Source organism: Stenotrophomonas hibiscicola ATCC 19867, assembly GCF_000382065.1.
Classification (GTDB): domain Bacteria; phylum Pseudomonadota; class Gammaproteobacteria; order Xanthomonadales; family Xanthomonadaceae; genus Stenotrophomonas; species Stenotrophomonas hibiscicola.
In genome coordinates this window covers 292961-348557 of record NZ_KB907498.1, presented here as the reverse complement: position 1 = coordinate 348557, position 55597 = coordinate 292961, and the positions used below count along the sequence as shown (strand labels likewise).

Here is a 55597-nt window from a genome sequence, read left to right as displayed (position 1 = left end):
ATGGCTTCGAAAGCGGCCCGGAGGCGACCAAGGTCACCGCGCTGGCCGAGGTGGCCCAACGCCTGGGCTGGACCCACGAGCGCCCCGACTACACCGATCTGGACGCGATGAGCGAGGTCAGCCGGGTGGGCGACGTGCCGACCCGCCTGCGCCGTCTGGTTGAACGCGCCGCCATCGCTGCCCGTCAGGGGCCGGTGGTACTGGCCGGCTCCAGCCTGGGCGCCTACATTTCCGCCATCGCCTCGCTGCAGGTGCCGGTAGCCGGCCTGTTCCTGATGGTGCCGCCGACCACCATGGGCCCGATGCCGGCGCTGGACGCCGCTGTGGTGCCGACCACGGTGGTGCAGGCCTGGCATGACGACGTGGTACCGGCTGCCGGCGTGATTGCCTGGGCGCAGGCGCGTTCGGCGCAGTTGCTGCTGGTTGACGATGGCCACCGCCTGGAGCGCCACGTGGAGGCCTCTGCGCAGGCCTTCGAGCGCCTGCTGCGGCAACTGTGAAGCCGGGGCGCACGGCGCGCCTGCCCGCATTGACTACAATGGCAGCCCCGCCGCCCCCGGCGCGGGCCTGCCGGCCGTGCCTACGGCCCTCCTTTCCGACCGGCCCGGCCCCTGTGCCGCGCCCGACCACCTGCGAACCGACCCCGTGAAATTCTTCGTCTCCTGCGCCAAGGGCCTGGAATACCTGCTTGCCGATGAACTGTCGGCCCTGGGCCTTGCCAAGGCCACCGCCACCATTGCCGGCGTCAACGCCGAGGGCGAACTGGCGCAGGCGCTGCGGATCGTGATGTGGTCGCGCTTGGCCAGCCGCGTGCTGTGGCCGATCGCCGAGTTCGACTGCCCGGACGAGCAGGCCCTGTATGACGGCGTGCGTGCGCTGCCGTGGCACGAGCACATCACGCCGGAGATGACCCTGGCGGTGGACGCACACGTGTCCGGTGACAAGATCACCCATGCGCGCTTTGCCGCGCAGCGGATCAAGGACGCCATCGTCGACCGGATGCGTGATGAAGGCCTGGAGCGCCCCTCGGTCAACACCGACCTGCCCGATGTGCGCGTCAACCTGTCGCTGCGCAAGGGCCGTGCTTCGCTGTCGATCGACCTCGGCGGTGGCCCGCTGCATCGCCGTGGCTGGCGCGGTGCCGCCCACGAGGCGCCGCTGAAGGAAAACCTGGCCGCCGCGCTGCTGCTGCGCGCGCAGTGGCCGCGCCTGCACACCGCCGGAGGCGGCCTGCTGGACCCGATGTGTGGCAGCGGCACGCTGCTGATCGAAGGTGCACTGATGGCCGCCGACGTCGCCCCTGGCCTGATGCGGCATGGCAGCCTGCCGCCGAGCCGTTGGCTGGGCTTCGACAAGGCGGCCTGGAAGTCCATCCAGAGCGAAGCACGCGAGCGCGAAGCGGCCGGCCTGGCCGCGCTGAAGCCGGTCATCCATGGCAGCGATATCGACCCGGCCGCGATCCAGGCCGCCCGCGAGAATGCAGAGGTTGCCGGCGTCGCCCACGCGATCCGCTTCACCCGCGCCGATGTCGCCGACCTGGCCGCGCCCGAACAGGAGATCGGAGCGGTGGTCTGTAACCCGCCGTACGACGAACGCCTGGCTGCCGATCCGGCGCTGTACCGCGCGTTGGGCAATGCCCTGCAGAAGGCCGTGCCGCAGTGGCGTGCCAGCCTGCTGTGCGGCAATGACGAGCTGGCCTTCGCCACTGGCCTGCGCGCCAGCAAGAAGTACCAGATGTTCAACGGTGCGCTGGAATGCGCGCTGATCGTCTGCGATCCGATCGCTGTGCCGGGCCGTGATCCGGCACAGCCCCGCGAGCTGAGCGAAGGCGCGCAGATGGTGGCCAACCGCCTGCGCAAGAACCTGAAGAAGTTCAAGAGCTGGCGTGCCCGCGAGGACATCACCTGCTTCCGCGCCTACGACGCCGACCTGCCGGAGTACGCGGCGGCCATCGACGTCTACGAGGAAGAGGGGGGCAGGCGGCGTACCTTCCTGCATGTGCAGGAATATGCGGCACCGGCGGCGATTCCCGAGAACGACGTGCGCCGCCGCCGCAATGAGCTGCTGGCCGCCGCGCGCGAAGTGTTCGGCGTGCCACCGGAACAGGTGTCGATGAAATCGCGCGAGCGCGGCAAGGGCGGCAGCAAGTACGGCCGCTTCGAGCAGCGCGACGAGTTCATCGTGGTGCGAGAGAACAACGCGCTGCTGCAGGTGAACCTGTTCGATTACCTGGATACCGGCCTGTTCCTCGACCATCGCCCGCTGCGCCGGATGATGGCCGAGCAGGTGCGTGGCAAGCGTTTCCTCAACCTGTTCTGCTACACCGGCGTGGCCAGCGTGCAGGCCGCCGTGGCCGGTGCCGCCAGCACCACCAGCGTCGACCTGTCGGCCACCTACCTTCAGTGGTGCTACGACAACCTTGCGCTGAACGGGCAGGGGGGCAACCAGCACCTGCTGGTCCAGGCCGACGCGATGGCCTGGCTGGAAGGCGACCGCGGCCAGTACGACGTGATCTTCTGTGATCCACCGACTTTCTCCAACTCCGCCCGCGCCGATGATTTCGACGTGCAGCGCGAACAGGTGAAGCTGCTGCGGGCGGCGGTGGCCCGGCTGGCACCGGGTGGCGTGCTGTACTTCTCCAACAACTTCCGCCGCTTCAAGCTGGAAGAGAACGCCATCGCCGAATTCGCCCAGTGCCGCGAGATCACCGCACGCACCATCGGTCCGGATTTCGAGCGCAACGCGCGCATCCACCGCGCATGGGAACTGAAGCGGCTGGGGTAAGCCCGGTAGTGCCGGCCGCTGGCCGGCAACGGTGTCAGATCCGCAAAGGGTTCATGAGGTGCCGGCCAGCGGCCGGCACTACCCCTGTCTGGCCGGTGGATCCACGCCATGCCTGGATGGTTGTTCAGTAGATCCACGCCATGCGTGGATGGCGGTTACAGCAACGCCACCACCAGCCCCAGCGCCGGCAGCGTGATCGCCAGCGGTGCGATCCACTTCGGCCGGTACGGATACAGCCCGAACGAGAGTGCCACGCCACACATGGTCATTGCGCCCAGCCACAGCACCGGGCCCATCGCCCAGCCGTGATCGGCCACGCACAACGCGAACGCCACCGTCAGCAGGGCCCAGCCCAGCACCCGCCACTGCGTGCGCCGTGCCGGGCTGGCCGCAGCCTTGCCGTGCAGGTCGTACTGGTGTCTTTCCATCGCCAGCGACAGCGCGGTGAACGCGGAAAACGACAGGGTCAACGCCAGCAGCATCATGCACTGGCCTCCGCTTCGGCGGTTTCGACCACAGCCACTGGCGCCGCAGCCGCCGCCGCACGCTTCTTCTTCTCGGCCGCGCTCAGCGGTGGCGTCCAGCGCTGCATGCGCCAGCCGCACATCGCCAGCATTGCGCCGAAGACGATCATCGAAAGATCGACGCCGGCCAGTACCCAGTCGCCGTTGCGCAGGGTGTTGCCCAGGTGCGCATGCGTGGTCAACGCATTGACCACCGGCACCAGTGCGAACGCGGCCGCGCCCAGGTAGAGCTGCCACGCCCACATCATTCGCTTCGGCCAGATGAAGGCGGCCAGCAGCGCGCCGGCCCAAGCGTAGAAGAATACGTTGGCCTCCGCACTCGCGCGCTCGGCGATGTCCAGCGGCAGCAGGCGGTTGCCCCAGAAGTACGCCGCGAAGGCGATCGGCAGGCCAGCCACGGTGCCGATGTTGAGCGCATCGACCAGGCGAAGGCCGAAGCCGGTGCGTCCACTCTTGGCATGCTTCGGTCGTTCCTTCACCGCCCACAGCACCACGCCGCTGGCGACCATCAGGCAGCCCACCAGACCGGACAGGAAGAACAGTGCACGCAGGCCCCAGTCCGCAAAACGCGCCAGGTGCAGGCCGTACAGCACACCACGGGTGGCGGTGGCACCGCCCGATGGCGGCGTTTCCTCAAGCAGAGCACCGCTGACCATGTCGTAACGCACGGCCGGGGTGTCGATGGACAGGCGCTTGCCATCGCGCTGGCGGATGTCGATCACCGCATTGGCCGCCCCCGGATTGGACACGGTGAAACCGGCCACCTCCACGCCGTGCCAATGCGCGCGTGCGCTGTCCAGCAACTGTGCGATCGGCAGCGGCGTGGCGCGGCCCTCGGCGGGCGAGGTCACTTCCGGAAGGCCGCCGAAAGCCTCGCTGATGAATTTGTCCTCGTCCTGGGGGTAGGCGACCTTCACTCCCCACGGCAGGTACATGATCATCAGGGTGACGATGCCGGTGTAGGTGATCATCGCGTGGTACGGCAGCGCCATCACCGCGCTGACGTTGTGGAAGTCGAGCCAGGAGCGCAGGCCCTTGTCCTTGCGGAAGGTGAAGAAGTCCTTGAAGATCTTCTTGTGGGTGATCACGCCGGTGATGATCGCCACCAGCATGAACATCGCGCAGAACCCGACCAGGTAGCGCGCCCAGTACACCGGGATGTAGTGCAGGTCGAAGTGCAGGCGGTAGAAGAAGTCGCCTCCACGGGTCTCGCGCGCCTTCAGTGCCTGGCCGCTGTTCGGGTCCAGCGTGGCGTCGCCGAAGCCACCGCGGCGGCCACGGCTGGGGTCGGCCAGTTCCGGTGGCAGCCGCCAGAACATCTGCATGGCCGGGTTGCGCGGCTGCGGCAGGGTGACGAACCAGTTCTCGGCGTGGCTCGCATTGGCCTGCAGGTAGTCCACCGCGCGCTGCGCGGCGACGTCGATGCTGACGTTGCTGGACGGCAGCTCCGGGCGCATCCAGCGGCTGATTTCTTCACGGTAGTAGCTGGCGGTGCCGGCCATGAAAATCAGCAGCAGCAACCAGCCGACCAGCAGGCCGGTCCAGGTGTGCAGCCAGGCCATCGACTGGCGGAATCCGTTCTTCATGCCCAGGCCCCCAGCATGCGCGCGATGGCAGCCATCAGCAGGGCGGGAGCGAGAATGCCGACCCACGCACGCAGCGCGCTGCGGGTGGCGAACGCCCACAACGCCGCGCAGGCGGCGACCAGGATCGCCAGCAGCATGCCGGTCAGCACGGTCTGGCCGCGCGCGCCGGGCAGCGCCACCGCGCAGAACACGCTGGTCACCGAGGCCAGCGCATAGCCGCCGAAGATCGCGGCCAACGAACGTGACAGCACGCCCCAGCGCGGGTTGGAGAAGAAGGTGCGGGGGCTGGCGGTTGCGGGCGAGCGGTCCACGGCGTTCCTGCAGGTTTCAGTGGAAGAGGGCCGGCGCACCGCAGTGCGCCGGAGGAGGCCATCCCTGGCCTGGCACCGGTCGCAGAACCGGTGCCATCCATCAGGGTCAGAGCTTCCAGCGCAGCGTCACGGTGACATTGCGTGGTTCGCCCCAGTACACGCCGTTGTAGAAACCGACGTTGTTGAAATACTTCTTGTCAAGCAGGTTGTTGATGTTCAGCTGGGCGCTGAAGTTCTCGTTGAAGCGGTAGCCGCCGGCGAGGTTGACCAGGTAGAACGCGTCCTGGGTGATCCTGGCCTTGCTGCGGTCGGGTTTGGTGCTGGTGTTCCAGATGCTGCTCTGCCAGGTCACGCCACCACCCAGCCAGAAGCGGCCGTCGATACCGCCAGGGCGCCAGCTGGTGTTGAGCCGGAAGGTATCCTGCGGGGCGGTGGTCCGCTGCAGCACGCCGTCCTTGTTGCGGATGACGGTGTGGGCGAAACCGGTCGAGACGTTCCACTGCTCGCCGATGCTGCCCTGGGTTTCGATCTCCCAGCCCTTGACCTTGTTGCCCTTGCCGGTGGAGCGGTAGGCCTGGCTGCCGTCGGGCAGCGAGTTCACCGGCACCGAATCATCGATCTCGGCGACGTTGTCCTGCTTGCCCTCGAACACGGCGGCCGAGGCATTGAGCAGGCCGCCGAAGAACTCGGCCTTGACGCCTGCTTCGTACATGTTGCCGACCACCGGCTCCAGGTAGTTGCCATTGCGGTCGCGGTAGTTCTGCGGCTTGAAGATGTCGGTGTAGCTGACATAGCCGCTGAAGATCGAATTGAAGTCGAAGACCAGGCCGGCATACGGGGTGAGCATGTCGTCCGGCCTGTAGCCGGTGCGGGTGGTGCGATTGCGGTTGCCATTGGCATCGTAGCCATAGGCCCAGCTGCGGGTTTCCCAGCTGCCGTAGCGCGCGCCTGCCACCGCCAGCAGCGGGTCGGCCAGGCGCAGCCGCGCGGCAACGTAGGCTGCGCGCTGGCGCAGTTCATTCTGCGAAGACAGCCTGCCCAGGCGGGTCACCGGCAGCACCGGCACATTGCCGGTCCAGTGGCGCCAGTCCGGCACCACGGCATAGGCATCGTCGTAGTCGAAGTCCATGCCTTCCGACTCGCCCTTGCGCACCGACTGGCCCAAGCCGAACACCAGTTCGTGCTCGCGACCGAACAGCTGGAACGGGCCGCCGACGTTGACGTCGAACACGTCCATCGTGCTGTGCTCGTTGAAGTGAGAGATGTAGGCGGTGACGCCGGTTCCATCGGCACGCGGATTGCCGGCGGCGCCGTACCAGACGCTGCCGTCGGTATCACGCACGGCGTGGCTGATATTGCCCTTCACCGACCAGCCGTTGCCGAGCTGCTGCTCCAGCCGCGCGAAGCTGGTCTTCTCCACGATCGGCCAGGCGCTCCACGAGGCCGACAGGTTGGTCGAGCGAGGCAGGTTGGCTGGCGTGCCATCGGCGCCCCAGTACGGCACCACGCCCCAGGTCACGCCGGTGGTACGCGGCGACTGGTATTCGTAGCCCACTTCGAACAGCGCGCTGTCGCTCAGGTCGGCCTGCACGATGCCGTAGAACACATCCTTGTCGAGCGAATAGACATCACGGAATGAATCGCTCTGCTGCTTGGCCGCGACCACGCGCGCACGGATGCGGCCGTCCCAGGCAACCGGACCACCGAGATCGGCTTCCAGGCGGCGGTTGCCCCAGCGTCCCACGGTGAGGTTGGCGCCCATCTGGAAGGTGTCGGTGGGGCGCTTGCGGATCATGCTGATGGTGCCGGAGGGATCGCCGGCGCCGGTGGTCAGGCCGGTGGCGCCACGGATCACCTCGATACGCTCGTAGATCACGCTGTCGGTGTTGGTCTTGACCGAGCCACCGAACGTGTTGAGCATGCCGTCGATCTGGAAATTGTCGATGGTGTAGCCGCGCGAAACATAGTTGATGCGCTCGCTGTCGGTGACCGACACGCTGACGCCGGTCACCTGGCCCATCACGTCCGACAGCGAGAACAGGCCCATGTCGTCCAGGCGCTGGCGGGTGATCACGGTCACCGACTGTGGCGTCTCGCGCAACGACAGGTCCAGCCTGGTCGCGCTGCGCGCGTTCTTCACCGTGTAGCTGTTCGGAATCTCGCCATCGGCGGTCACCTTCACGGTGTCCAGCGTGCGCGCGGAAGATTCAGCGGTGCCGTCGGCGTGTGCCAGCGGAGCGATCATCAGTGCGGTCACGGCCAGGGCCAGCAGAGAGGGACGAGGGAGGTTGAGCGGCATTGCCATCGGTGCGATTCCATGCAGGACGAAACAGGCGATGGAATGCGCAGACGCAGCAACCGCGCGCTCCGCGCACGTCGCCCAGCGAGTCCCATCGACGGTGCGCCACCCGCGCAGTGCGGGCGACCCGGTAGTCGGGGGATGTACACGGGCGAAGGGGCGGGTGGGTGCGTGCTTCCGTGCCCCGCTTGGCTAAGCGTACAACCGATTAGCAAATGATATGCATTCGCATTTCGTTAATCAAGCGTGACGGCACCCGCTCCCGTGCAGGGAGGCTTCAGAAGTGGAAAAGGACCGTCGCAGCGTGCAGCAGCAGGCCGATCAGCCCGCCGACCAGGGTGCCGTTGAAGCGGATGAACTGCAGGTCACGGCCCACGCTCAGTTCCAGCTGTTCGACCAGGTGCCGCTCGTCCCAGCCCTTCACGGTCTGCGCGATATGCGTGGTGACGCCCTCGCGCAGGCGCCCGGTCAGGCGCTGCGCACCTTCCATCAGATGCTGGTTCAGTGCCTCGCGCAGCGCCGGGTCGGCCTGCAGGCTGGCACCGAGCGAACCCAGGCTGCGCTGCAGGTGGCCGACCAGCGCCGAATCCTCGCGCTGCAGGTCCGCCCGCAGGCTGGCGTGGATGCGCGCCCACAGCCCCTGCACGTACTCCTGCAGGGCCGGGTGGTCGATCATTTCCTGCTTGAGCTGCTCGATGCGCTCGGCCAGCGCCGGATCCTCGCGCAGGCGCTGCACGTAGTTCTGCAACCAGGTCTCGTAGTCCTGGCGCAGCGGATGCTGCGGCTCGGCCAGCACCTGCTGCAGCTCTTCCAGCACCGCGCGGGCCAGGCGTTCGGCCAGGCTGTCGCCGATCTCGTCGATCGGCTTGACCCAGTTCACCGTGCTCGACAGCGTCGGCCATTCGCGCTGGATGTAACGCACGATCAGCTGCGAGGCGCGCTCCTTCACTTCCGGCTGCTCCAGCCAGCGTCCCAGGCGCTGCAGGCCCTCGTCCAGCACGCGCTGGTGGCGCCCATCGGCGGTCAGCAGGGCCAGCAGCTCACCGGCGGTGGCGGCGGCATTCCACTGCCGCAGCTGCTGCACCACAAAGGCGTGCAGCTGCCGGCGCACGGCGGTTTCGTCGAAGAAATCCAGCGCCTGCAGCGCCCAGCCGCGGGCCATGTCGGCCAGCATGCGCGAGCGTGCCGGGTCGGCCAGCCAGCTGCCGAGGCGGCTGGCCGGATCGAACACCTGCAGCTTGGCCAGCAGCACACCCGGCTCCAGGAACTGGTCGCGCACGAACAGCGCCAGGCTGTCGCCGATGCGCTCCTTGCTGCGCGGGATGATCGCGGTGTGCGGGATCGGCAGGCCCATCGGCCGCCGGAACAGCGCGACCACAGCGAACCAGTCGGCCAGCGCGCCCACGGCTGCGGCTTCGCAGAAGGCCGAAACCCAGGCCCAGATGCCGCGTTCGCCCTGCCAGTGGCTGACCGCGAAACCGACCAGCATCAACAGCAGCAGGCCCAGTGCGAGGGCTTTCAGGCGCCGCAGCTGGGCGCGGCGCGGATCGTGGGCAGGCGTCATTGCACGAGTCTAACCGCAGCCCGGTGATGCCTGCCTGTAGAGCCGAGCCCATGCTCGGCTGCCTTGCGCGCGGCAAACCGCAGCCGAGCATGGGCTCGGCTCTACATGAGAGGTCCGCGTTTTTTAAAGCGCTTCCAGCTGCTTGCGCAGCGCGGCCAGCTGCGCGCGCAGGGTGTCGTTCTCGCGGGTCAACGCGACCACGCGGCGGCGCAGGGCCGGGGCATCCTCGCCCAGCTGTTCCAGCGCCAACAGCACTTCGGCATCGCGGCTGGCGATCTCGTCCTCATTTGCCTCCTCGAAATCCATCTCGGCTGCTTCCGGCTTCGGCGCGCGCGGCTTGCGCTTGGACTCGCGCACGCGCTTGGCGGCCTGCTTCAGCTCGTCCTTGCCACCGGCGGCGGCAGCGCGCTGCTCCTCTTCGGGCAGGTCGGCCACGGCCGCAGCGGCGCTGATCGAGATCACGCCGGCCTTCACCGCCTCCACCACTTCGGGTGCAGCCTGGGCATGGATGCGCTCGATCATGCCGACCTGGCTGGTACTCAGCTTGGCTTCGCGGGCCAGCTCAGCACGGCTGAGCTTCGGGGCCGGCTCCCACGGCGGGCTGTCTTCGCCGCCTTCGTCGGTGATGTCCGCGGTGCCGTCGCTCTCGCGCTGCAGCTGGGCCTGCTCGACCTGCTTGCGGGCGGCCAGGATGTCGCGCTTGCGCAGCGCCAGCACGCCGCGCTGGAAGTCGGACACGCTGCGACGGCCCAGGTGCTGCTCGATCATCCACAGGTGCACGTCTTCCATGCTCTGGAAGCGGGTGTTCTGTACTGTGTTGAAGGGCAGGCCATGCTTCTGGCAGATGCCGAAGCGGTTGTGGCCGTCGACCAGTACGTTGCCCCACAGGACCAGCGCGTCACGACAGCCCTCGGCCAGGATGCTGCGCTCCAGCGCGTCATGTTCGTCCGCAGTCAGCGGGTCGATATAGGCCTTGAGTTCTTCTTTGACGACGATATCCATGGGCACGGCAGCGAGCAGGAGCGGAACCGCCCATTGTACCCGCTCGCCGCCGCCGGCCAGGGCTCAGGCGGTGGCCCGGATCATCTCGCCCAGCGTGCCGGTGATCTGGTCGATCTGCGCCTTGTCCACGATCAGCGGGGGCGACAGCGCGATGATGTCACCGGTACAGCGCACCAGCAGCCGGCCATCGTGGAAGCAGCGCCGGAACACCTCGTAGCCGCGGCTGCCGGGCATGTCCCGGCGTGGCGCCAACTCGACCGCCCCGACCAGCCCGAAGTTGCGGATGTCGATCACGTTGGGCAGGCCCTGCAGCGCATGCAGCCGTTCCTGCCAGTATTCGCCCAGTTCGATGGCCCGCTCGAACAGGCGCTCCTCGGCGTAGACCTCCAGAGTGGCCAGCGCGGCCGCACAGGCCAGCGGGTGACCAGAGTAGGTATAGCCGTGGAACAGCTCGATGGCCTGCGGTGGCGCCTGCATCAGCGTAGCGTGCACCGCATCGCTGGCCAGCACGCCGCCCAGCGGCACCGCGCCGTTGCTGACCGCCTTGGCGAAGGTCAGCAGGTCGGGGGTGACCCCGAAGCGCTGTGCGGCGAAGGGCATGCCGACCCTGCCGAAGCCGGTGATGACCTCATCGAACACCAGCAGGATGCCGTGGTGATCGCACAGCTCGCGCAGGCGCTGCAGGTAGCCCGGCGCCGGCAGGATGACCCCGGCGGACCCAGCGATGGGCTCGACGAAGACCGCCGCGATGGTCGAGGCGTCATGCAGCGTGATCAGTCTTTCCAGGTCGTCGGCCAGTTCAGCGCCCTGGCGCGGCAGGCCTCTGCTGAATGCATTGCGCTGCAGGTCCAGGGTGTGGCGCAGGTAGTCCACGCCGCCCAGCTGCAGGCCGAACGCCCTGCGGTTGTTGGGCAAGCCGCCTAGTGCCATGCCGCCGAAGCCGACGCCGTGGTAGGCCTTCTCGCGGCTGATGAAGCGCGTGCGCTGGCCCTCGCCGCGCTGGCGGTGGTAGGCCAGCACGATCTTCATCGCGGTATCCACCGCCTCCGAGCCGGAGCTTGTGAAGAACACATGGTTCAGGGGCGTTGGTGCCAATGCGGCCAACCGCTGCGCCAGCGCGAATGCCGGCGGCGAGCCCATCTGGAAGGCGGGCGAGTAATCCAGCGTGCGTGCCTGATCGACGATGGCCTCGACGATGCGCGGCCGCGCGTGGCCGGCGTTGCAGCACCACAGGCCGGCGGTACCGTCGAGGATCTGGCGGCCGTCGACATCCTCGTAGTGCATGCCCTCGGCACGCACCAGCACACGCGGCGCCGCCTTGTACTGGCGGTTGGAGGTGAACGGCATCCAGTACGCCTCCAGTGATTCCGGGCGCTGGGTACCAAGGTCGTGCAGGTCGCTTCCGGGACGCTTCATGCCAGCTCCGTCGGGTCCGATGGGGGAAATGTAGCGCAGCCACGTCACGGTGAAGTCGCGGTCGCGCCGGTATAACCGGGGAAACTGTTCCGTGGAGCCCGACATGGCCGACTTTCCCCACCGCAGCCACTGGCAGGCGTTGTCGCAGCAGCTTTCGATGCCCGGCCAGGCCTTCATCGATGGCCGCTACACCGACGCCGCCAGCGGCGCCCGCTTCGACTGCATCAGCCCCATCGATGGCCGTGTGCTCGCGGCGGTCGCCGACTGCGATGCACAGGACGTGGAGCGCGCAGTGCTGGCGGCGCGGCGTGCCTTCGATGCGGGCCACTGGTCGCAGGCCAGCCCGGCGCATCGCAAGCGCGTGTTGCTGGCGCTGGCCGCGCTGGTGGAGAAGCACGCCGATGAGCTGGCGCTGCTGGAAACCCTGGATATGGGCAAGCCGGTGCGCGACGCACGCCGTATCGACCTGCCCGGCGTGGTGCGCTGCCTGGCCTGGACCGCCGAAGCGGTGGACAAGCTGTACGGGGAAATCGCGCCGACCGGCCCACACGAGCTGGGGCTGGTCACGCGCGAGCCTGCCGGCGTGGCGGCGGTGGTCGTGCCATGGAATTTCCCGTTGCTGATGGCCTGCTGGAAGATCGCGCCGGCACTGGCGATGGGCAATTCGGTGGTCCTCAAGCCGTCCGAGCGTTCGCCACTGTCGGCGTTGCGGCTGGCGGCGCTGGCGGCCGAGGCGGGCCTGCCGGACGGAGTGCTGAACGTGCTGCCCGGCCATGGTGCGCGCGTGGGCGAGCCCTTGGCGCTGCACATGGATGTGGACGTGCTGGCCTTCACTGGTTCCACCGCCACCGGTGCGAAGCTGCTGGAGTATGCAGGACGGTCCAACCTCAAGCGGGTCTGGCTGGAATGCGGTGGCAAGAGCCCCCACCTGGTGTTCGCCGACGCGCCGGACCTGGACGCAGCGGCCAAGGCCGTGGCGCAGGGCATCTTCTTCAACCAGGGCGAAGTCTGCACCGCCGGCTCGCGGCTGCTGGTGCAGCGCTCGATCCGTGAGGACTTCGTGCACCAGGTGATTGCCTATGGCCAGCACATGCAGCCCCGCCATCCACTGGAGGCCGATGCACCGATGGGTGCGCTGGTCGACGCCGCGCACGTGGACAAGGTGCTGGCCGATATCGCCCGTGCCGAAGGCGAGGGCGCTCGTCTGCTGATGGGGGGCCATCGGGCCGAGGTGGAGTCCGGCGGCTGCTACGTGCAGCCCACGGTGTTCGACCAGGTGCGTCCGGACCACGCGTTGGCACGCGAGGAAGTGTTCGGGCCAGTGCTGGCCGTGCTTGGTTTCGACGACGAGGCCGAAGCGGTGCGCGTGGCCAATGACAGCCGCTATGGATTGGCGGCGGGCCTGTGGACGCGTGACCTGGGCCGCGCCCATCGTGTCGCACGCCAGCTGCGCGCCGGCAGCGTCTGGGTGAACGGCTGGGACGGTGGTGACATGACCGCCCCGTTCGGTGGCTACAAGCAGTCCGGCAACGGCCGGGACAAATCGCTGCATGCGTTCGACATGTACAGCGAGATCAAGGCCACCTGGATCCAGTTGTAACGACGCGCCCGCCGAGCGCTTTTCGTAGAGCCGAGCCTACGCTCGGCTGCTGTTTGCTCTTTGTAGAGTCGAGCCATGCTCGACTGCTCTTCGCGAAATGCAGCCGAGCATGGCTCGGCTCTACAAAATGCGAAAAGCCGTCGAGCAAGCTCGACGCCACAGTAATGCGACTACCGGCAACGCGCGCTCACCTGCAGCACCGCCGCACGCAGCATGTCGCGGTCGGCTTCTTCGACGGCGTTCTGGAAATAGTCCATGTCCTGCTTGCCCAGCTGGCACGGGTCGACGATGTAGCCCGGTGGCCACAAACCCAGCAGTTGCGCGACGCCATGCACGATCTGCTCGGGGGTCATCTGCCGACGGATCGGGAAGTAGTTGCGGCGCGCCGCGAATGCCGGGTGTATCTCGCGGCGACCAATAAGACGCGGAGCGACACCCGCAGCGCTGATGCCGTCACCACCGTCGATGCTGCCCGCAGGCAGACTCAGGATCAGTGGCGCCACCGCAGCCGCGTTTTCCGCGGCAGGCTGGGCGCTGTCTGCCTGCGCAACCGGGGCAGGGCGGGGCATCACCGATGCGGCCGGACGCGTCATCTGTGCGGAGGGCAAGGTGGGCTGCTTGGCTACCGGCGTCGGCAGTTCCGGTGGCAGCCAACGCAGCAAGATCCGTGGGCCGTCGTCGCTGCGCAGTTCGATCCGGCCGCTGTCCAGCAGCCACAGAGCAAGCCCGCCATGCACCAGCAGTACCACCAGCCACGCCGCCATCCGCGGCAGCTTCGGCGAATCGGACCACGACAGCGCGACTGCAGTCATCGGCAAAGCGTCCATGCAGGGACCGGTGGCGCAGCCTAGCGGGTGGCCCGAAAAATTCCGTTGGCATCGGTGTCGGCTGAAACCATCGCCCCGTGCGGCCATCGGCCCGTGGCAGAATCGGGCGATCCGCCGTTACCCGTGTTGCCGATGTCGACGATCACCGCTGCCGCGCCGTCCGTGAATTCCCCCCGTCGTGTCCTGCTGGCCAGCCTGATCGGCACCACCATCGAATTCTTCGATTTCTACATCTACGCCACGGCCGCCGTGCTGGTGTTCCCGCACCTGTTCTTCCCGGACAGCAGCGAGCAGGCGGCGCTGCTGCAGTCACTGGCAACGTTCGCGGTCGCGTTCATCGCGCGCCCGGTGGGCTCGGCAGTGTTCGGCCACTTCGGTGACCGTATCGGCCGCAAGGCCACGCTGGTGGCCGCGCTGCTGACCATGGGCTTGTCCACGGTGCTGATCGGCCTGTTGCCCACCCATGCACAGATTGGCCTGTGGGCCCCCGCGTTGCTGGCGCTGTGCCGCTTCGGCCAGGGCCTGGGGCTGGGTGGCGAGTGGGGCGGGGCGGTGCTGCTGGCCACTGAGAACGCACCGCCGGGCAAGCGCGCCTGGTATGGCATGTTCCCGCAGCTGGGTGCGCCGCTTGGCTTCCTGCTGTCGGCCGGCATTTTCCTGGTGCTCGGCCGCTGCCTGAGCCAGGACGACTTCCTGCAGTGGGGCTGGCGCATTCCGTTCGTGGCCAGCGCGTTGCTGGTCGGCCTCGGCCTGTGGGTGCGCCTGAACATCCACGAGACCCCCGATTTCAGGCAGGCGCTGGAGCGCAAGGCGCCGGTGCGGCTGCCGATGTGGACGGTGCTGCGTGACCACCCGGTGCCGATGCTGCTGGGTACCCTGGGCGCGTTCGCCACCTTCGTGCTGTTCTACCTGATGACCGTGTTCAGCCTCGGCCATGGCACCGCCGTGCTGGGCTACAGCCGCGAGCAGTTCCTGCTGATGCAGATGGCCGGCATGCTGTTCTTCGCGCTGGGCATCCCGCTGTCGGCACGCTATGGCGACCGCTGGGGCACGCGTCGCACCATGATCGTCGCCAGCGTGCTGATTGTCGGCTTCGGCGTGCTGTTCGCACCGCTGTTCCAGCCGCACAGCCCATGGCTGGTCACTGCGTTCCTGTGCCTGGGATTGTTCCTGATGGGGCTGACCTACGGCCCCTGTGGCACCTTCCTGGCCGAAATCTACCCGGTGGAAGTGCGCTACACCGGCGCCTCGCTGTCATTCAACCTGGCCGGCATTCTGGGTGCGGCGCCGGCGCCGTACCTGGCCACCTGGCTGGCGGAACGCTTCGGCCTGGTCGCGGTCGGCTACTACCTGTGCCTGACCGCGGTTGCCACCCTGTGCGCGCTGGTGGCACTGCACCGGCGCGCGCTGCGGCTCAACCAAAGAAGCGCTTGAGCGTGCGACCCAGCCAGCCACCGCCCTGGTGTTCGCGGGCGAACTGGTTCAGGTGCGCCTTGACCTGTTCGGCATAGGCCTGGTCATCACCACGGATATGGTTGAACAGCCAGCGCGAGAGCATGGTCCGTAGTTCGTCGCTGATGTCCTCGCCGGCCTGGAAGCGCATGCGGTATTCCGATACCCGCTTGATGAAGACCTCGTGCACGCGCTTGTGCGCGGCACAGAACGGATAGCCCGCCTCTTCCATCAGCTCTTCCTCGAACGCGAAGTGCGACAGGGTGTAGTCCACCACTTCGTCGATCACTTCACCCACCGCCGCACGCTGCATGCTGGCCTGTGCCACGTGCAGGTGGTTGAGCATCTCGATGATGCGGCGGTGTTGTTGGTCGATCACATCGATGCCGATGTTCAGATCGTCCTGCCAGACCAGTAGTGCCATCCCCCGGCTCCCCTTCATGCGTATGTCGGGGCCGACTGTAGAACTGCCGCGCGGGTGCGGCGTTGATCTGGATCAAGGCGGGCCGGTCAAGGCAGGGCAGGCTCGCGGGGGCGCAGCGGGCTGGCCACCGTGGTGCAGCTGACCCGGTTGCGGCCACCGGCCTTGGCCAGGTACAGCTGGCGGTCGGCCTCGGAGATCAGCCGGTGCAGCGCATCGCGCTGCGGGCGCAGGCAGCACAGGCCGATGCTCACGGTCATGCGCAGGGTAGCGCTGCCGATGTCCACTTCCAGCGCAGCGATGCGCTGGCGCAGTTCCTCGAAGTACAGCAGCGCCTCGTCCTGTTCCATGTCCGGCACCAGCAGGCAGAACTCCTCGCCACCGAAGCGTGCGATCAGGTCCTGGCTGCGTGCATGTGCGGCCACCGCGCCGGCCACCGAGCGCAGCGCATCATCGCCGGCCTCGTGGCCGTGGGTGTCGTTGATGTGCTTGAAGTGGTCGATGTCGATCATCGCCACCGCCACGCACTGGCCATGCAGCTGCAGCTGTGGCAGCTGGCGCTGGCTCTGTTCCAGGAAGAAGCGTCGGTTGGGCAGCCCGGTGAGGAAGTCGCGGGTGGCCAGATCCTGCAGAGTGCCGATCAGCTCCAGCTGGTCCACGTTCTGCGAGACGCGGCAGAAAAACTCCTCGCGCGAGAACGGCTTGCGCAGGAAGTCGTTCGCACCGTTCTTAAGGAAGCGTGGGATCAGCGAGGCATCGGTATTGCCGGAGATGCCGATCACCGCCACCTTGTCGCGCGAGCGCAGGGTACGCAGGCGGCGGGTGAACTCCACGCCCTGCATGCCGGGCATTTCCTGATCGACCACCGCCAGGCGGATTGCCGGATGCGCCTCGATGGCAGCCAGGCCCTCGTTGCCGTCGGCGGCTTCATGCACCTCATGGCCGTACATGCGCAGCAGGGCCGCAGCGTAGCCACGCGCAGACGGCGAATCGTCCACCACCAGCGCGGCGATGCGGCGGTTGCGTTCCAGCCGCTGCACCAGCCACACCAGGTAATCGATGCTGCCGGGGGTGTTCTTCAGCACGTAATCGATGATCTGCTGCTGCAGCACGCGCTTGCGCAGGTCCTCGTCGTACACGCCGCTGACCACCACCGTTGGCAGGTCGCGCTTCAGGAAGAACTCGACCACCGCATCACGGTCGCCGTCGGCCAGCACCAGCCCGGTCAGCACCAGGAACCAGCCGGCACCTTCGCTGAGCAGGCGATCGGCCTCGGCGAGGGTGGAAGCGATCACCACCGGCAGTTCCAGGCGCTGTTCGATGGCTTCGCGCAGCATGCCGGTGAACGCACGGGAATTTTCGACCAGCAGGATCCGCTGTGGCAGGGGATCGGCCAGGTCGCCATCGACGGCGGCCTGCGGCAGGACGGGCATGATGCGGTGGCTCACAAAGGAGGGCTCGGCACGGATAGCGGCGGTTTCGGGCGTAACTTTAGGACGAAAACGTCCGTGCTCGTCGTTTGGCCCATTGCTCAGATGGGAAGCGGTTAGTATCAGCTGGAGGTTCTCGATTTCAACTTCGACCTGGAGGTCACTGTGCGATTTTTATGTTTTGGTGCGGCTACTGGATTTCTGATGATTGCCGCTGCCCCGGCAATCGCGGGCGGTCCCTCGGATTTTCATGGAAAGCCATTGGCTACGGCTGGGTTGGGGCAGGCCAGTCCGGCTGCGGTCAATCTCAGCCAGGACCCCAGCTGGCAGCTGTATGGATTCCAGCGTGATGGCATTACCTATTTGCAGGTGAACGACCTCCTCGGAAACGTGCAGCTGATTATCGGCAACGCAGGGGGGACCTACTGGGTGCTGCCGGCAGGCAACAATGCGACCAAGGTTTCGCTGCCCCAGCAGAAGATCCAGATACCGGCAGGCGCCAGCCGCTCGCAGATCTACAGCGGCAGCGATTTTTCGCTGGTGCGTTATCGTAGTGGCGGCGAGGTCATCTGGTCGGTTGAAACACCGTAAAGACGTAGAAGTGCGCAGCGGTGTCGGGATATCCTGCGCCGCTGCGCTTGCCGCGATGAACGCGGCAGAGGGCGATTATTGTAGGGCCGGCCCTTTGGCGGACACCGGCCATCAGATCTGGGTCTGCGAGTTTCCCTGCCCGGAGGTGGTCACGTGATCCATAGCGTTGAACGATGCAATGCCGATGGCGGCGGAGTCACCCGTCTCCACCATCGCCATCCGTATCCGATTCCGATGGCACTGCACTGTTCCGCCATAGGCAATCGTGCGGCCAGCCAAGCGCTCGACCGTGGCGGTGACGGTTGACGGTGACAGGCTGCGGTATGAATCCAGCAGTGCGACCGTCATCAGGATGCCGCGGCGTCCTCCTCTCCTGCCGCAACGCACGCGGATGCTGATCTGACCGGATTCCCTGTTGATCAACAGCGAAACGGCATCGGTGAGGGCGCGATAGGCGGCCAGCTGCAGGCCGACACTGAGCTGACAGGGATCGCCGAGCAATCGAGGGCGCATCACGCGATGGCTCAGGTCCCAGGTTTCGCGTACGCCGCCGGCCTGGAGGGCGACGTAGAGCCCAAGATGTTCCAGTGCTGCGGGATAGACCATGCTGGTTTGTTCGCGGAACTGTCGCGAATGGACCGAAGCCATATGCAGGAGACTGTTCGCTATCGTGGGATGGCCATGCGCATTGAGCCAATTCACCACCTCGCTGAGCGAGGTGTCGATGCCGTCCCCCAGCTTCCTCAGGTGTCGCGCGCGCTCACGGAGATCAAGCTCGCTTGCCACCAGTGAATTGCGCGCGTGCTTGAGCGCATCTCTTTCACCCACTTCGCCCAATCGCGAACGGTGGTAGTAGTGGGTGATGCGCGACCCTAACACCAGCAGTGCAGCGCCGGTGACCGCCATGATCTGCTGGGTCGCGAACGCAGCTGGATCGAACGCACCCGTGTAGGGGCTTGGGGTGGTCAGGCCAATGATCAGGTTGAGCGACGGTACTCCGATCGCCGCACCTCGCCAGCCATACAGACAGGTGAGCACGACGACCGGCAGCGCCATCAGCAGCTGCATCGATGTCTTGGCGTTGGCTTCGTCCAAGGGCAGCTGTGCGGCATACAGGCCAATTATGGCCATCAGCGTCAGGGCAGCGAGTGCAGGCGGGGCGAAACCTGATGTCCAACGGGCGTTGCCGGTCCGGCGTGTCCACAGCAACGCAAGCGGTGCAAGGGTCAGTATGCCGATGAAGTCGCCAACGACCAGGCGCGCGATGCTCGCAAGTACCGGCATCTCCGGAGGTGTCGGCCACAGAAGGTGTGCCAACATCAGATTGAGCGCCGTGACCACCAGTGCCGAAGCCGCCGCGACTGAAATCAGCCATGCATTCTTCGTGGTCACCATCATTTTCCGGTGCAGATGCACGATCAGCATCACTGCAGGCATCAGCAGTGCCGAACCAAGCACTATCCAGGCCAGTCCATACTTCTCGATCATTGGCACGCGCATCTGCGCAAAGTAGGCGTATTCGCCCAGCAGCAGGTACGGCCACCATCGAGGCGGGAACAACAGCACCGCAGCCACGCGGACGCCGGCGGGCAGGTAGAACTGGTCGAGCGACAACTGGCGAGACGCCCAGCATGCGATGGCGTACAACAGCGCAAGGACCAGCCCCGCCGGGCGGATACGCAACTTCAACTGCAGGCCTTCATTCCACCAGTTCAATCGCACATCTCCCTCTAGTACGTTCCCTGTCAGCATCCATTCGCCGCGGGACCCGGTTCTGAGGGACGGTATCGGCATGAAATAGATAATGCAATTGCCGATGCGATCTGCCGATCAAATGAGAATTCCGTCACGCCCTTCTGGATGAGTGCTCTTCACATGCTGTGGAGGTCCGGGAATTGCCAGTTCTTCGGAATCTCTCCGTGTCAGCTCACTGTTTCACCACAACGCATCCCGCAGCTTGTACCACGACATCGCCGCCACCAGCAGCGGCGTGCGCAGCAGCCGGCCGCCAGGGAAGGGGGCATGCCGCAGGCGCTGGAACACGTCCAGGCGCTCACTCTGGCCTGCAATGGCGGCGGCGATCACCTCGCCGGCCAGCCCGGCGGCGGCCACCCCATGGCCGGAGAACCCCTGCGCGAAGTACAGATTGCCGTCCAGTCGACCCCAATGTGGGGCGCGGTTGCGGGTAATGTCCACATAACCGCCCCAGACCTGCTCCAGTGCCACGTCGGCCAGCTGCGGGAATACCTGGTGCATGCGCCGCTGCATCACCCTGCGCAGGCCGGGCGGGGGCAGTGCTGAATAGCTGGCACGGCCACCAAACAGCAGGCGGTGGTCGTGGCTGAGACGGAAGTAGTCCAGTGCCCAGGCGGTGTCGGCCACGGCCATGTTGTTGCCGATCAGGGCATGGGCGCGCTCGGCACCCAGCGGCGCGCTGGCGCCGATATAGGTGCCGACCGGCATGATCCGCCGTTCCAGCTCGGGCAGCAGGCCCTGCAGCCAGGCGTTGCCGGCCACCACCAGATGCGCGGCGCGCACGCTTCCCTGCGCGGTATGCAGGGTGGGCTGCGGTCCGCGCTGCACGCGGGTCACTGCGGAGTTCTCATGGATCACCGCGCCGGCCGCACGCGCCGCATCGGCCAGTCCGCGGGCATAGGCCAGGGGCTGCAGATGCGCGCTGAGCGGATCGAACATCGCGGCGCGGTAGCGCGGGCTGTCCAGCTGTGCGCGCAGGGCATCACGGTCCCACCACTGCATGGGGTAGTCGTAGTGGCGTTGCAGATGCTCGCAGTTAGCCCGCAGGTCGCGCTCATGGCGTTCGCGGATGGCGACGCTGGCGTGGCCTTCCACCCAATGGCAGTCGATGCCGTGGCGATCGATGCGTGTGCGCATTGCCTGCACCGCGTCGCGTGACCAGTCGAACAGGTGGCGCGCATCATCACGACCGAGCTGACGCTCCAGCTCGTCCACCTCGCAGCCATAGCCGACCAGCGCCTGGCCACCGTTGCGACCGGACGCGCCCCAGCCGATCCGCTGCGCGTCCAGCACCACCACGCGCTGGCCGCGCGTAGCCAGTTCCAGGGCTGCGGTCAGGCCGGTATAGCCGGCGCCCAGCACCGCGACATCGGCCTGCACATCCCCCCGCAACGAGGGCAGTGCGGGCGGTTCGGGCAGGCTGGCGGCGTACCAGCTGGGCGGGAAGGCGGCGCTCACCGCAGGCCTCGCGGGCGCAGTGCGGGAGGGGGGAGCGGGGGAGGACGATCAGCATTCACCCGCGTAGTTTCGCCGATGCGTGACAGCCATGGTGTGACGGCGACGACTTGCCGCCTTCGCCGGGCGACGGGTAACGTGTCGGCACGTCAAGGAGTTTTTCCATGCGCCGCCTGCCCTGGGTGGGCCTGCCCACCGACAGTACCGTGCTCGGCCATCACCGCTTCGCGGCGGCCGGCGAGAAGTACGTGCGCGCGCTGGCCGAGGCCGCCGAAGTGACCCCGGTGGTGCTGCCGAGCCTGCAGCCTCCTTTGCCGGTTGGCGACTGGCTGCAGGGGCTTGATGGCCTGCTGTTGACCGGCGCGGTCAGCAACATCGAACCGCAGCACTACGAGGGCGGTCGCAGCTGGCCGGGCAATCTGCATGACCCGGCCCGTGATGCCAATGCGTTCGCGTTGCTTCGTGAGGCTTTGGCGCAGGATCTTCCGGTACTGGCGATCTGCCGCGGCTTCCAGGAACTGAACGTCGCGCTGGGTGGCAGCCTGCATCCGCAGGTACACGCGGTGCCTGGCCTGGCTGACCATCGCGAAGACCCGCAGGCGCCGGTGGAGGTGCAGTACGGACCGGCCCACGCGGTTACCCTGGTTGCCGATGGCTGGCTGGCGCAGTGGCACGGCAGCGACCGGGCGCAGGTCAATTCGGTGCACGGGCAGGGCATTGCCCGCCTCGCGCAGGGCCTGCAGGTCGAGGCCGTGGCCGACGATGGGCTGGTCGAAGCGGCACGCAGCCTGCACCATCGTTTCGTGCTCGGCGTACAGTGGCACCCGGAGTGGCGTGTCATGCAGGCGCCGTTCTATCACGCTATTTTCCGTGCGTTCGGCCAGGCTTGCCGGCAGCACCAACAGAACCGACTGGATTCCCGATGAGTTCCCGAACGCGCCCGCGCAAGACGGCCACGCCCCCCGCACCGCAGGAAAGCACGCTGCTGCGCTGGCTGAAGGAGCGGCGCATCACCGAGGTGGAGTGCCTGGTGCCGGACATCACCGGCAACGCGCGCGGCAAGATCATTCCCGCCGACAAGTTCTCGCACGACTACGGCACGCGCCTGCCTGAGGGCATCTTCGCCACCACCGTCACCGGCGAGTTCCCTGACGATTACTACGAGCTGACCTCGCCGTCCGACTCGGACATGATGCTGCGCCCCGATCCGGACACGGTGCGTATGGTGCCGTGGGCGGCCGACGCCACCGCGCAGGTCATCCACGATTGCTACACCAAGAGCGGTGAGCCGCACGAACTGGCGCCGCGCAACGTGCTGCGCCGCGTGCTGGCAGCCTACGCCGAGCTGGGCCTGCGCCCGGTGGTGGCGCCGGAGCTTGAGTTCTTCCTGGTGCAGAAGAACACCGACCCGGACTTCCCGCTGCTGCCACCGGCCGGCCGCTCCGGGCGCCCGGAGACCGCGCGGCAGTCGTACTCGATCGACGCGGTCAACGAGTTCGACCCGATCCTCGACCTGATGTACGACTACGCCGATGCGATGAAGCTGGACGTGGACACGCTGATCCACGAATCCGGTGCGGCGCAGCTGGAGGTCAACTTCACCCATGCCGATGCGATGGACCTGGCCGACCAGGTATTCCTGTTCAAGCGCACCATGCGCGAGGCGGCGATGCGCCACGGGGTGTACGCCACCTTCCTGGCCAAGCCGATGGAAAACGAGCCGGGCAGTGCCATGCACATCCACCAGAGCCTGGTGCGGATGAGTGACGGCAGCAACGTTTTTGCCGGTGATTCCGATGCCGAGGGCGAGTTCAGCCCAGTGTTCGGCCATTACCTGGGTGGCCTGCAGAAGTACGCGCCGCAGGCGATGGCGTTCTTCGCGCCGAACGTGAACTCCTACCGCCGCCTGGTGTTCGGCGAGGTCTCGCCGAGCAACGTGCACTGGGGCTTCGACAACCGTACCTGCGGGCTGCGCGTGCCGCTGGATACGCCGGAAAACATGCGCGTGGAGAGCCGTTTCGCCGGCTCCGACGCCAACCCGTACCTGGCAATGGCGGCCACCCTGGCCTGCGGCCTGCTGGGCATCCGCGAGCGGTTGGCACCGGATGCGCCGGTGACCGGCAGCGCCAAGGAACTGGGCTACAACCTGCCGCGCTCGCTGGGCGAGGCGCTGGACGGGCTGGAGCAGTGCAGCGAGCTCCAGGCCCTGCTGGGCGAGCGTTTCTGCCGCGCCTACATCTCGGTCAAGCGCAAGGAATACGAGACCTTTTTCCGCGTCATCAGCTCGTGGGAGCGCGAGTTCCTGCTGCTGAACGTCTGAGCATCTGGAATAGAAAAATCCGCCGCCGGGGGGTAGGCTGGCACCCGTCGCCGGCACCACCGGCCCCCCTTCCCGCATTCTGGAGCACCCGATGAAGCTGCGTATCCTCACGCTCGGCCTGGCCTCCGCCATGCTTGCCGCCTGTGGCGGTGGCAACGGCGGCGCGCAGGACAGCCAGGTCCTGAACGTCTACAACTACAGCGATTACATCGCCGAGGACACCATTCCGACCTTCGAGAAGGAGAGCGGGATCAAGGTGACCTACGATGTGTTCGACAGCGATGAGATGGTCGAGACCAAGCTGCTGGCCGGCAACAGCGGCTACGACGTGGTGGTGCCGACGCTGAACTTCTTCGGCCGCCAGATCCAGGCCGGCGTGTTCCTGCCGCTGGACAAGAGCAAGATCCCGAACCTGGCCAACCTCGATCCGGCGGTGATGAAGCGCATCGCCACCCAGGATCCGGGCAACCAGTACGGCGTGCCGTACATGATCGGCACCACCGGCATCGGCTACAACGTGGACATGCTGAAGCAGCGCTTCGGTGGCAGCACCGACATCGCCAACAGCTGGGACCTGGTGTTCAAGCCGGAGAACATCAGCAAGATGAAGGACTGCGGCGTGACCATCCTGGACACGCCGGCCGACATGATCCCGATCGCGCTGCATTACCTGGGCCTGGACCCGCACAGCGGCGACCCGGCCGAACTGCAGAAGGCGGCCGACCTGCTGAAGTCGATCCGCCCGTACGTTCAGAATTTCCACTCCTCGCAGTACGTGGGTTCGCTGGCCAACGGCGGTACCTGCCTGGTGGTCGGCTGGTCCGGTGACATCATCCAGGCCCGCGACCGCGCCGAGGAAGCCAGCAATGGCGTGCACGTGGCTTATTCGATCCCGAAGGAAGGTGCGCCGCAGTGGTTCGACATGCTGGCGATCCCGAAGGACGCCAAGCACCCGGAAGCGGCTTACAGGTTCATCAACTACCTGCTGGAACCGAAGGTCGCTGCGGCCAACACCAACTTCATCCACTACGCCAACCCGATCCCGACCGCAACGCCGCTGGTGGACGAGGCGATCCGCACCGACCCGACCATCTATCCGCCGGCGGATGTTGCCGAGAAGATGTTCACCTACTCGATCAACACGCCGGAGACCGACAAGCTCTACACCCGGCTGTGGACCGAGGTGAAGACCGGCCGCTGAGCCGGTCTGGCGCCGTCGGGCCTTGCCCGGCGGCTCCCTTAACCTGCGCCGAAGCCGGTACTCCCGCTTCGGCCAAGGTGCTGCAGGATGGCCGGCAGCAGGTCGCGTGCGTCGCGGCCGCCGTTGCACAGGAACGACGAACTCATCCGCTGCAGGTTGTGCATGCCGATGAAGAACAGCCCCGGCTGCGGGGAAACACCGAAGTCGCCAAGCGGATAGCCGTGTGCATCCAGCACGCCCTGCACGTCGAGCCAGGGCCATTCGGCGACGAAGCCGGTGGCCAGTACCACCGCGCGGATCCCCGCAGCCTTCAGGTCCAGCTTGCATGGGGACGGTTCCGGCTCCCAGTGCAGGTAGACCTCTTCGGGAATGTAGCGGGCATCGTCGGTGCGCGGTTCGGGCCGCGTGGCGTAGTACGCGCTGGCCAGCGAATCGAGATAGGCATATTCGGCCCGCGTCGCCTCGATCGCGGTATGCAGCTGCGGGCGGACATCGGCGAAGCGGGCGGTGTTTCCGCTGAATTCCTGCAACCGGCCCAGCAACCTGATGCCTGCGCGGTGCATCGCCAACAGGCTGATCGAACTGCCCAGGCCGGCGCTTCCCTTGCCGGATATCAGCGGGAACTCCGCAGTGCGGGCCTTGCGCAGCGCGTCCGGCCCACCCGCCAGTACTCCCGCCGATTCGCTCACGTGCTGGTGGATGCGCCCGGCCATGTCCCACCAGGTCATCGAGTCCTTGCCGCGCAGCCGGCGGGTGTGCGAATGCCGCTGGGCCAGTGACCAGTACACGCTGCGACCACCGTCGCGCAGGTCCTGGGCGATCTGCGCGCCGGACTGGCCGCCGCCGATGACCAGCACCGCGCCCTCGGGTAGCTGGCCGGGACTTCGGTAGTCGCTGGAGTGCAGCACGGTGAGGCCTGGTGCGGGCGCGAAGGGGGCCCGGGGCAACCGCGCCCGGCGGTATTCACCGGTGGCGACCACCACCGCCTGGGCATGGATCAGCCCCCGGCTGCTGTCGATGTCATAACCACCGGACTCGGGCCCGACCCGATGGACCACGCACCCCTCGCTGATCGGCAATGCGCGCTCGTCGGCATAGTCGCGCAGCCGTCGGATCACTTCCGGGGCCCCCATGAACCCTTCCGGGTCATCCCCGGCATAGGCATGGCCATGAAGGGCCATGGTCGCGTTGGCGGTGTTGGTCTGGAACGAATCCCAGCGCCGCCGCCAGCTGGCACCCACGGTTTCGGCCTCCAGCACGCGATGCTCGACGCCGGCCTCCTGCAGGAGCGCGCTGAGCGACAACCCGGCCTGGCCGGCGCCGATGATGACCAGCGGCAGCCGTGCAGGCAGGCAGCCCGGCAGGCGGGGCGGGAAAGGGGAGGGGCTGTCCGGGGAAATCACAGGGTCGGTCCATGCAAGGCCTAGATCCGGGGCATTGCGCGGGGAATGTCCCGGGCTTTCAATGGATCACGCTCTGAAAAATGTTGCAGATCGGGCTGCCGCCCGTGGTGTCAGGTCGGGACGGCCGCCCGGGCGTCGAAGAGAGCCCGGGCCTTCCGGCGGACAGGCCAGCATGGCGGGGGAAAACCGACACCCCTCGAGGCCCCGAGGCCGCCCACCGGCCGGTTCCACCTGCTGCCGTCATATCCCCTGCGGCCCCCGGCCGGTAGAATGGCGGCCGCTGTCCACCGCCCGCTCCCGGAGCCCCCATGCCCGTTGAAGCCCAGCCGGTAGCCGCCGTCGTCGACACGACCGGTGCGCCCGGCTATCTCTCCATTCGTGATTTGCGCAAGGAATTCGACGGTTTCGTCGCCGTCGACGACGTCAACCTGGACGTGCGCAAGGGCGAGATCTTCGCCCTGCTCGGTGGCTCCGGCAGTGGCAAATCGACCCTGCTGCGCTGCCTCGGCGGCTTCGAGACGCCCACCAAGGGCAGCATCACCCTCGATGGCCAGCGCCTGGACGCGCTGCCGCCGTACCAGCGGCCGGTCAACATGATGTTCCAGTCCTACGCCCTGTTCCCGCACATGACGGTCGAGCAGAACATCGCCTTCGGCCTGAAACAGGATGGCCTGGGCAAGGACGCGATCAGCAAGCGCGTCGGCGAGATGCTCGACCTGGTGCAGATGGGCCACTTGGGCAAGCGCAAGCCGCACCAGCTCTCCGGCGGCCAGCAGCAGCGCGTGGCGCTGGCGCGGTCGCTGGCCAAGGGGCCGAAGCTGCTGCTGCTGGACGAGCCGATGGGCGCGCTGGACAAGAAGCTGCGCTCGCAGATGCAGCTGGAACTGGTCAGCATCATCGAATCTTCGGGGGTGACCTGCGTGATGGTCACCCACGACCAGGAAGAAGCGATGACCATGGCCACCCGCATCGCGGTGATGGATGCCGGCTGGATCCAGCAGGTCGGCAAGCCGGACGAGGTCTACGAACAGCCGGCCAACCGCTTCGTCGCCGAGTTCATCGGTTCGGTCAACCTGTTTGACGGGGTGATCGACGAGGACCTGCCCGAGTACGTCACCGTGCGCTCGCCGCTGTTCCCGGCGCCGATCTACATCGCCCATGGCATCACCGGCTACGAAGGGCAGCCGGTGGCGTTCGCGCTGCGCCCGGAAAAGGTGATGATCGGCAAGGACGAGCCGGAAGGGCACACCAACAAGGCCCAGGGCGTGATCGAGGACATCGCCTACTTCGGCAGCCATTCGGTCTACCACGTGCGCCTGCCCAGCGGTGCCAAAGTGCTGGCCAACTTCGCCAACTCGCAGCGCTGGGCCAGCGATGGCCTGACCTGGGGCGACAGTGTGTGGGTGCACTGGCGCGACAACGACGGCGTGGTGCTGACCTCATGAGCACGGCCGGCCTGAAGCGCTGGCTGCCGGGGCTGCGTGCCACGGTGATCGGCATTCCGTACCTGTGGCTGCTGCTGTTCTTCGCAGTGCCGTTCCTGATCGTGCTGATGATCAGCTTCTCGCTCAGCCGGGTCGGCTCGCCGCCGTACACCTGGCTGCTGCAGTACGTGGATGGCGGCTTCTCGCTGAAGCTGAACCTGGAAAACTACCTGGCGCTGTTCCGCGATTCGATCTATGCGCAGGCCTTCCTGAGCTCGATCAAGATCGCGGCGATCTCCACCTTCCTGACCCTGCTGATCGGCTACCCGATGGCCTATGCCATCGCCCGCCTGTCACCGGCCGCACGCAACGTGGCGATGATGCTGGTGGTGCTGCCGTCGTGGACCTCGTTCCTGATCCGCGTGTACGCGTGGAAGGCGATCCTGGACCGCAACGGCCTGCTCGACCAGTTCCTGCAGTTCACCGGCCTGCAGACGCTGATGACGTCGATGGGCCTGCCGAAACTGCAGCTGATCGACACCCCGACCGCCGCCTACATCGGCATCGTCTACTGCTATCTGCCGTTCATGGTGCTGCCGCTGTACGCCAATCTGGTCAAGCATGACCACCGCCTGCTGGAAGCGGCCTACGACCTCGGTGCCAAGCCGTGGCAGGCGTTCCTGCGCATCACCCTGCCGTTGTCGAAGGCGGGCATCATCGCCGGCTGCATGCTGGTGATGATCCCGGCGGTGGGTGAATTCGTGATCCCGGAAATGCTCGGTGGTTCGGAGACACTGATGGTCGGCCGCCAGCTGTGGAACGAGTTCTTCAACAACCGCAATTGGCCAGGCGCCTCGGCGATGGCGGTGGCGATGATCCTGTTGCTGCTGGTGCCGATCCTGCTTTTCAACCGTTCCCAGCAGCGCCTGCTGGAAGGGAAGCAGGCATGAGTCCGCGCACCGGCAAAGGCCTGGCGCTGGGCGTGCTGCTTCTCGGCTTCGCTTTCCTGTACCTGCCGATCCTGCTGTTGATGTTCTATTCGTTCAACAGCTCGCGGCTGGCGATGGTCTGGGCCGGGTTCTCCACCCGCGCCTACAGCGACCTGTTCGCCGACCGCGCGCTGATGGAGGCGATGTGGACCAGCCTGGTGGTGGCGTTCTGGACTGCGTGTACCGCTACTGTGCTGGGTACGCTGGCGGCGATGGTGATGACCCGTTTCAAGCGCTTCCGCGGCAAGCCACTGTTCGGGGCGCTGGTCACCGCGCCGCTGGTGATGCCGGACGTGATCCTGGGCTTCTCGCTGATGGCGCTGCTGGCATCGATGGGCGCGATTCCCGGCTTCCCGGCGCGTGGCCTGGCCACCATCTGGATCGCGCACGTGACCTTCACCCTCTGCTTCGTCACCGTGGTGGTGTCCTCGCGCCTGCAGGAAATGGACCTGTCGCTGGAAGAAGCGGCGATGGACCTGGGCGCCAGCCGGTTGACCGTGTTCACCCGCATCACCCTGCCGATCATCGCGCCGGCGCTGGTGGCGGGTTGGCTGCTGGCCTTCACCCTGTCGCTGGATGACGTGGTCGTGGCGAGCTTCGTGGCCACGCCGGGCTCGACCACGCTGCCGATGAAGGTGTTCGCCTCGGTGCGCATGGGCATCAGCCCGAAGATCAACGCATTGGCCACGCTGCTGGTGTCGGCGGTGTCGATCGCTGCGGTGATCGGCTGGTACATAAATGCCCGCGCCGAGAAACGGCGCCAGCGCGACCTGCAGCTGGCGCGGCAGGACAACGGCTGAGCACACGGTCCGTCGACAGCGCCGGCAACACCCGGCTCACGGACAGCGACGCACAATGGGGGTCTTCCAGATGGAGATCCCCCATGACCGTCGAGATCATCGACCCGGCCACCGGCCAGGTGACCTACCGCCATGAACTGATGGGCGCTGCCGACATCGAGCAGCGCCTGCAGGCCGCCGCCGATGCCTTCCCCGGCTGGGCCGAGCGTTCACTGCAGGAACGCGGCGCGATCCTGCGCCAGATCGCGGCGCAGCTGCGCACGCGCCGCGACGACCTGCAGCAGGCGATGACCCACGAGATGGGCAAGCTCAAGGCCGAGGCGCTGGCCGAGGTCGACAAGTGCGCGGCGGCCTGCGAGTACTACGCCGACCACGCCGCCGACTATCTCAAGCCGCAGCTGATCGATACCGAAGCCCAGCGCAGCTACGTGCGCTACGAGCCGATCGGCTGCGTGTTCGCGGTGATGCCGTGGAATTTCCCGATCTGGCAGGTGTTCCGTTTCCTCGCCCCGGCGTTCATGGCTGGCAACGTCGCCCTGCTCAAGCACGCCAGCAACGTGCCGCAGTGCGCCGACCTGATCCTGGCGGTGTGCCGTGACGGCGGCCTGCCTGATGGCGTGTTCGACGTGCTGCACATCGACAACGACCAGGCCGCCGACGTGCTGCGCGACGCACGGGTGAAGGCGGTGACGCTGACCGGCAGCGAGCGGGCAGGGCGCTCGATCGCCTCCAATGCCGGCAGCCAGCTGAAGAAGTCGGTGATGGAGCTGGGTGGCAGCGATGCCTTCGTGGTGCTCGACGATGCCGACCTCGACAAGACCGTGGCCGCAGCGGTGAAGTCGCGCTTCGACAACAGCGGCCAGACCTGCATCGCGGCCAAGCGCTTCATCGTGGTCGAGGCGGTGGCCGATGAGTTCACCCGTCGCTTTGTGGAGGCGGCGGGCGAGCGCCAGTACGGCGATCCCGATAAGCCTGGCACCACGCTGGCACCGATGGCTCGCGCCGACCTGCGTGACGAACTGCACAAGCAGGTGCAGGCCAGCGTGGTCAAGGGCGCGCGGGTGCTGATCGGTGGTGAGCCGATAGCCGGCACCCATGCCGGCTATCCGGCCACGGTGCTCGACCATGTCGGCCCGGGCATGCCGGCGTATGACGAGGAGCTGTTCGGGCCGGTGGCCGCGGTGATCCGGGTCAAGGATGAGGCCGAGGCACTGCGCGTGGCCAACGACACCCGCTTCGGCCTGGGCGGCAGTGTGTGGACGCGCGATCCGGTGCGCGGCGAAGCCTTCGCGCAACGCATGGAATGCGGTGCGGCCTTCGTCAATGCCATCGTCAAAAGCGATGCGCGGCTGCCGTTCGGCGGCAGCAAGCAGTCTGGCTTTGGCCGGGAACTGGCCGACCACGGCATCCATGAGTTCATGAACATCAAGACCGTTTACGTGGCTTGATCCCGAGCGGTAGTGCCGGTCGCTGGCCTGCATTGCCCTGATTGCCGGCCAGCGGCCGGCACTACCAGAAGCGGGTCATGCGCCACCACCAACGGTCGGGGCCTACCGGATTGCGGGGTATCGACGCCCCCCGTGCATGGTGGGTATCGACCGTTGGTCGATACGCGCTACAACCACTTCGCGCGCTTGAACAGCCGGTACAGCCCTACGCAGACGCCGCCCACGCCAACGATCATCAGTGGGTAGGCCCACGGTTGGCTCAGCTCCGGCATGTGGCTGAAGTTCATGCCGTACCAGCTGGTGATCAGCGTCGGCGCCGCCAAGAGTGCGGCCCACGCACCCAGCCGCTTGACCGTCTCGCCCTGCGCCAGTGTCACCAGCGAAAGGTTCACGCTCAGCGCGGTGCCCAGCATCTCACGCAGGGTGTCGATCACATCGCTGATGCGCACCGCATGGTCATGCACGTCACGCACGTACAGCTTCACTTCGTCCGGGATCAGTTCGCCCTGGTAGCGGCGCAGCTGCGCAAGCACGTCCTGCAGTGGCGCCACTGCCATGCGCATCTTGTTCAGTTCGCGCTTGAGCTCGTACAGGCGCACCACGGTGCTGCGCTTGTAGTTCTCGGCGAAGATGTCCTTCTCCAGCAGGTCCAGGGTATCGCGGAAGCGGTGCACGATCGGCAGGTAGTTGTCGACCACGAAGTCGGTCACCGCATACAGGCAGTACGACGGGCCCATTTTCAGCAGCTGCGGCTCGCGCTCGACGCGTGCGCGCACTGGCGCGTAGGACAGCGAGGCGCCGTGGCGCACCGTCACCAGGAAGCGCGGGCCGAGGAAGGCATGGGTTTCGCCATACTGGATGCGCTCGTCGACCATCTGCGCGGTGGTCACCACCACGAACAGCGAATTGCCGTAGGTCTCGACCTTGGGCCGCTGGTGTGCGTTGCGCGCGTCTTCGATGGCCAGGTCGTGCAGGCAGAATTCTTCCTGCAGTTTCAGCAGCACATCGTCGTTGGGATCGTACAGGCCGACCCACACGAAGCCATTGCCACTGGCGATGACATCGCTGATGGCGTCCAGACTGATGTCGTGGCGTTTGCCCTCGTCATCGTAGTGGACGCAGTTGATGACGCAGGTAGGGTTGGCCGAAGCCGGGGCGGAAGCGGAGGCGGGCAATGACATGCCCGCCATCGTGCGTCAGGGCCGTGTTTCGGACAAGTGAGGACGGCGCCCCAGCACCCACGCCAGGGCCGCGTGCACCGGCAGCAGCAGCACGATCCACTGCACGTTGTACTGGGCCTGCAGGCTCAGCCAGTGCAGCACCAGTGCGGCCACCGCCTGTACCGCCAGCAGCCACAACATGATGCTGAACATGCGTCCCGGCAGGCGCCGGCGCAGCAGCGCGATCGCACCGGGCAGCAGCAGCACGGCCAGCGGCGAAAGCAGCAGCAGGTTGCGGTTTGCCCACGCGGCGTAGTGGATGCTGAAGCCCCACAGGAACACCAGCACGCCACCCAACAGAGCGCACAGCAGCCAGAACGGCAGTGCCAGCCCGGCCAGCAGGCGCGGGCGGTTGCGCAGCGCCAGCACGCCAGCGGCGATCACCAGGCCGCACAGCAGCCACGGCCACCAGCGGCGTGCGAACTCCTTCGGCTCCGGATCGATGCGGTGCGGCAACAGTTCCTGTTCGGCCTGCACCAGCGGCCGGCCATCGCTGTTGCGTGCCTGGCGCAGGGCATCGGCCAGGCGCATCGGGACGAACGCTTCCTGCCAGCGCGACAGCGGCTGGTCGGCGAACGGCCCCAGGCCCACATCGAAGCCCAGCCACATCCAGGGTGCCGGCGAGGCCAGACGGACCGATTCACTGCGATAGGTGTTGCCACGCGAGCGCCCCGACAGCTGCGACTGCAGGCCACCACCCAACGCCTTGTCGAGGGTGTCGCGCACCATCGTGGCGCAATTGGCGGTGTAATAGTCGTAGTGGTAGCGCGCGTTTTCCGGCTTGGCCCGCTCGGCCAGGTCAGCGGCCAGCGCACGCGCCTGGTCCGGGCGCAGGTCCAGCCATTGCACGCTGGCACCGCGGCCGGTCTCGTCGTAGTACGACAGGTCCTGCTGCAGCGGCAGCGCCACCAGGTAATACATCATGTCGCCACGTGCGAAGCGGCTGATGAAATCGTCCTCGGAGGGGTCGAAGTAGCCGAAGTTGTACGAGGTTGCGTCGCCGCTGAGCGGATCGACCACCACGATGGCGTCATGGCCGAAGCGTTCGAAGAACACCGTGCCCGGCTGCATGGTCACCACGCCGATGCGCGGAGCAGGGGCTTCAGCGCTGGCCGCGGGCACGGCAGGTGTGGCCGGCGCCGGCTGCGCGAAGGCGGCCAGCGGCAGGGCCATGGCCAACACGTAGAGTGTCAGCCACACCATGAGGATCAGGCCGCGGCGCTTCAAGCGTCGTCCTGTGCGTCCGGCGGCAGCACGGTCACGTGGAAGGCCTGTACCCGGCGCGCATCGGCGCGGGCCACGCGGAACATGAAGCGGTCCAGTGCCAGCTCATCGCCGACTTCCGGCAGATGGCCCACGGCCTCGGTGACCAGGCCACCGATCGTGTCGTAATCCTCGTCGGAGAACATTGCGCCGAAACGCTCGTTGAAGTCGCCGATCGGGGTCAGCGCGTCGACCACGTACTGTCCGTCGGACTGGATGGCGATCTGCGCCGACGGGTCCTCGGCCTCGTCATGCTCGTCGTCGATCTCGCCGACGATCTGTTCCAGCACGTCCTCGATGGTGACCAGGCCGGCGACACCGCCGTACTCGTCGACCACGATGGCCATGTGGTTGCGCGACAGGCGGAACTCCTTCAGCAGCACGTTGAGCTTCTTCGCCTCCGGAATCAGCACTGCCGGGCGCAGCAGCTCGCGTACGTTGGCCGGGCCGTTGTCGGCGACCACGCCGCGCAGCAGGTCCTTGGCCAGCAGGATGCCAAGGATGTCGTCCTTGTTCTCGCCGTGTACCGGGAAGCGTGAATGGCCGGATTCGACCACCTGCTTCATCAGTTCCAGGAAGGGCGCTTCAACCGGCAGCGAGACCATCTGCGAGCGCGAGATCATCACGTCGCCCACGGTCAGCTCGGCCACCGAAATGGCGCCTTCCATCATCTTCAGGGTATCGGCGGCGATCAGGCCTTCTTCCTGCGCGGTGTGCAGGACAGCGACCAGCTCGTCGCGGGTATGGGGTTCGCCGGAGAAGGCGGAGGTCAGGCGTTCAAGCCAGCCGCGCTTCTTTTCACTGTGCTCCGCAGGGGAGCTACTACTGTCGTCTTCTGACATCTCTGGAAAAAAGGCACCCGGCAGGCCGGGCGTTGACCCAAGTCTAGCAGGATGTGACGGCCTGTCAGTGACTGCCGGTGGCCGGGGCTGGGGCGGCCGCGGCCGGCTCCTCCTCGGGCAGGTCCAGGCTGTAGGTGCAGCCGGCCAGGGTCTTGCCCGGGTGGGAGGCCACGGTGGAGACGCTGAGGATGATCGACTCGATCTGGGCCTCGCCGGTCTTCGGGTCGGTCACGTCGCGGCTGACCAGCTCGCGGCCGGCCATGAACTTGCCGTCCTGGTCGTAGCCGGTCTCCAATTCCAGCCGTTTGGCCAGCGGGCGTGGGTCGGCCTGGTCGAGGACGGCCATGACGCTGGCGTCGGCCACCGCCACCCGATCGGTCTGTTGGCCGAAGACGGTGATCGGGCTGGCCAGCCGGAACTCGCTCATGAACTGGTTGCCCTGCGGCAGCGGCTGCAGGCCCTGGGCCACGGCCTTCAGCGGATCGGCCAGCAGCGGCGCCAGCGCGGCCTGCTCGGCCACGCCCTGGCGGCATTCGATCAGGGCCGGCAGGTCGACGCTGGAAGCGAAGGCGGATGGGACCGCAAGGGCACACAGCAGGGGCAGGCAGCAGCGCAGTGACACGGGCGGTTTCCGCAGGCGAAGGGCACCCATCATAGCTCCGGTGAGCGCCTGAACAGCCCGCTGAGAAGGCGCAGGAAACCGGTCATCGCCCGCCGCACGACCATCAGTGAGAGGGTAAGCACGACCGCGAGCGTGGTGATCTGCATCGATTGCCCCGCGATGCGCACCACCGCCGGCCACAGGCCCGGGCTGGTCAGCCAGGGCAACATTTCCGATGCGGCTGTCCTGGCCACTTTCACGTAGATCACGGCCAGCACGAACAGCACCAGCAACGAGGTGCGGCTGGCATGGAAGAACGGAAGCGCGTTGACCGGCCTGCCAAGCCGCTGCTGCAGCAGCGTTCGCCACAGCACCGGCAGGGTCAAGGCACCGACCAGTATCAGCACCATCGACGTTTCCCACAGCCCGGGCAGGTGGACGGGTTCTGCTCTACCCGTGAGGTGGGGGCCGATCATGCCGGTCGCCAGCCCGGCCAGCAGGCACAAGGGCGAGAGCAGGGCCAGGCTGCGCAGCAGCCAGTGCCTGCCGCTGGGGTCGCCGGCGCTGATGCGGCGCACGGTGTACGCGCCCAGCACCAGCAGGCCTGCGAACAGGCCCGCACTCATTGCAATCGCCGTGAAGCTGTTTCCCGAGGTCATCCTTGGTTTCCTTGTGCCGCCATGCCAGGCGGCAAACAATTGCGCAGCGCGCGGACCGGCACCTGCAGCCCGGCTGGGTCAGGGCGATCGGCGCTGCGATGCCGCTGGGTACCAGCGCAGCCTGACCGGGTAGCCCAGCAGCGCCTGCAGGTGGTCGCGCACGGTCGCCGCCGTTGCGCGCGCGCCAGCGGTATCCCGGAGTTCCAGCTCCAGTTCACCGGTCATGACGTCCAGGCCATAGCCGGTCAGACCGGGCAGCTGCGGGATGAACCAGCCCTGCTGCGCCTGAAGACGGCGCTGCATCTCCGCTTCGGTCATTGAAGCGCCGATGATATAGCGCACGCGTTGCGGGCCGTCCGCCCCTGGATGGGTCTCATCCGCCTCGGAGGCTGGGCCAGTCAATCGCACGACGACGGTCCAACCCGTCGCATTGTCCACCCACATGCCGGCCAGGCGTGCCGCGTGGCGCGCCCTCAAGCGTTCCATCAATGCGTGCTGCTGCGCCTCGGCGACCGCCTGGCGGGCCGTCTGTTGGCTGACGTCAAAGAAGGCCTGCACCTCGGCGACTTTGGCGGCAATGTCGGCCGCGCTGTCGCTGGCCGGGAACGGCGACGGTCGTTCCCGGTCGGGGTCGATGCCCGGGGCAGTGGTTACCTGCAGAAGAGCGGCGATGAGTGCGGGCAACAGCGCGATGGGGTTGTCCTCCGTGATGAACCCGGTGTGCGTGGTCGTCAGCGCTCGCCGGCGTAGGGATCGGCGATGCCGAGCTCGGCCAGGATGTCGCGCTCCAGCTGTTCCATCGCCTCGGCTTCCTTGTCGTCCTCGTGGTCCCAGCCAAGCAGGTGCAGCACGCCGTGCACGGTCAGGTGCGCGTAATGGGCGTTGAGCGCCTTGCCCTGTTCGTCGGCTTCGCGGGCCACCACCGGTGCGCAGATCACCAGGTCGCCGAGCAGTGGAAACTTGACGCCCTTGGGCAGGCCTTCGGGCACTTCGGCCGGGAAGCTGAGCACGTTGGTGGCGTAGTCCTTGCCACGGTAATGGCGGTTCAGCGACTGGCCTTCCTTGGCATCGACCACGCGGATGGCCAGATCGGCCTCGCGGATGCGGCCCTTCAACGCAGCGGCCACCCACTTGCGAAAGCTCACGGCCGCCGGCAGGCCGGCACGCGGCAGGGCATAACTGACGGCGACGTCCAGTCGCACGGGACCACGGGTCATGGCGTCGCTCCAGGCTGGATCTGATGCAGGTCGCGGCGGTCGTAGGCGCTGACGATGCGCGCGACCAGCGGGTGGCGGACCACGTCGCGGGATTCGAAGAAGGTGAAGCTGACGCCCTCGACTTCACGCAGCACATCGATGGCGTCGCGCAGACCGGATTTCACGTGCTTGGGCAGGTCGGTCTGGGTCAGGTCGCCGGTGACCACCGCGGTGGAGCCGTAGCCCAGGCGGGTCAGGAACATCTTCATCTGTTCGATGGTGGTGTTCTGTGCTTCGTCCAGGATCACGAATGCATCGTTGAGCGTGCGGCCGCGCATGTAGGCCAGCGGCGCGATCTCGATGACGTTCTTCTCCAGCAGCTTGACCACCTTCTCCACGCCCATCATCTCGTACAGGGCGTCGTACAACGGTCGCAGGTAGGGATCGACCTTCTGGCTCAGGTCGCCTGGAAGGAAGCCCAGCTTCTCGCCGGCTTCCACCGCCGGGCGCACCAGGATCAGGCGCTGCACCCGCGATTCGTTCAGTGCTTCGACCGCGCTGGCCACGGCCAGGAAGGTCTTGCCGGTACCGGCCGGGCCGATGCCGAAGTTGATGTCGTGGGTGGCGATCTGGTGCAGGTAGCGGGACTGATTGGCGCCACGGCCACGTACCGTACCGCGCTTGACCTTGATCGCGACCTCCTGCGCTTCGTAGGAGCGTTCGGCGATCTGCTCGACATTGGCCTGCGCCAGGCGCAGATGGATGGCGTGGTTGTCGAAGACGGTCTCGCCGGCTTCGGCGTACAGCGCTTCAACCAGCTTCTGCGCCTCCACGATGGCTTCATTGGGCCCGCTGATGCGGAACACGAAGCCACGGTTTGCGATCTCCACGCCGAGCTTCAGCTCGATCTGGCGCAGGTGCCCGTCGAAGGGGCCGCACAGGTTGGCCAATCGCTCGTTGTCTTCCGGCGACAGGGTGAAGTCTCGATGATCGATGCTTTTCATTGCTTGGGGTGGGGCGGGTTCGCCGTCCACCGCGATGGACTTGGGATGACAAGGTTACGCGCGTACCGGGCATGCGGCCAGCAGCGGGCCGATACGCGGTTTTCCACACCCGGTGTGGAGGGGGGGCGCGAAAACCTGTGGATAGGCCTTCGCAGTGCTTGTGCCACAAGGCGTATGAGGCGGTGGTGAAAAAACCGTCACAGCCGGCCGGCTCCTGTGACGGCAGCGCATCTTCCGCTGCCAGGCACCCAGTACGGCCGCCCCCGTTCGGTTCTCCACACCAGCTGTGGAATGATGCTGAATCAAGCTGTGGATAGGTGGAGAGGAGCCTTGCAGCAAAAGGCTCGCCCGTACGTGGCGAAAAAACCGTCAGGGCTGATCGGAATCATTGAGGGTGCACGGGGCAGCTGGCACCGTGTCGCCGTCGCAGGAGGGGATGGTATGGGCATCGGCAACGGGATGCGTGGACTCGGGCTGGCGGCCATCGGCCTGCTGGCAGGCTGTGGGCAGTCAACGCCAACGGCGCTGGGCACACTGGAGTGGGACCGGATCACGGTGCCGGCGCCGGCGGCCGAGGTGATCGCCACGTTGGAGGTGCGCGAGGGCCAGCGGGTCAAGGCCGGGGCCGTGCTGATGCAGCTCGACCCCGCCCGCGGCGACGCGCAGTTCGCGGTGGCGCAGGCCGACACGGCGCGCGCGCAGGCCCAGCTGGAAGAGCTGAAGCTCGGCCCGCGGCAGGAACAGATCGCACAGGCCCAGGCACAACTGGCCGCGTTGCGCGCGCAGTCTGCTGAAGCCACTGCCTACTATCGGCGCGTGCAACCATTGGCACGCCAGCGCCTGATCGCCGCCGCCGAGCTGGACCGTGCACGGGCGGCCGCCGGCAATGCCGCGGCCAGCGTGCGTGCCGCCGAGCAGGCCTGGCTGGAACGGGTGCACGGCAGTCGCGCGCAGGACATCGCCCAGGGCCAGGCGGCCGCCGACGCCGCACAGGCGCAGCAGGTGGTGCAGGGCGTCAACCTGCAGAAGCTGCAGCTGCGCGCACCGCGCGATGGCGTGATCGATGCCTTGCCGTACCGGCAGGGTGACCAGGCACCGATCGGGGCGCCACTGGCGGTGATGCTGGTTGGCGAGCGCCCCTATGCGCGCGTCTACCTGCCGCAGCCGCTGCGCCTGCAGGTCAAGGTCGGTCAGCCGGCGCAGATACAGCTGGAGGGAGGGCGCACCGTACTGAAGGGCCATGTGCGCGCGATCCGCAGCGAGCCTTCATTCACCCCGTACTACGCACTGACCGGCGATGACGTCGAGCGCCTGAGCTACCTCGCCGAGATCGAAGTGGATGAAGCCAGCGACATGCAGACGCTTCCGGCCGGGCTGCCGGTGCAGGTGCGCTTCTGAACACCGGTGCGGACATCGCAGTGCATGCGCAGGGCCTGACCCGCCGCTTCGGCGATCTGCTGGCCGTGGACAAGGTCGACCTGACCGTGCCCCGTGGCCAGGTCTATGGTTTCCTGGGCCCGAACGGGTCGGGCAAGTCGACCACCATCCGCATGCTGTGCGGCCTGCTGGAACCCAGTGCGGGGCAGATCGAGGTGCTGGGCCTGGCGGTTCCCGAGCAGGCCGAAGCACTGCGCCGGCGCATCGGCTACATGACCCAGCGCTTCTCGCTGTACGAAGACCTATCGGTACGCGAGAACCTGGAATTCCTCGCCGCCATCCAGGGCCTGCCGCGCAACCAGGCCCGGCAACGGGTCGATGCGCTGCTGCAGCAGTACCGGTTGCAGGACCGGCAGCCGCAGCTGGCCGGTACGCTCAGCGGCGGGCAGAAGCAGCGCCTGGCCCTGGCCGGCGCCGTGGTGCATTCGCCCGAACTGCTGTTCCTGGACGAGCCGACCAGCGCGGTCGACCCGGAGTCACGCCGCGACTTCTGGGAGGCCCTGTTTGAACTTGCCGACGCCGGTACCACCGTGCTGGTCTCGACCCACTACATGGACGAAGCCGAGCGCTGCCACCGGCTGGCTATTCTTGATCGTGGCGCGCTGGTCGCCGATGGCACGCCGGCCGAACTGTGTGCGCAGCTGGACGGCCGCACGCTGCAGGTCACGTCATCGCAGCCACGCCAGGCCAGCCGCGTGCTGGCCGAGCTGCCCGGCGTACTGAGCGTGGCGCAGATCGGCACCCATCTGCGCGTGCTGTGCAATGAGGGCGTAGCGGATGTCGCAGTGCTGCGGCGCGCGTTGGCCAGCGCCGACCCGCAAGCGCATATCGAAACCGTAGCGCCGAACCTGGAAGACGTGTTCGTCGCCGCCACCCGCGGCCGTAGCCGGGAGCCGGCGGCATGAACCTGCGCCGGCTGTGGGCGATCGTGCTCAAGGAGCTGCGGCAGCTGCGCCGCGACCGCATCACGCTGGCGATGATCGTCGGCATTCCGGTGATGCAGCTGCTGCTGTTCGGGTATGCGATCAACCTCAACCTGCGCCACCTCGATGCGGGTATCGCCGACCAGGCCAACAGCGCCGCCTCTCGCGCGCTGGTGCAGGACGTGGTCGCTACCGGCGTGATCACGCCGCGCAGCGAGGCCTACACGCCGGACCAGCTGATGCAGGCACTGCGCCGCGGCGAGATCAGCGTCGGCATCGTGGTGCCGGCCGACTTCGAGCGTCGCCGCTTCGATGGACGCGAAGCGGTACAGGTGCTGGTCGATGGCAGCGACACCGTGGTGCAGAGTGCGGCGATCCAGCTGGCGCAGGTGCCACTGGATACGCGCCCGACCAGCAATACGCGGCCGCTACGCGAAGGCAGCATTGCCAGTGGCCAGGTCAGCGTGACCAGTTTCTACAACCCGCAACGGCGTTCGGCGGTGAACATCGTGCCCGGCCTTATCGGGGTGATCCTGACCATGACCCTGGTGATGTTCACGGCGGTGGCGGTGGTGCGCGAGCGCGAGCGCGGCAACATGGAACTGCTGATCGCCACGCCGGTATCGCGCAGCGAACTGATGGTCGGCAAGGTGCTGCCCTATGCAGCGATCGGCATGCTGCAGACCACCCTGGTGCTGGCGCTGGGTACCTGGCTGTTCCAGGTGCCGATCCGCGGCAGCCTGCTGGACATCTACCTAGCCGCGGTCCTGCTGGTGCTGGCCAACCTCGCACTGGGCCTGCTGATTTCCACGCGCGCGCGCTCGCAGTTCCAGGCGATGCAGATGACGTTGTTCCTGTTCCTGCCGTCGATCCTGCTGTCGGGCTTCATGTTCCCGTTCGCCGGCATGCCGCGGCCGGTGCAGTGGCTGGCCGAGGTGCTGCCGCTGACCCACTTCCTGCGCCTGGTGCGCGGCATCATGCTGCGCGGCGCCTCGTTGTTGGAGCTGTGGCACGACGCGCTGGCGCTGCTGGCCTTCATCGTGGTGATGATGACGCTGGCGATCCTGCGTTTCCGCAAGCGCCTGGATTGAGGCCTGTCATTCGGTAGTGCCGGCCGCTGGCCGGCATCATTTCCGGTGGGCGCCGACCGTTGGTCGGCACACCTTATTCCGCCATCACGCGCCCACGTAGCGAGTTGGTAAGCGCTTCGGTGATCAGCACATCCACGAACTGGCCGATCAACCGCGCCGGCGCCGGGAAGTTCACCGAACGCATGTTCTCGGTCTTGCCGGTCAGCTCGTTCGGATTCTTGCGCGACGGCCCTTCCACCAGCACGGTCTGCACGGTACCGACCATCTTCTCCGAGATGCTGGCCGCGTGCGCATTGATGCGCTCCTGCAGGCGCGACAGGCGCGCGTGCTTCTCCGCATCGCTGATCGTGTCCTCCAGGTCGGCCGCTGGCGTGCCCGGGCGGCGCGAATAGATGAAGGAGAAGCTGTGGTCGAAGCCGATGTCTTCGATCAGCTTCATGGTCTTCTCGAAATCGGCATCGGTCTCGCCGGGGAAGCCGACGATGAAGTCCGAGCTGATCGAGATGTCCGGGCGCACCGCGCGCAGCTTGCGGATCTTCGACTTGAATTCCAGTGCTGTGTAGCCGCGCTTCATCGCCGACAGCACGCGGTCGCTGCCGGCCTGCACCGGCAGGTGCAGGAAGTTGGCCAGCTGCGGTACGTCGCGGAACGCGTCGACCAGCGAATCGCTGAACTCCAGCGGGTGCGAGGTGGTGAAGCGGATGCGGCCAACGCCATCGATCTCGGCGATGGTGCGGATCAGCAGGCCCAGGTCGGCGAACTCACCATCGCCATACGGGCCACGGTAGGCGTTGACGTTCTGGCCGAGCAGGTTGATCTCGCGCACACCCTGCGCGGCCAGCTGGGCCACTTCCACCACCACGTCCTCGAACGGGCGGCTGACCTCCGTGCCGCGGGTGTAGGGCACCACGCAGAACGAGCAGTACTTCGAGCAGCCTTCCATGATCGACACGAACGCCGAGGCGCCATCGGCACGCGGCTCCGGCAGGCGGTCGAACTTCTCGATCTCGGGGAAGCTGATGTCCACCTGCGGGCGCTTCTGTTCGCGCCGCGCGCGGATCAGTTCCGGCAGGCGGTGCAGGGTCTGCGGTCCGAACACCAGGTCGACGAACGGCGCGCGCTTGATGATCGCTTCGCCTTCCTGCGAGGCGACGCAGCCGCCGACGCCGATGATGACCTCGCGGCCCTTGTTCTTCAGGCCCTTCCACACGCCCAGCTGGCTGAATACCTTCTCCTGCGCCTTCTCGCGGATGGAGCAGGTGTTGACCAGGATGACGTCAGCGTCGTCCGGGGTATCGGTCAGTTCCAGGCCATCGCTGGCGGCAAGCACGTCGGCCATCTTGGCCGAGTCGTACTCGTTCATCTGGCAACCGTGGGTCTTGATGTACAGCTTGCCCTTGACCTGGTCGGGCTTGCGCGGACCAGCGGGCAGGGCAACGAGCGGGGTACCGCCCGGCGTGGCGGGCGGAAAGACGTCTGGCGTCCCGGTCATGGCGCTTAATCCATTCGGGTGGCGGGAAAGCGGGCAATTCTACCCGCATCCCGCGCCAGCCGCCGCGCCCTTGTAGAGCCGAGCCCACGCTCGGCTGCTCTTCCCGCTTCCCATGGGGCAGTCTGGCATGGCCTGGCTCTACTGAAGCCAGCCGAGCGTGGGCTCGGCTCTACAAGGAAAGCCGGCCGGCGCTGCTCCGGCGCTGCTTATGCCGCCGCCAGCTCCGCATCGATCTGCCGCGAACGGTCGAAGGCGGTCATCGCGCTCATCCGCGCAATGTAATCAGCCGTGGCCGGCGCAGGCTGCACCAGGCCGAAGGCCGTGGTCCAGGCCAGCGCATTGCCCCACAGCATATCGGCGGCACTCATCGTCCCGCCGAGCAGGTAGGGACCCTGTGCCAGCTGGGCCTCGACCACCTGCAGCACGGTGTCCGCATCGTTGTACGGTGACATCAGGCGCGGCGGTGGCTCGCGGTGCATCGCCTTGTCGATCATCGCTGGCTCGAAGCAGGCGCCGTAGAAGGCCATCCAGCGAAGGTAGGGCCCGCGCAGGGCGTCGCCGATCGGCGGTGCCAGCCCGGCTTCCGGATACAGGTCGGCCAGGTACAGATAAATGGCGACCTGCTCGGTCACCAGTGCGCCGTTGTGGACGATGGCCGGCACCTTGCCCATCGGGTTGATGGCCAGATAGGCCGGAGCCAGGTTGGCGCCGGCTTTCAGGTCCAGCACCTGCATGCGGTAGTCGGCACCCAGCGCTTCGAGCAGAGCCACGGCGCCGCTCGAGCGGGATCGGGCGGCGTGATACAGGGTGATCTGGCGTGAGGTCATGGCATTGCTCCTTGCGGTGGGTGGTGAACTGGAAGCCATCCTGGGGCACTATTGCGGACGACTTCTGTCCTCGATTCTTCATGCGCCATACCGCCCATCGACTGCTGCGCCTGATCGCCCTGCTGCAGGCCCGCCGCCAGTGGTCCGGGGCTGAGCTGGCCGAGCGCATGGGCGTGGACCGGCGCAGCATCCGCCGCGATATCGAGCGCCTGCGCGAGCTGGGCTACCCGGTCCACGCCTCGTCAGGGGTGGGCGGCGGCTACCAGCTCGGGGCGGGGGCGCCGGTATTGCCGATGCTGCTGGACGAGGAGGAGGCAACCACCCTGGCCATCGCCCTGCGTGCCGCGTCTGCGACCGTCGCCGGCATCGACGACACTGCGCGGGGCCTGTTGTCCAAGCTCGACCCGCTGGTGCCGACCCGCCGCCGCCGGCAGGCCGGGGAGGTGCATGCGGCGACGGCCACCCTGGCCGACCTTCCGTCCACCGACGCACGCCTGCTCGGACGGCTGGCCCAGCACTGTCGGCAGGCGTCGCGGCTGGCCTTCGAATACCGCAGCGCGCAGGAGGCTGTTACCCAGCGCGAAGTCGAGGCACAGCACCTGGTCAATTACGGCCGGCGCTGGTACCTGTTGGCCTGGGATCTGGGCCGGCAGGACTGGCGCACCCTGCGTGTGGACCGGATGGGCGCGGTGCGCGAATGCACCGAGCCCGGCCTGCATCGGCGCACGCCGGCACCCCCGGACGTGATGGTGCGGCAGGCGGTCAGCCAGGCGCCGTTCGCGCTGCAAGCCATCGTCCGCCTGGCCGGCAGCCGCGCCGAGCTGGAAGGCCGCATTCCTCCCTGGTGCGGGGTGCTGGAGGCGGATGGTGCCGAGCACTGCCTGCTGCGCATGGGGGCCGAGAGCCGGGGCATGATGCTGGCGCAGATCCTCAGCCTGGACCGCGTGCCGGTGGCGTTGTGGACCACACCGCCGGGCCTGCGCGATGAGCTGGCACAGCGTTTGGCCGAATTGGGCCAGGTGCTGGCTGTGCCGCCGGTCACAGGCTGAGCCACGTCGCTTGGCAAGCCCCGGCGAAGCTGGGACACTCGCGGCATGAAGGGGATACTGGGGACAACGGCGATCATCATCGCTGCGCTGACCGCTGCGCCGGCCAGCGCCGGCACCCTGTACAAGTGCCAGGGCGCCGACGGGGTCACCAGCTACGTGAGCAAGCGAGTGGCCGGCGCGCGCTGCAGCAGCATCAGCTACAGCCGCGATACCCGGCCGGCACCGCGCCCTGTGGTGGTCGCGCCGAAGCCTGCGCCGACCACCGTGGCCAGCATCGAACGCAATCCGGTCGCCGTGGCGGCCAGCGCCGCTGCGCCCACTGCGGTCGCGTCGACGCCTGCTGCCCCCGCGCCTGCTGCGGCACCGACGGCCTCGCGGGCCGGGCGGATGGTCAGCGGCCAGGTCTATTCCTTCATGAAGGATGGGGTGCGCCACTACACCAGTGCGCGGCCAACCCAGGTCGCCAACCTCGGCCCGGTGCGTACCATCCGCTACAGTTTCATGGAGCGCTGTTATGCCTGTGGCGTCAACCCACGCGTGGACTTCGGTTCGGTGCGCTTGAACACCACCGCGTTCCAGACCGAGATCACCTCGGCCGCACGCGAGTTCGGCGTCGAAGAAGCCGTGGTGCGCGCCATCATCCACGCCGAGTCGGCCTACAACCCGACCGCGCTCAGCCGCGCCGGCGCGCAGGGCCTGATGCAGCTGATGCCGCCGACCGCGGCCCGCTTCGGGGTCAGCGATTCCTATGATGCCGGGCAGAACATCCGCGGTGGCGTGCAGTATCTTGCGTGGTTGCTGAAGCGCTTCAATGGCGACCTGACCCTGGCTGCGGCCGGCTACAACGCCGGCGAGGGCGCGGTCGACCGCCACGGTGGCGTGCCGCCCTACAGCGAGACGCAGTACTACGTGCGCCGGGTCGGGCAGCTGGCCGAGCGTTACCGCACCGCCCTGAGTCACCAGTAGGTGCCGACCGTTGGTCGGCACTCCCTTGAACAGATGGGTGCCGACTGTCAGTCGGCACTCCTTGCAAAGAGCGTTGTGTGGCGCGCGACGGTTCCGCTACACTCGACCGCGATTCAATGCGGCTCTGGCCCCCACCGGATCCGCTGGCAGCCTTAAAGCTACCTAATCAATATCGGAGTGCCGGATGGCCAACGATGGGGTACACGATCCAGTCAACACCGGACGTCGGCGTTTTCTTTCTGCCACCACAGCCGTGGTGGGCGCCGTCGGCGTCGGATTCACCGCCGTTCCTTTCATCAAATCCTGGAACCCCAGTGCCCGCGCCAAGCTTGCCGGCGCACCGGTGGTGGCTGACATCAGCGCCCTGCAGGAAGGCCAACGCCTGATCGTGGAATGGCGTGGCCAGCCGATCTGGATCGTCAAGCGGTCCAAGGCCATCCTCGATGCGCTGCATGGGCTGGACGGCCGTCTCAAGGACCCCGAGTCCGGCGAGAAGGACCAGCAGCCGGACTATGTGCTCAAACAGAACCCCGAGCTGCGTTCGATCAAGCCGGATATCTCCGTGCTGGTTGGGCTGTGCACGCACCTGGGCTGTTCGCCTGAAATGGTGGCCGAAATCCGGCCCGAGCCGTACGACCCGCAGTGGAAGGGCGGCTACTTCTGCCCCTGCCACAAGTCGCGCTTCGACATGTCCGGCCGCGTCTTCAAGGACGTTCCGGCGCCGATCAACCTGAAGGTGCCCGCGCACCATTACCAGGACGACAACACCATCATCATCGGTGTCGATCCGCAGGGGGCTGCCTGATGGCCAATATCCTCAGCCGTACCGCCAGCGGCGTGGCCGACTGGGTCAATGCCCGCGCGCCGGGCCTGATGCCGGTCTATCGCAAGCATGTGAGCGAGTACTACGCGCCGAAGAACTTCAACATCTGGTACTACTTCGGTTCGCTGGCGCTGCTGGTGTTGGTCAACCAGATCGTCACCGGCATCTTCCTGACGATGCACTACAAGACCAGCGCCGCCGAGGCGTTCGGCTCCATCGAGTACATCATGCGGGACGTGGAGTGGGGCTGGCTGATCCGCTACATGCACTCCACGGGTGCCTCGCTGTTCTTCATCGTGGTCTACCTGCACATGTTCCGTGGCCTGCTGTACGGCAGTTACCAGAAGCCACGCGAGCTGGTGTGGATCCTCGGCATGCTGATCTACCTGGTGTTGATGGCCGAAGCGTTCATGGGCTACGTGCTGCCGTGGGGCCAGATGTCGTTCTGGGGCGCCAAGGTGATCATCTCGCTGTTCGGTGCCATACCGGTGATCGGCAACGGCCTGACCGAATGGATCATGGGCGATTACCTGCCCAGTGACGCCACGCTCAACCGCTTCTTCGCGCTGCATGTCATCGCCTTGCCGCTGGTGCTGTTGCTGCTGGTGGTACTGCACCTGGGCGCGCTGCACGAAGTGGGTTCGAACAACCCCGATGGCGTGGAGATCAAGAAGGGGCCGAAGGGCAACCGCTGGTCGCCGAACGCTCCGGCCGACGGTATTCCGTTCCACCCGTACTACACGCTCAAGGATGGTGTAGGCGCCGGCTTCCTGCTGATCATCGCCGCCTTCATCATCTTCTTTGCGCCTGGTTTCGGCGGCCTGTTCCTGGAGCACGACAACTTCACCGAGGCCAACCGCCTGGTCACCCCGGAGCACATCAAGCCGGTCTGGTACTACACGCCGTACTACGCGATGTTGCGCGTGGTGCCGAACAAGCTCGGTGGCGTGCTGGTGATGTTCTCGGCCATCGCGATCCTGTTCCTGGTGCCGTGGCTGGACAAGGCGAAGGTGAAATCGGTGCGCTACCGCGGCTGGATCTCGAGGGTGATGCTGGGCGTGCTGGCGGTGTGCTTCGTGTGGCTGGGCGTGATCGGCTCCGGCCCGGGCACCGACGTGCATGAAACCTACATCGGGCGGGTGCTGACCTTCCTGTACTTCGCCTTCTTCATCACCATGCCGCTATGGACAAGGCTGGACAAGACCAAGCCGGTACCGGAGAGGGTGACCACGCATGACTGAGCGCTGGATGGTCCGGCTGGCCCTGGCGGCCACCCTGATGCTGGGCAGTTTCCTGGCCTCCGCCGCCGAGGGCGGAACCAAGCTGCTGCAGGCAGGCAACGATCTGGGTGACCGCGCCTCGCTGCAGCGCGGCGCACAGTTGTACATGAACTACTGCTCCGGCTGCCATGCGCTGAAGTACCTGCGCTATTCGCGGATGGCGCAGGACCTGGGCCTGACCGAGGAAGAGGTGATGAACAACCTCAACTTCACCGGCTCGGCGATCGGCGACCCGATCCCGGTGGCGATGCCCAAGGAGAACGCGGAGAAGTGGTTCGGCAAGATGCCGCCGGATCTCAGCCTGATCGCGCGCGTGCGCGGCAGCGACTGGGTCTACACCTACCTCAAGTCGTTCTACCTGGACAGCAGCCGGCCGCTGGGCTGGAACAACGCGCTGTTCGCCAACGCCTCCATGCCGAACCCGCTGTGGGAGATGCAGGGCCTGCAGCACGCCGTGCATGGCAAGGCCGAAGGCCCCGGCATGGACCCGCCGGTGACCGGCCTGCGCATTGAAACGCCAGGTTCGGTCGATGCCGGGCAGTACGACCAGGCGGTGCGCGACATCACCAACTTCCTCGAATACGCCGGCGAGCCGGCCGCGCTCAAGCGCCAGCAGCTGGGCGTGTGGGTGATCCTGTTCCTGGCCCTGCTGACCTTCCTGCTGTACCTGCTGAAGAAGGAATACTGGAAGGACGTCCACTGATTCGGCCGCCGGCCATCGCACGGGCCTATTGGCTTTTGTGATGGTCGGTTGCACACTCGGGGAGGAGTCGACCGTCGGCACGGTGCCGGCGGCGCCGATGCGGCAGGCGGTCTCCTGTCGTGGGAGAGCCTTTGATGGCGGCGAGCGTACGCATGCGCAATACACTGACGCTGTTTTCCTCGAACGACGATGTGCTGTGCCACCGGGTGCGCCTGGTCCTGGCGGCCAAGGGCGTCACCTTCGACTTCGTTCCGGTCGATCCGTAGAACCCGCCCGAAGACCTGATCGATCTCAATCCGTACCACTCGGTGCCGACCCTGGTGGAGCGCGAGCTGGTGCTCTACGCCGCGTCGGTGGTGAGCGAGTACCTGGACGAGCGCTACCCGCATCCGCCGCTGATGCCGGTCGATCCGCTGTCGCGTGCGCGCATCCGCCTGGCGATGCTGCGCATCGAGCACGACTGGGTGCCGCAGGTGCAGGCCATCCAGCTGGGCAACAAGACCCAGGCCGAGGCCGGGCGCAAGCGTCTGAAGGAACTGCTGACCGCCTCGCTGCCGCTGTTCAAGGCCAGCAAGTTCTTCCTCAACCCGGAAATGAGCCTGGCCGACTGCGCCATGGCCCCGATCATCTGGCGGCTGCAATCGCTGGATGTGCCACTTCCGAAGGATGGCAAGGCGATTGAGGACTACGGTAACCGCATCTTCCGCCACCCCGGTTTCGTCCGTAGCCTGACCGAGCAGGAAAAGAAGCTGCGCGACCTGCCGGCCTGATCCGGCCCGCGTTACCCGTCTGCACGCCGACCGGCGTGCAGGCGATCCGCCCCGGCGGGGCGCCGGGCGCGTACACTTCACGCATGACCGAAGACTTCTTCCACATGACCAGCCACCGCCCGTACCTGCTGCGGGCGCTGGTGGAATGGATCAACGACAACCAGCTGACCCCGCACATCCTGGTCGACGCCGGCGTTCCCGGCGTGCAGGTGCCGCCTTCGGCGGTCAAGGATGGCCGGGTCGTGCTCAACATCGCCGAACGTGCCGTCGTACGGCTGATGATCGACAACGAGATGGTGAGCTTCTCGGCGCGCTTCTCCGGTACCAGCTACCCGGTGCAGGTGCCGATCAGCGCCGTGCTGGCGGTCTATGCCCGCGAGACCGGGCAGGGCATGGCGCTGCCGGATGATATCCCGGGCAGCGAAACCGCGCCGACCAGCGACGAACTGCTGCACGAGGAAGGCACGCCGCCGGACGATACGCCGCCAGCCAGCCCGCCGCCGAAGGGGCGGCCGAACCTGCGCGTGGTCAAGTAACCAAGTAACGGTGGGTGCCGACCGTTGGTCGGCACGCCTTCAGCCCTTACACATCCTCGGCATCCTTCGCATCCGGCCGGATCTGGCTGATCCGCGCCGCGCCGGGGCCGGTGAACGAGATCAACTGGTCGCCACGCAGCACCATGCGACCCACGTGGCGATCGATGCCATCGTAGGAATACTCGAACTTGAAGGTGCGCTCGAACCCAAGCCGGCCATCCTCGCCGCGCGACAGGCGCAGGCCGGTGGCGTGCACCGCCTGATCCAGCCATTGCACATCAGCTGCGCGGCAGGCATTGCGGCCCAATTCAACGGCGCGCTCTGCGGCCGAGCGTGCCGCGTTCCAGAAGAAGTAGATGATTCCGCCGGCAATCAGCAACAACAGCAGGGTAGGCATGGCGTCAGCCGTCAGAGGTCGATCCCGCAAAGATGGCGGCGAACGCGCGCTGGATCAAGCGCCGCACTCACCGCCGCGGCTGCGGTTCGCTGGACACCGGCTGCGCGGGCACGATGATCGGTTGCGGTGCCGGAGTGTGCTGCATCGGCGTCGCAGTGGGCGAGGGCATCACCAGCGGTGAGGTTGCAGTCAGCTGCAGCAGGGCTGCCCAGTCCTGGCGGTTGAAGCTGCATTCGTCCTCGCGCCCTGGCGTGCAGCTCGGGTCGATGCCGGTGCTGTTGCGTTCGCGCGCCGGTGGCAGCTTGATCAGCCCGGTGCGGTCCAGCGGCAGCAGCCGCATCGCTACGGTGTTCATCACGTTGCCACCGACCAGGTACAGGGTCTGGTCGCCCCCCAGGTTGGCGGCCACCACCACTTCGCAATGCGACTTCCAGTGGCCCACCGAGCCGTTGCCCAGCGCCTGCACCAGCCCGCTGTAGCTGAGCGTGGTGCTGCGGTCGCGCAGGAAGCACAGCAGGTCGCCCGGCGCGGGTTTGGCCGTGGCCGGGTCGACCAGCCGGTACGGCACGCCCGAGGGGCCGCCCTGGTATGCGGCACGGATGTAGTCGATGTGGCGAGGCGAGGTATTGAAGCCGGGAACGCCGGACTGCACCATTACCCAGGAGATGAACGCGGCCGACCACGGGTTGTCGATCAGGAACGCGCGGCAGTCACTGTCGGTGTAGCGCGTGCCCAGCGGTGCCAGGCAGCTGCTGGCGCCGGCGATGCTGCCCATCGCGTTGAGCGTGCCGCTGTTTCGCCAGTAGCCAGCCACGCGCTGCCAGGCGATCAGTCCGTTGTCGGCCAGGTGATCGCTTTCGGCCTCGGTGACGCTGAGGCTGGCGGCACGGCCTTCACGATCGATGAAGGGCCGGTACCAGAGCCGGTGCTCATTGCAGGCGGTGTTGCGGATGGCCACCGCCAACGGACTCAGGCCAAAGCGGGGCGGAACATCGCAGGCTTCGGCGGCCGCTGCGGACAACGGTGCCGCGGCCAGCAGCAGGCAGGCAGGCAAGAGCATCCGGCGCATGCACGGCTCCTGTGGGGGATGCCGGCAGCGTCGCAGAGGCGGCCGTAGCCGAGCCGTGAAGGCGTTCCGGTCGTGCAGAGCCGAGCCCACGCTCGGCTCATCGCGCAAAGCGGGTGCAGGGCGCGCCGCAGATCGAGAAGCAGCCGAGCGTAGGCTCGACAACGTCCCGCAGGCCTCAAGCCGGCGGCGGGCCCAGCTTCAGCGACAGATCGATGGCCTGCACATGCTTGGTCAGCCCGCCGATGGAGATGCAGTCCACGCCGTCTTCGGCGATCGAACGCAGGCCGCCCAGGCCGACGCTGCCGGAGACTTCCAGTGGAATGCGGCCGGCCGTGATGCGTACGGCTTCGCGACGCAGGTCGGGGCTGAAGTCGTCCAGCAGGATGCGTTCGCACCCGGCTTCCAACGCCTGGCGCAGCTGCGCCAGGTCTTCGACCTCCACCACCAGCGGCAGCGCAGGCCACTGCCGGCGTGCGGCGGCCACCGCTGCGGCCAGCGAACCGGCGGCACGGATATGGTTCTCCTTCAGCATCACCGTGTCGTAGAGGCCGAAGCGGTGGTTCTCGCCACCGCCGCAGCGCACCGCGTACTTCTGCGCCAGGCGCAGGCCGGGCAGGGTCTTGCGGGTGTCGAGGATGCGCGTGCCGGTACCGGCCACTGCCGCTACGTAGCGGGCGGTGGTGGTGGCGGTGCCGGACAGCGTCTGCAGGAAATTCAGAGAGGTGCGCTCGGCACTGACCAGACTGCGGCTGCGCCCGTGCAGCAGGGCCAGCACGGTGCCGGCAGTGACCGGGTCACCTTCGGAGACATGCCATTCGATGCGCACCTCCGGGTCGAGTGCGCGGTGGGTGGCGTCGAACCAGGGGCGACCGGCGATCACTCCGTCCTGCTTGCACAGCAGGTAAGCGCTGTCGGCCTGGTCGGGCAGCAGCGCAGCGGTGACGTCGCCGCTGCCCAGGTCCTCGGCCAGCGCACGCGCGACATCGGCGGCGACAACGGCCGCGTCCGGCGTCGGCAGCGCGCTCATGCGGCCGGGAAGTCGGCGATCTGGGCGGTGGGAATGGCTTCCTCGGCCAGCAGCACCGGAATGCCATCGTCCACGCGGAAGACCTGCTTGCGGTCGCGGGTGACCAGTGCCTCGCGCAGCGGCTGCGCCAGCGGGTTGCCATCGGCCTTGGTTACCGCGCCGGCGGAAATGGCCTTGTTGAGGGCTTCCAGGCCCTTGCCATCCAGCAGGGACAGGGGCTGGCGGGTGTCCGGCGACACCAGCAGGTCGAGCAGCTTGCGATCCATGGTTCTTCGTCTTGCGTGGAAGATGGCTAGAATACGTCTTTAAGGCAGGTGACGGCCAATGACCCCCAACCCGATCGCGCCGCTTGTCGGCATCGTCATGGGTTCCCGTTCCGACTGGGAAACCATGCAGCACGCCGCCCAGAAGCTTGAAGCCCTGGGTGTTCCGTTCGAAGTGAAGGTGGTGTCCGCGCATCGGACGCCGGATGTGTTGTTCAGTTACGCCGAGCAGGCGGGCCCGCGTGGCCTGCGGGCCATCATCGCCGGTGCAGGCGGGGCCGCGCACCTGCCGGGCATGATCGCTGCCAAGACCGCCGTGCCGGTGCTGGGTGTGCCGGTGCAGTCCAAGGCCCTCAACGGCATGGATTCGCTGCTGTCGATCGTGCAGATGCCGGCCGGTATCCCGGTCGCCACCTTTGCCATCGGCAACGCCGGCGCCTCCAACGCCGCGCTGTTCGCCGCTGCGATGCTGGCCAGCGACCAGCCGGCGATCGGCCAGGCGCTCGATGCCTTCCGTGCACGCCAGACCGAAGACGTGATGGCCCACGACGATCCGCGCCAATGAGTCTGATCGTCGGCATCCTGGGCGGCGGCCAGCTCGCCCGCATGATGGTCCTGGCCGGTGCGCCGCTGGGGCTGCGCTTCGAACTGTATGACCCGGCCGCTGATGCCTGCAGCGGCCCGCTGGCGCCGCTCACCGTGGGCGCCTTCGATGACCGCCAGGCCCTGGCGGACTTCGCTGCCAAGGTCGATGTGGTCACCTTCGATTTCGAGAATGTGCCGGCCGACAGTGCGCAGTGGCTGGCCGACCGCGTGCCGGTCTACCCGCCGCCGTCGGCGCTGGCTGTCGCACAGGACCGGCTCAGCGAGAAGACCCTGTTCCAGCAGCTGGGCATTCCGCTGCCGGCCTTCGCCGATATCCGCAGCCGCGACGAACTGGCCGCCAAGGCCGCCGAATTCGGCCTGCCGTGCATCCTCAAGACCCGTCGCCTCGGCTATGACGGCAAGGGCCAGTTCCGCCTGCGCAACGAGGCCGACATCGATGCCGCGTGGGATGCGCTGGGTGCACAGGTCGAGCGTACCGGCCTGATCCTGGAAGGCTTCGTGGCCTTCCAGCGCGAAGTCAGCGTGGTTGCCGTGCGTGGCCGCGATGGCAGCTTCGAGGCCTGGCCGGTCACCGGCAACTGGCATGTCGACGGCGTGCTGTCGGCCAGCGTGGCCCCGGCCGTGCTGTCCGACACCGAGCAGCAGGCCGCGATCGGCTATGCCCGCCGCGTTGCCGAGCACCTGCAGTACGTCGGCGTGTTCGCGCTGGAGCTGTTCTGCCGCGATGGCGAACTGCTGGCCAACGAGATGGCGCCGCGCGTGCACAACTCCGGCCACTGGACCATCGAAGGCAGCGAAACCTCGCAGTTCGAGAATCACCTGCGCGCCGTGCTGGGCCTGCCGCTGGGCAGCACCCGCATGCTGGGTCACGCCTGCATGCTGAACTGGCTGGGCGTGATGCCCGACCCGGCACCGGTACTGGCCCAGGCCAGCGGCCACTGGCACGACTACGGCAAGGAGCCGCGCGAGGGCCGCAAGGTCGGCCACGCCACGTTGCGCGACGATGATGCCGCTGCATTGGCCGATGCGCTGGATCAGGTTGGCCTGGAACTGGACCGCCAGGCCCAGGTGGCGCCGGCGGTACACGCGCTGCGCAATAGCTGAGCCCGGGCGTGCCGGCCAATGGCCGGCACAACCTTGTATGCCTGCAACGGTGTGGCGCGCCGGTGCAGGCATCGGCGCACCATTGCCGGTGGTAGCGTGGAGCTCCTTTCACAGGAGTCACGACCATGCTCGACTGGAATGCCTACCGCAAGGAACTGAAGGGCCGTATCGGCGAGATCGGCAAGCTCTCGCCGGACACGGTCAAGGGCTACGCGACCCTGGCCAATGCCGGCGCCCAGACCAACCATCTGGATGCCAAGACCCGCGAACTGATCGCGTTGGCAGTGGCGGTGACCACCCGCTGCGATGGCTGCATCACCGTACATGTGGATGCAGCACTGAAGCATGGCGCCAGCCGCGAGGAAATCGCCGAGGCACTGGGCGTGGCGGTGTCGCTCAATGCAGGCGCCGCGCTGGTGTATTCGGCACGGGTGATGGACGCGGTGGCCGCGCACGAGAACGCGTGAAGCGTGATCTGTAGAGCCGAGCCCATGCTCGGCTGGCCGGACAGCAGCCGAGCATGGGCTCGGCTCTACAGGGGTCAGCGCAGCTGGCTTTCGGCGAATTCCCAGTTGACCAGCTGCCAGAAGGCATCCAGGTAACGCGCCCGGTCATTCTGGTACTCGGTGTAGTAGGCGTGCTCCCAGACATCGCAGCACAGCAGCGGGGTGCTCTCACCGGTCAGGGGTGTGCCGGCGTTGCGGGTGGCCTGGATGCCCAGCTGCCCGCCCGGATGCTGCACCAGCCACACCCAGCCCGAGCCGAACAGGCCCAGCGCGGCGCGGTTGAACTCCTCGCGCAGGCGCTGCGCGTCACCGAACTGGCGCTTGACCAGCTCGCCCAATCGGCCCTGCGGCTCGCCGCCGCCGCGCGGCCGCAGGCACTGCCAATAGAAGCCGTGGTTCCAGGCCTGGGCGGCCGCATCGAACAGCCTGCCCTGGGCGTGGCGGACGATCTCATCCAGCGACGCTTCCTCCCACTCGGTGCCGAGGATGCCGGCGTTGACGGCATCTACATAGGCGCGATGGTGGCGGCCGTGGTGCAGTTCCACGGTCTGTGCGGACAGGTGCGGCTGCAGGGAGCCGGGAAGGTAGGGCAGGGCAGGCAATTCAACAGGCATGGACAGGTTCGTGGCCAGAGGGGCGGCGGCAGCCGGTTCCATCCGCTTACAATGGCGGCTACCGTGGGCAGTCTAGCCGACCACCGCGGTCGGTTTGTCCGGCGAAGCAAGGAGTGTGGTTGTGGCGGTAATGCAGCAAATCCAGGCCGAGGTCGATCGTTACCCGCTCGTGCTGTTCATGAAGGGCACCCCGCAATACCCGATGTGCGGCTTCTCCAGCCGCGCGGTACAGGCGTTGATGGCGGCCGGCGCGGTCACCCTGCGCACCGTCAACGTGCTGGAAGAACCCGAGATCCGCGCCAACCTGCCGCGCTTTTCCAACCTGCCGACCTTCCCGCAGCTGTTCATCAACGGTGAGTTGATTGGTGGCTGTGACATTGTCCTGGAGTTGTTCGAAGCCGGCGAGCTCAAGCGCATCGTCGAAGAGGCGACCCAGGGATGAGTGCCTGGCCATCGACGTCACCGGCCGACGGGGCGCTCGATGGCCGCCCGTTGCAGGATCGCGTAGTGCTGGTCGCCGGTGCCGGTGGCGGATTGGGTAGTGCGGCGGCAGTGGCCGCTGCGGCCGCCGGTGCCACCGTGGTCCTGCTGGGCCGCAAGCCGCGCCGCCTGGACCGTGTCTACGCCCAGGTGCAGGCGGTCGGCCCGGAGCCGCTGCTGTATCCACTGGACCTGGAAGGCGCGGGCCCCGACGACTATGCCGAGCTGGCCCAGGCCCTGCAGCGCG

Annotated in this window: 54 protein-coding genes and 1 pseudogene (2 of these 55 cut by a window edge); 27 read left to right on the top strand and 28 right to left on the bottom strand. The window is 67.1% G+C overall.

Annotated elements, in window-relative coordinates:
* Together G370_RS0101830 and rlmKL are read left to right on the top strand one after the other, a co-directional pair.
* Positions 1–500 carry the 3' portion of an alpha/beta hydrolase gene (locus G370_RS0101830; RefSeq protein WP_019659068.1) on the top strand. The gene continues 28 nt to the left of window position 1, outside the view, so 500 of the gene's 528 nt are visible here — the last part of the coding sequence; the start codon falls outside the window, past its left edge; its stop codon occupies positions 498–500.
* A 145-nt stretch (positions 501–645) separates the two neighbouring features.
* Positions 646–2784, top strand: coding sequence for a bifunctional 23S rRNA (guanine(2069)-N(7))-methyltransferase RlmK/23S rRNA (guanine(2445)-N(2))-methyltransferase RlmL (gene rlmKL / locus G370_RS0101825; protein ID WP_019659067.1), 2139 nt, complete (start codon positions 646–648; stop codon positions 2782–2784).
* A 155-nt stretch (positions 2785–2939) separates the two neighbouring features.
* Here rlmKL and G370_RS0101820 read toward each other — a convergent pair whose 3' ends face one another.
* The 7 genes from G370_RS0101820 to aptA all read right to left on the bottom strand — a co-directional run bounded on the left by G370_RS0101820 (position 2940) and on the right by aptA (position 11486).
* Entirely contained in the window at positions 2940–3269 is a 330-nt protein-coding gene (locus G370_RS0101820) for a DUF3325 domain-containing protein (protein ID WP_019659066.1), read from the bottom strand.
* Positions 3266–4894, bottom strand: a complete 1629-nt coding sequence (locus G370_RS0101815; protein WP_019659065.1) for a PepSY-associated TM helix domain-containing protein — start codon at positions 4892–4894, stop codon at positions 3266–3268. Before G370_RS0101815 ends, G370_RS0101820 begins: the two co-directional genes overlap by 4 nt.
* Positions 4891–5205, bottom strand: coding sequence for a DUF3649 domain-containing protein (locus tag G370_RS0101810; RefSeq protein ID WP_010486186.1), 315 nt, complete (start codon positions 5203–5205; stop codon positions 4891–4893). Before G370_RS0101810 ends, G370_RS0101815 begins: the two co-directional genes overlap by 4 nt.
* A 106-nt stretch (positions 5206–5311) precedes the next feature.
* On the bottom strand, positions 5312–7510 hold the full coding sequence (locus tag G370_RS0101805) for a TonB-dependent siderophore receptor (RefSeq protein WP_019659064.1): 2199 nt from the start codon (positions 7508–7510) through the stop codon (positions 5312–5314).
* Positions 7511–7781: 271 nt separating this feature from the next.
* Positions 7782–9068, bottom strand: a complete 1287-nt coding sequence (locus G370_RS0101800) for a DUF445 domain-containing protein (RefSeq protein ID WP_019659063.1) — start codon at positions 9066–9068, stop codon at positions 7782–7784.
* A 123-nt stretch (positions 9069–9191) separates the two neighbouring features.
* Complete coding sequence (locus G370_RS0101795) at positions 9192–10070, bottom strand: hypothetical protein (protein ID WP_019659062.1); 879 nt, start codon at positions 10068–10070, stop codon at positions 9192–9194.
* 63 nt (positions 10071–10133) lie between these two features.
* A complete protein-coding gene (aptA, locus tag G370_RS0101790) occupies positions 10134–11486 on the bottom strand; it encodes an omega-aminotransferase AptA (RefSeq protein WP_019659061.1) in 1353 nt (450 codons plus the stop codon).
* A 103-nt stretch (positions 11487–11589) separates the two neighbouring features.
* On the opposite strand from aptA, the gene G370_RS0101785 reads away from it, so the two are divergent.
* On the top strand, positions 11590–13086 hold the full coding sequence (locus G370_RS0101785) for an aldehyde dehydrogenase (RefSeq protein ID WP_019659060.1): 1497 nt from the start codon (positions 11590–11592) through the stop codon (positions 13084–13086).
* A gap of 170 nt (positions 13087–13256) precedes the next feature.
* Here G370_RS0101785 and G370_RS0101780 read toward each other — a convergent pair whose 3' ends face one another.
* Complete coding sequence (locus G370_RS0101780) at positions 13257–13898, bottom strand: hypothetical protein (protein WP_019659059.1); 642 nt, start codon at positions 13896–13898, stop codon at positions 13257–13259.
* Between the two features lie 147 nt (positions 13899–14045).
* Between G370_RS0101780 and G370_RS0101775 the strand changes: the two genes are divergently transcribed.
* A complete protein-coding gene (locus G370_RS0101775) occupies positions 14046–15347 on the top strand; it encodes an MFS transporter (protein WP_019659058.1) in 1302 nt (433 codons plus the stop codon).
* Here G370_RS0101775 and G370_RS0101770 read toward each other — a convergent pair.
* The gene (locus G370_RS0101770; RefSeq protein WP_019659057.1) at positions 15328–15789 is read right to left on the bottom strand and encodes a bacteriohemerythrin; all 462 of its coding nucleotides are present in this window, start codon (positions 15787–15789) and stop codon (positions 15328–15330) included. The two genes, G370_RS0101775 and G370_RS0101770, sit on opposite strands and share 20 nt — an antisense overlap.
* Positions 15790–15875: 86 nt before the next feature.
* A complete protein-coding gene (locus tag G370_RS0101765; protein WP_026346917.1) occupies positions 15876–17219 on the bottom strand; it encodes a diguanylate cyclase in 1344 nt (447 codons plus the stop codon).
* Positions 17220–17420: 201 nt separating this feature from the next.
* On the opposite strand from G370_RS0101765, the gene G370_RS0101760 reads away from it, so the two are divergent.
* Positions 17421–17807, top strand: coding sequence for a hypothetical protein (locus G370_RS0101760; RefSeq protein ID WP_227199817.1), 387 nt, complete (start codon positions 17421–17423; stop codon positions 17805–17807).
* A 111-nt stretch (positions 17808–17918) separates the two neighbouring features.
* Here G370_RS0101760 and G370_RS01000000120650 read toward each other — a convergent pair whose 3' ends face one another.
* Together G370_RS01000000120650 and G370_RS0101750 are read right to left on the bottom strand one after the other, a co-directional pair.
* Positions 17919–19529 carry an MASE1 domain-containing protein gene (locus tag G370_RS01000000120650; protein ID WP_080112490.1) on the bottom strand — a complete coding sequence of 537 codons (1611 nt, stop codon included), beginning with the start codon at positions 19527–19529 and terminating at the stop codon, positions 17919–17921.
* A gap of 213 nt (positions 19530–19742) precedes the next feature.
* Positions 19743–21020: an NAD(P)/FAD-dependent oxidoreductase gene (locus G370_RS0101750; RefSeq protein ID WP_019659053.1), complete on the bottom strand. Its 1278-nt coding sequence runs from the start codon at positions 21018–21020 to the stop codon at positions 19743–19745.
* Between the two features lie 161 nt (positions 21021–21181).
* Between G370_RS0101750 and G370_RS0101745 the strand changes: the two genes are divergently transcribed.
* The 3 genes from G370_RS0101745 (at position 21182) to G370_RS0101735 (ending at position 24538) form a co-directional block, all read left to right on the top strand.
* On the top strand, positions 21182–21943 hold the full coding sequence (locus G370_RS0101745; RefSeq protein ID WP_019659052.1) for a gamma-glutamyl-gamma-aminobutyrate hydrolase family protein: 762 nt from the start codon (positions 21182–21184) through the stop codon (positions 21941–21943).
* Positions 21940–23337, top strand: a complete 1398-nt coding sequence (locus G370_RS0101740) for a glutamine synthetase family protein (RefSeq protein ID WP_019659051.1) — start codon at positions 21940–21942, stop codon at positions 23335–23337. The genes G370_RS0101745 and G370_RS0101740 overlap by 4 nt, the downstream gene beginning before the upstream one ends.
* 91 nt (positions 23338–23428) lie before the next feature.
* Positions 23429–24538, top strand: coding sequence for a polyamine ABC transporter substrate-binding protein (locus G370_RS0101735; protein ID WP_019659050.1), 1110 nt, complete (start codon positions 23429–23431; stop codon positions 24536–24538).
* A gap of 38 nt (positions 24539–24576) precedes the next feature.
* Here G370_RS0101735 and G370_RS0101730 read toward each other — a convergent pair whose 3' ends face one another.
* The gene (locus G370_RS0101730; protein WP_019659049.1) at positions 24577–25941 is read right to left on the bottom strand and encodes a flavin-containing monooxygenase; all 1365 of its coding nucleotides are present in this window, start codon (positions 25939–25941) and stop codon (positions 24577–24579) included.
* A 308-nt stretch (positions 25942–26249) separates the two neighbouring features.
* On the opposite strand from G370_RS0101730, the gene G370_RS0101725 reads away from it, so the two are divergent.
* The 4 genes from G370_RS0101725 to G370_RS0101710 all read left to right on the top strand — a co-directional run bounded on the left by G370_RS0101725 (position 26250) and on the right by G370_RS0101710 (position 30602).
* Complete coding sequence (locus G370_RS0101725; protein WP_010486163.1) at positions 26250–27386, top strand: ABC transporter ATP-binding protein; 1137 nt, start codon at positions 26250–26252, stop codon at positions 27384–27386.
* On the top strand, positions 27383–28315 hold the full coding sequence (locus tag G370_RS0101720; RefSeq protein WP_019659048.1) for an ABC transporter permease subunit: 933 nt from the start codon (positions 27383–27385) through the stop codon (positions 28313–28315). The genes G370_RS0101725 and G370_RS0101720 overlap by 4 nt, the downstream gene beginning before the upstream one ends.
* On the top strand, positions 28312–29154 hold the full coding sequence (locus G370_RS0101715; protein WP_019659047.1) for an ABC transporter permease subunit: 843 nt from the start codon (positions 28312–28314) through the stop codon (positions 29152–29154). Before G370_RS0101720 ends, G370_RS0101715 begins: the two co-directional genes overlap by 4 nt.
* Positions 29155–29237: 83 nt before the next feature.
* The gene (locus G370_RS0101710; RefSeq protein ID WP_019659046.1) at positions 29238–30602 is read left to right on the top strand and encodes an NAD-dependent succinate-semialdehyde dehydrogenase; all 1365 of its coding nucleotides are present in this window, start codon (positions 29238–29240) and stop codon (positions 30600–30602) included.
* A 167-nt stretch (positions 30603–30769) separates the two neighbouring features.
* Here the strand turns inward: G370_RS0101710 and G370_RS0101705 are convergent, their stop codons facing one another.
* The 8 genes from G370_RS0101705 to G370_RS0101670 form a co-directional block, all read right to left on the bottom strand.
* Positions 30770–31792 carry a magnesium and cobalt transport protein CorA gene (locus tag G370_RS0101705; protein WP_019659045.1) on the bottom strand — a complete coding sequence of 341 codons (1023 nt, stop codon included), beginning with the start codon at positions 31790–31792 and terminating at the stop codon, positions 30770–30772.
* A 6-nt stretch (positions 31793–31798) separates the two neighbouring features.
* Entirely contained in the window at positions 31799–33049 is a 1251-nt protein-coding gene (locus G370_RS0101700; protein ID WP_019659044.1) for a lipoprotein N-acyltransferase Lnb domain-containing protein, read from the bottom strand.
* A complete protein-coding gene (locus tag G370_RS0101695; protein ID WP_019659043.1) occupies positions 33046–33927 on the bottom strand; it encodes a CorC family transporter in 882 nt (293 codons plus the stop codon). Before G370_RS0101695 ends, G370_RS0101700 begins: the two co-directional genes overlap by 4 nt.
* Before the next feature lie 64 nt (positions 33928–33991).
* Positions 33992–34579 (bottom strand): hypothetical protein, encoded by a 588-nt coding sequence (locus G370_RS0101690; protein ID WP_019659042.1) that lies wholly within the window; start codon positions 34577–34579, stop codon positions 33992–33994.
* Entirely contained in the window at positions 34579–35187 is a 609-nt protein-coding gene (locus G370_RS0101685; RefSeq protein ID WP_019659041.1) for a hypothetical protein, read from the bottom strand. The genes G370_RS0101690 and G370_RS0101685 overlap by 1 nt, the downstream gene beginning before the upstream one ends.
* A gap of 78 nt (positions 35188–35265) precedes the next feature.
* Complete coding sequence (locus tag G370_RS0101680) at positions 35266–35871, bottom strand: hypothetical protein (RefSeq protein WP_019659040.1); 606 nt, start codon at positions 35869–35871, stop codon at positions 35266–35268.
* A gap of 47 nt (positions 35872–35918) precedes the next feature.
* Positions 35919–36404: an rRNA maturation RNase YbeY gene (ybeY, locus tag G370_RS0101675; protein WP_019659039.1), complete on the bottom strand. Its 486-nt coding sequence runs from the start codon at positions 36402–36404 to the stop codon at positions 35919–35921.
* Positions 36401–37387, bottom strand: a complete 987-nt coding sequence (locus G370_RS0101670) for a PhoH family protein (RefSeq protein WP_019659038.1) — start codon at positions 37385–37387, stop codon at positions 36401–36403. Before G370_RS0101670 ends, ybeY begins: the two co-directional genes overlap by 4 nt.
* Positions 37388–37828: 441 nt before the next feature.
* On the opposite strand from G370_RS0101670, the gene G370_RS0101665 reads away from it, so the two are divergent.
* Genes G370_RS0101665 through G370_RS0101655 form a run of 3 tightly spaced genes read left to right on the top strand, consistent with a single transcriptional unit; the run spans position 37829 to position 40838 of the window.
* Positions 37829–38785: an HlyD family secretion protein gene (locus G370_RS0101665; RefSeq protein ID WP_019659037.1), complete on the top strand. Its 957-nt coding sequence runs from the start codon at positions 37829–37831 to the stop codon at positions 38783–38785.
* Positions 38786–38805: 20 nt separating this feature from the next.
* Entirely contained in the window at positions 38806–39729 is a 924-nt protein-coding gene (locus G370_RS0101660) for an ABC transporter ATP-binding protein (protein ID WP_019659036.1), read from the top strand.
* Positions 39726–40838 (top strand): ABC transporter permease, encoded by a 1113-nt coding sequence (locus G370_RS0101655; RefSeq protein WP_019659035.1) that lies wholly within the window; start codon positions 39726–39728, stop codon positions 40836–40838. The genes G370_RS0101660 and G370_RS0101655 overlap by 4 nt, the downstream gene beginning before the upstream one ends.
* A 73-nt stretch (positions 40839–40911) precedes the next feature.
* Here the strand turns inward: G370_RS0101655 and miaB are convergent, their stop codons facing one another.
* Both miaB and G370_RS0101645 read right to left on the bottom strand, forming a co-directional pair.
* Positions 40912–42330, bottom strand: a complete 1419-nt coding sequence (miaB, locus tag G370_RS0101650) for a tRNA (N6-isopentenyl adenosine(37)-C2)-methylthiotransferase MiaB (RefSeq protein WP_019659034.1) — start codon at positions 42328–42330, stop codon at positions 40912–40914.
* 206 nt (positions 42331–42536) lie between these two features.
* The gene (locus tag G370_RS0101645; RefSeq protein ID WP_019659033.1) at positions 42537–43157 is read right to left on the bottom strand and encodes a glutathione S-transferase family protein; all 621 of its coding nucleotides are present in this window, start codon (positions 43155–43157) and stop codon (positions 42537–42539) included.
* A gap of 80 nt (positions 43158–43237) precedes the next feature.
* On the opposite strand from G370_RS0101645, the gene G370_RS0101640 reads away from it, so the two are divergent.
* The 7 genes and pseudogenes from G370_RS0101640 (at position 43238) to G370_RS0101610 (ending at position 49284) form a co-directional block, all read left to right on the top strand.
* The gene (locus G370_RS0101640; protein WP_019659032.1) at positions 43238–44206 is read left to right on the top strand and encodes a helix-turn-helix transcriptional regulator; all 969 of its coding nucleotides are present in this window, start codon (positions 43238–43240) and stop codon (positions 44204–44206) included.
* Positions 44207–44251: 45 nt separating this feature from the next.
* Positions 44252–45172, top strand: coding sequence for a lytic transglycosylase domain-containing protein (locus tag G370_RS0101635; RefSeq protein WP_019659031.1), 921 nt, complete (start codon positions 44252–44254; stop codon positions 45170–45172).
* A gap of 184 nt (positions 45173–45356) precedes the next feature.
* Positions 45357–45977: a ubiquinol-cytochrome c reductase iron-sulfur subunit gene (petA, locus tag G370_RS0101630; RefSeq protein WP_004151998.1), complete on the top strand. Its 621-nt coding sequence runs from the start codon at positions 45357–45359 to the stop codon at positions 45975–45977.
* Positions 45977–47236: a cytochrome b gene (locus G370_RS0101625; RefSeq protein WP_019659030.1), complete on the top strand. Its 1260-nt coding sequence runs from the start codon at positions 45977–45979 to the stop codon at positions 47234–47236. Before petA ends, G370_RS0101625 begins: the two co-directional genes overlap by 1 nt.
* Positions 47229–47978: a cytochrome c1 gene (locus tag G370_RS0101620; RefSeq protein ID WP_019659029.1), complete on the top strand. Its 750-nt coding sequence runs from the start codon at positions 47229–47231 to the stop codon at positions 47976–47978. Before G370_RS0101625 ends, G370_RS0101620 begins: the two co-directional genes overlap by 8 nt.
* A gap of 134 nt (positions 47979–48112) precedes the next feature.
* Positions 48113–48748: pseudogene (locus tag G370_RS01000000120645) on the top strand (glutathione S-transferase N-terminal domain-containing protein).
* A gap of 83 nt (positions 48749–48831) precedes the next feature.
* The gene (locus G370_RS0101610; RefSeq protein ID WP_019659028.1) at positions 48832–49284 is read left to right on the top strand and encodes a ClpXP protease specificity-enhancing factor; all 453 of its coding nucleotides are present in this window, start codon (positions 48832–48834) and stop codon (positions 49282–49284) included.
* 46 nt (positions 49285–49330) lie between these two features.
* Here the strand turns inward: G370_RS0101610 and G370_RS0101605 are convergent, their stop codons facing one another.
* From G370_RS0101605 to G370_RS0101590, 4 genes are all read right to left on the bottom strand, one after another.
* The gene (locus tag G370_RS0101605) at positions 49331–49681 is read right to left on the bottom strand and encodes a DUF3301 domain-containing protein (RefSeq protein WP_019659027.1); all 351 of its coding nucleotides are present in this window, start codon (positions 49679–49681) and stop codon (positions 49331–49333) included.
* Positions 49682–49748: 67 nt separating this feature from the next.
* A complete protein-coding gene (locus G370_RS0101600) occupies positions 49749–50750 on the bottom strand; it encodes a DUF2272 domain-containing protein (protein ID WP_019659026.1) in 1002 nt (333 codons plus the stop codon).
* Between the two features lie 175 nt (positions 50751–50925).
* Complete coding sequence (nadC, locus tag G370_RS0101595) at positions 50926–51777, bottom strand: carboxylating nicotinate-nucleotide diphosphorylase (RefSeq protein ID WP_019659025.1); 852 nt, start codon at positions 51775–51777, stop codon at positions 50926–50928.
* Positions 51774–52043, bottom strand: a complete 270-nt coding sequence (locus G370_RS0101590; protein WP_019659024.1) for a Trm112 family protein — start codon at positions 52041–52043, stop codon at positions 51774–51776. The genes nadC and G370_RS0101590 overlap by 4 nt, the downstream gene beginning before the upstream one ends.
* Positions 52044–52101: 58 nt before the next feature.
* Here G370_RS0101590 and purE point away from each other — a divergent pair, with 58 nt between their 5' ends.
* From purE to G370_RS0101575, 3 genes are all read left to right on the top strand, one after another.
* The gene (purE, locus tag G370_RS0101585; RefSeq protein ID WP_005412808.1) at positions 52102–52605 is read left to right on the top strand and encodes a 5-(carboxyamino)imidazole ribonucleotide mutase; all 504 of its coding nucleotides are present in this window, start codon (positions 52102–52104) and stop codon (positions 52603–52605) included.
* Complete coding sequence (locus G370_RS0101580; protein ID WP_019659023.1) at positions 52602–53750, top strand: 5-(carboxyamino)imidazole ribonucleotide synthase; 1149 nt, start codon at positions 52602–52604, stop codon at positions 53748–53750. The genes purE and G370_RS0101580 overlap by 4 nt, the downstream gene beginning before the upstream one ends.
* A 125-nt stretch (positions 53751–53875) precedes the next feature.
* Positions 53876–54217: a carboxymuconolactone decarboxylase family protein gene (locus G370_RS0101575; RefSeq protein ID WP_019659022.1), complete on the top strand. Its 342-nt coding sequence runs from the start codon at positions 53876–53878 to the stop codon at positions 54215–54217.
* 74 nt (positions 54218–54291) lie between these two features.
* Here G370_RS0101575 and G370_RS0101570 read toward each other — a convergent pair whose 3' ends face one another.
* Entirely contained in the window at positions 54292–54870 is a 579-nt protein-coding gene (locus tag G370_RS0101570; protein ID WP_026346913.1) for a superoxide dismutase, read from the bottom strand.
* Positions 54871–54991: 121 nt separating this feature from the next.
* On the opposite strand from G370_RS0101570, the gene grxD reads away from it, so the two are divergent.
* Positions 54992–55312 (top strand): Grx4 family monothiol glutaredoxin, encoded by a 321-nt coding sequence (grxD, locus tag G370_RS0101565; protein WP_005408852.1) that lies wholly within the window; start codon positions 54992–54994, stop codon positions 55310–55312.
* A protein-coding gene (locus tag G370_RS0101560) for an SDR family NAD(P)-dependent oxidoreductase (RefSeq protein ID WP_019659020.1) crosses the window boundary here: on the top strand, positions 55309–55597 show its beginning. It continues 488 nt past the right edge of the window; only the first 289 of its 777 coding nucleotides appear in the window; its start codon is at positions 55309–55311; its stop codon lies off the right edge, out of view. The genes grxD and G370_RS0101560 overlap by 4 nt, the downstream gene beginning before the upstream one ends.

Excerpts from the sequence above, each read along its gene's own strand:
- G370_RS0101820 (WP_019659066.1), bottom strand. The coding sequence starts at position 3,269 with ATGATGCTGCTGGCGTTGACCCTGTCGTTTTCCGCGTTCACCGCGCTG.
- G370_RS0101815 (WP_019659065.1), bottom strand. The coding sequence starts at position 4,894 with ATGAAGAACGGATTCCGCCAGTCGATGGCCTGGCTGCACACCTGGACC.
- G370_RS0101805 (WP_019659064.1), bottom strand. The coding sequence starts at position 7,510 with ATGGCAATGCCGCTCAACCTCCCTCGTCCCTCTCTGCTGGCCCTGGCC.
- G370_RS0101800 (WP_019659063.1), bottom strand. The coding sequence starts at position 9,068 with ATGACGCCTGCCCACGATCCGCGCCGCGCCCAGCTGCGGCGCCTGAAA.
- G370_RS0101795 (WP_019659062.1), bottom strand. The coding sequence starts at position 10,070 with ATGGATATCGTCGTCAAAGAAGAACTCAAGGCCTATATCGACCCGCTG.
- aptA (WP_019659061.1), bottom strand. The coding sequence starts at position 11,486 with ATGAAGCGTCCCGGAAGCGACCTGCACGACCTTGGTACCCAGCGCCCG.
- G370_RS0101785 (WP_019659060.1), top strand. The coding sequence starts at position 11,590 with ATGGCCGACTTTCCCCACCGCAGCCACTGGCAGGCGTTGTCGCAGCAG.
- G370_RS0101780 (WP_019659059.1), bottom strand. The coding sequence starts at position 13,898 with ATGACTGCAGTCGCGCTGTCGTGGTCCGATTCGCCGAAGCTGCCGCGG.
- G370_RS0101775 (WP_019659058.1), top strand. The coding sequence starts at position 14,046 with ATGTCGACGATCACCGCTGCCGCGCCGTCCGTGAATTCCCCCCGTCGT.
- G370_RS0101770 (WP_019659057.1), bottom strand. The coding sequence starts at position 15,789 with ATGGCACTACTGGTCTGGCAGGACGATCTGAACATCGGCATCGATGTG.
- G370_RS0101765 (WP_026346917.1), bottom strand. The coding sequence starts at position 17,219 with ATGCCCGTCCTGCCGCAGGCCGCCGTCGATGGCGACCTGGCCGATCCC.
- G370_RS0101760 (WP_227199817.1), top strand. The coding sequence starts at position 17,421 with ATGATTGCCGCTGCCCCGGCAATCGCGGGCGGTCCCTCGGATTTTCAT.
- G370_RS0101745 (WP_019659052.1), top strand. The coding sequence starts at position 21,182 with ATGCGCCGCCTGCCCTGGGTGGGCCTGCCCACCGACAGTACCGTGCTC.
- G370_RS0101740 (WP_019659051.1), top strand. The coding sequence starts at position 21,940 with ATGAGTTCCCGAACGCGCCCGCGCAAGACGGCCACGCCCCCCGCACCG.
- G370_RS0101735 (WP_019659050.1), top strand. The coding sequence starts at position 23,429 with ATGAAGCTGCGTATCCTCACGCTCGGCCTGGCCTCCGCCATGCTTGCC.
- G370_RS0101725 (WP_010486163.1), top strand. The coding sequence starts at position 26,250 with ATGCCCGTTGAAGCCCAGCCGGTAGCCGCCGTCGTCGACACGACCGGT.
- G370_RS0101720 (WP_019659048.1), top strand. The coding sequence starts at position 27,383 with ATGAGCACGGCCGGCCTGAAGCGCTGGCTGCCGGGGCTGCGTGCCACG.
- G370_RS0101715 (WP_019659047.1), top strand. The coding sequence starts at position 28,312 with ATGAGTCCGCGCACCGGCAAAGGCCTGGCGCTGGGCGTGCTGCTTCTC.
- G370_RS0101710 (WP_019659046.1), top strand. The coding sequence starts at position 29,238 with ATGACCGTCGAGATCATCGACCCGGCCACCGGCCAGGTGACCTACCGC.
- G370_RS0101705 (WP_019659045.1), bottom strand. The coding sequence starts at position 31,792 with ATGGCGGGCATGTCATTGCCCGCCTCCGCTTCCGCCCCGGCTTCGGCC.
- G370_RS0101695 (WP_019659043.1), bottom strand. The coding sequence starts at position 33,927 with ATGTCAGAAGACGACAGTAGTAGCTCCCCTGCGGAGCACAGTGAAAAG.
- G370_RS0101690 (WP_019659042.1), bottom strand. The coding sequence starts at position 34,579 with ATGGGTGCCCTTCGCCTGCGGAAACCGCCCGTGTCACTGCGCTGCTGC.
- G370_RS0101685 (WP_019659041.1), bottom strand. The coding sequence starts at position 35,187 with ATGACCTCGGGAAACAGCTTCACGGCGATTGCAATGAGTGCGGGCCTG.
- ybeY (WP_019659039.1), bottom strand. The coding sequence starts at position 36,404 with ATGACCCGTGGTCCCGTGCGACTGGACGTCGCCGTCAGTTATGCCCTG.
- G370_RS0101670 (WP_019659038.1), bottom strand. The coding sequence starts at position 37,387 with ATGAAAAGCATCGATCATCGAGACTTCACCCTGTCGCCGGAAGACAAC.
- G370_RS0101665 (WP_019659037.1), top strand. The coding sequence starts at position 37,829 with ATGGGCATCGGCAACGGGATGCGTGGACTCGGGCTGGCGGCCATCGGC.
- G370_RS0101655 (WP_019659035.1), top strand. The coding sequence starts at position 39,726 with ATGAACCTGCGCCGGCTGTGGGCGATCGTGCTCAAGGAGCTGCGGCAG.
- miaB (WP_019659034.1), bottom strand. The coding sequence starts at position 42,330 with ATGACCGGGACGCCAGACGTCTTTCCGCCCGCCACGCCGGGCGGTACC.
- G370_RS0101645 (WP_019659033.1), bottom strand. The coding sequence starts at position 43,157 with ATGACCTCACGCCAGATCACCCTGTATCACGCCGCCCGATCCCGCTCG.
- G370_RS0101640 (WP_019659032.1), top strand. The coding sequence starts at position 43,238 with ATGCGCCATACCGCCCATCGACTGCTGCGCCTGATCGCCCTGCTGCAG.
- G370_RS0101635 (WP_019659031.1), top strand. The coding sequence starts at position 44,252 with ATGAAGGGGATACTGGGGACAACGGCGATCATCATCGCTGCGCTGACC.
- petA (WP_004151998.1), top strand. The coding sequence starts at position 45,357 with ATGGCCAACGATGGGGTACACGATCCAGTCAACACCGGACGTCGGCGT.
- G370_RS0101625 (WP_019659030.1), top strand. The coding sequence starts at position 45,977 with ATGGCCAATATCCTCAGCCGTACCGCCAGCGGCGTGGCCGACTGGGTC.
- G370_RS0101620 (WP_019659029.1), top strand. The coding sequence starts at position 47,229 with ATGACTGAGCGCTGGATGGTCCGGCTGGCCCTGGCGGCCACCCTGATG.
- G370_RS0101610 (WP_019659028.1), top strand. The coding sequence starts at position 48,832 with ATGACCGAAGACTTCTTCCACATGACCAGCCACCGCCCGTACCTGCTG.
- G370_RS0101605 (WP_019659027.1), bottom strand. The coding sequence starts at position 49,681 with ATGCCTACCCTGCTGTTGTTGCTGATTGCCGGCGGAATCATCTACTTC.
- G370_RS0101600 (WP_019659026.1), bottom strand. The coding sequence starts at position 50,750 with ATGCGCCGGATGCTCTTGCCTGCCTGCCTGCTGCTGGCCGCGGCACCG.
- nadC (WP_019659025.1), bottom strand. The coding sequence starts at position 51,777 with ATGAGCGCGCTGCCGACGCCGGACGCGGCCGTTGTCGCCGCCGATGTC.
- G370_RS0101590 (WP_019659024.1), bottom strand. The coding sequence starts at position 52,043 with ATGGATCGCAAGCTGCTCGACCTGCTGGTGTCGCCGGACACCCGCCAG.
- purE (WP_005412808.1), top strand. The coding sequence starts at position 52,102 with ATGACCCCCAACCCGATCGCGCCGCTTGTCGGCATCGTCATGGGTTCC.
- G370_RS0101580 (WP_019659023.1), top strand. The coding sequence starts at position 52,602 with ATGAGTCTGATCGTCGGCATCCTGGGCGGCGGCCAGCTCGCCCGCATG.
- G370_RS0101575 (WP_019659022.1), top strand. The coding sequence starts at position 53,876 with ATGCTCGACTGGAATGCCTACCGCAAGGAACTGAAGGGCCGTATCGGC.
- G370_RS0101570 (WP_026346913.1), bottom strand. The coding sequence starts at position 54,870 with ATGCCTGTTGAATTGCCTGCCCTGCCCTACCTTCCCGGCTCCCTGCAG.